The 57,671-nt window shown below is 60.7% G+C and carries 52 protein-coding genes and 1 pseudogene; 25 read left to right on the forward strand and 28 right to left on the reverse strand.

What is annotated here, in order from left to right; translation table 11 throughout:
- Positions 1–31 precede the first annotated feature (31 nt).
- A complete protein-coding gene (gene tsgA / locus SERRSCBI_RS21965) occupies positions 32–1,216 on the forward strand; it encodes an MFS transporter TsgA (RefSeq protein ID WP_025304528.1) in 1,185 nt (394 codons plus the stop codon).
- Between the two features lie 54 nt (positions 1,217–1,270).
- Here tsgA and SERRSCBI_RS21970 read toward each other — a convergent pair whose 3' ends face one another.
- Positions 1,271–2,551: a cytosine deaminase gene (locus SERRSCBI_RS21970; protein WP_169539927.1), complete on the reverse strand. Its 1,281-nt coding sequence runs from the start codon at positions 2,549–2,551 to the stop codon at positions 1,271–1,273.
- A gap of 290 nt (positions 2,552–2,841) precedes the next feature.
- On the opposite strand from SERRSCBI_RS21970, the gene nirB reads away from it, so the two are divergent.
- The 3 genes from nirB to cysG are packed head-to-tail and all read left to right on the forward strand — an operon-like array spanning position 2,842 to position 7,168.
- Positions 2,842–5,391, forward strand: a complete 2,550-nt coding sequence (nirB, locus tag SERRSCBI_RS21975; protein WP_042785495.1) for a nitrite reductase large subunit NirB — start codon at positions 2,842–2,844, stop codon at positions 5,389–5,391.
- Complete coding sequence (gene nirD / locus SERRSCBI_RS21980; RefSeq protein ID WP_033645269.1) at positions 5,388–5,714, forward strand: nitrite reductase small subunit NirD; 327 nt, start codon at positions 5,388–5,390, stop codon at positions 5,712–5,714. Before nirB ends, nirD begins: the two co-directional genes overlap by 4 nt.
- Positions 5,715–5,764: 50 nt before the next feature.
- A complete protein-coding gene (gene cysG, locus SERRSCBI_RS21985; protein ID WP_042785496.1) occupies positions 5,765–7,168 on the forward strand; it encodes a siroheme synthase CysG in 1,404 nt (467 codons plus the stop codon).
- 50 nt (positions 7,169–7,218) lie between these two features.
- Here the strand turns inward: cysG and trpS are convergent, their stop codons facing one another.
- From trpS to pilM, 12 genes are all read right to left on the reverse strand, one after another.
- Positions 7,219–8,226, reverse strand: coding sequence for a tryptophan--tRNA ligase (trpS, locus tag SERRSCBI_RS21990; RefSeq protein WP_004930324.1), 1,008 nt, complete (start codon positions 8,224–8,226; stop codon positions 7,219–7,221).
- A 2-nt stretch (positions 8,227–8,228) separates the two neighbouring features.
- A complete protein-coding gene (locus tag SERRSCBI_RS21995) occupies positions 8,229–8,927 on the reverse strand; it encodes a phosphoglycolate phosphatase (protein ID WP_033645272.1) in 699 nt (232 codons plus the stop codon).
- Positions 8,920–9,597, reverse strand: a complete 678-nt coding sequence (rpe, locus tag SERRSCBI_RS22000; RefSeq protein ID WP_019456160.1) for a ribulose-phosphate 3-epimerase — start codon at positions 9,595–9,597, stop codon at positions 8,920–8,922. Before rpe ends, SERRSCBI_RS21995 begins: the two co-directional genes overlap by 8 nt.
- Positions 9,598–9,648: 51 nt before the next feature.
- Positions 9,649–10,461, reverse strand: a complete 813-nt coding sequence (dam, locus tag SERRSCBI_RS22005) for an adenine-specific DNA-methyltransferase (RefSeq protein ID WP_033651736.1) — start codon at positions 10,459–10,461, stop codon at positions 9,649–9,651.
- Between the two features lie 84 nt (positions 10,462–10,545).
- Positions 10,546–11,559 (reverse strand): SPOR domain-containing protein, encoded by a 1,014-nt coding sequence (locus SERRSCBI_RS22010; protein WP_033645274.1) that lies wholly within the window; start codon positions 11,557–11,559, stop codon positions 10,546–10,548.
- A 156-nt stretch (positions 11,560–11,715) separates the two neighbouring features.
- Complete coding sequence (gene aroB, locus SERRSCBI_RS22015; RefSeq protein ID WP_033651737.1) at positions 11,716–12,816, reverse strand: 3-dehydroquinate synthase; 1,101 nt, start codon at positions 12,814–12,816, stop codon at positions 11,716–11,718.
- A 106-nt stretch (positions 12,817–12,922) separates the two neighbouring features.
- Positions 12,923–13,444, reverse strand: coding sequence for a shikimate kinase AroK (gene aroK / locus SERRSCBI_RS22020; protein WP_004391482.1), 522 nt, complete (start codon positions 13,442–13,444; stop codon positions 12,923–12,925).
- 349 nt (positions 13,445–13,793) lie between these two features.
- Positions 13,794–15,038 (reverse strand): DNA uptake porin HofQ, encoded by a 1,245-nt coding sequence (hofQ, locus tag SERRSCBI_RS22025; RefSeq protein ID WP_084587982.1) that lies wholly within the window; start codon positions 15,036–15,038, stop codon positions 13,794–13,796.
- Positions 15,035–15,394, reverse strand: coding sequence for a HofP DNA utilization family protein (locus tag SERRSCBI_RS22030; protein ID WP_033645276.1), 360 nt, complete (start codon positions 15,392–15,394; stop codon positions 15,035–15,037). The genes hofQ and SERRSCBI_RS22030 overlap by 4 nt, the downstream gene beginning before the upstream one ends.
- Positions 15,387–15,881: a hypothetical protein gene (locus tag SERRSCBI_RS22035; protein WP_042785497.1), complete on the reverse strand. Its 495-nt coding sequence runs from the start codon at positions 15,879–15,881 to the stop codon at positions 15,387–15,389. The genes SERRSCBI_RS22030 and SERRSCBI_RS22035 overlap by 8 nt, the downstream gene beginning before the upstream one ends.
- A complete protein-coding gene (locus SERRSCBI_RS22040; RefSeq protein ID WP_042785498.1) occupies positions 15,874–16,413 on the reverse strand; it encodes a PilN domain-containing protein in 540 nt (179 codons plus the stop codon). Before SERRSCBI_RS22040 ends, SERRSCBI_RS22035 begins: the two co-directional genes overlap by 8 nt.
- Positions 16,413–17,246: a type IV pilus biogenesis protein PilM gene (pilM, locus tag SERRSCBI_RS22045; protein ID WP_042785499.1), complete on the reverse strand. Its 834-nt coding sequence runs from the start codon at positions 17,244–17,246 to the stop codon at positions 16,413–16,415. The genes SERRSCBI_RS22040 and pilM overlap by 1 nt, the downstream gene beginning before the upstream one ends.
- 121 nt (positions 17,247–17,367) lie before the next feature.
- Here pilM and mrcA point away from each other — a divergent pair, with 121 nt between their 5' ends.
- Positions 17,368–19,926 (forward strand): peptidoglycan glycosyltransferase/peptidoglycan DD-transpeptidase MrcA, encoded by a 2,559-nt coding sequence (gene mrcA, locus SERRSCBI_RS22050; RefSeq protein WP_033645280.1) that lies wholly within the window; start codon positions 17,368–17,370, stop codon positions 19,924–19,926.
- Between the two features lie 51 nt (positions 19,927–19,977).
- Here mrcA and nudE read toward each other — a convergent pair whose 3' ends face one another.
- Entirely contained in the window at positions 19,978–20,529 is a 552-nt protein-coding gene (gene nudE, locus SERRSCBI_RS22055) for an ADP compounds hydrolase NudE (RefSeq protein ID WP_156965130.1), read from the reverse strand.
- Positions 20,530–20,978: 449 nt separating this feature from the next.
- Here nudE and SERRSCBI_RS22060 point away from each other — a divergent pair, with 449 nt between their 5' ends.
- The 7 genes from SERRSCBI_RS22060 (at position 20,979) to SERRSCBI_RS22090 (ending at position 27,881) form a co-directional block, all read left to right on the forward strand.
- Positions 20,979–23,114 (forward strand): intracellular growth attenuator family protein, encoded by a 2,136-nt coding sequence (locus SERRSCBI_RS22060; RefSeq protein ID WP_042785500.1) that lies wholly within the window; start codon positions 20,979–20,981, stop codon positions 23,112–23,114.
- Between the two features lie 98 nt (positions 23,115–23,212).
- Complete coding sequence (gene yrfG / locus SERRSCBI_RS22065) at positions 23,213–23,893, forward strand: GMP/IMP nucleotidase (RefSeq protein ID WP_025304546.1); 681 nt, start codon at positions 23,213–23,215, stop codon at positions 23,891–23,893.
- A complete protein-coding gene (gene hslR, locus SERRSCBI_RS22070; RefSeq protein WP_033645283.1) occupies positions 23,890–24,297 on the forward strand; it encodes a ribosome-associated heat shock protein Hsp15 in 408 nt (135 codons plus the stop codon). The genes yrfG and hslR overlap by 4 nt, the downstream gene beginning before the upstream one ends.
- A gap of 25 nt (positions 24,298–24,322) precedes the next feature.
- Complete coding sequence (gene hslO / locus SERRSCBI_RS22075) at positions 24,323–25,201, forward strand: Hsp33 family molecular chaperone HslO (RefSeq protein WP_033645284.1); 879 nt, start codon at positions 24,323–24,325, stop codon at positions 25,199–25,201.
- Positions 25,202–25,395: 194 nt separating this feature from the next.
- Entirely contained in the window at positions 25,396–27,015 is a 1,620-nt protein-coding gene (gene pckA / locus SERRSCBI_RS22080) for a phosphoenolpyruvate carboxykinase (ATP) (protein ID WP_042785501.1), read from the forward strand.
- A gap of 126 nt (positions 27,016–27,141) precedes the next feature.
- Positions 27,142–27,405: a plasmid stability protein gene (locus tag SERRSCBI_RS22085; protein ID WP_004930730.1), complete on the forward strand. Its 264-nt coding sequence runs from the start codon at positions 27,142–27,144 to the stop codon at positions 27,403–27,405.
- On the forward strand, positions 27,402–27,881 hold the full coding sequence (locus SERRSCBI_RS22090; protein WP_042785502.1) for a type II toxin-antitoxin system VapC family toxin: 480 nt from the start codon (positions 27,402–27,404) through the stop codon (positions 27,879–27,881). The genes SERRSCBI_RS22085 and SERRSCBI_RS22090 overlap by 4 nt, the downstream gene beginning before the upstream one ends.
- 32 nt (positions 27,882–27,913) lie before the next feature.
- Here SERRSCBI_RS22090 and envZ read toward each other — a convergent pair whose 3' ends face one another.
- From envZ to cbpA, 4 genes are all read right to left on the reverse strand, one after another.
- The gene (gene envZ, locus SERRSCBI_RS22095) at positions 27,914–29,284 is read right to left on the reverse strand and encodes a two-component system sensor histidine kinase EnvZ (protein WP_033645286.1); all 1,371 of its coding nucleotides are present in this window, start codon (positions 29,282–29,284) and stop codon (positions 27,914–27,916) included.
- Positions 29,281–30,000, reverse strand: a complete 720-nt coding sequence (ompR, locus tag SERRSCBI_RS22100) for a two-component system response regulator OmpR (protein ID WP_004709363.1) — start codon at positions 29,998–30,000, stop codon at positions 29,281–29,283. Before ompR ends, envZ begins: the two co-directional genes overlap by 4 nt.
- Positions 30,001–30,256: 256 nt before the next feature.
- Positions 30,257–30,514: a chaperone modulator CbpM gene (locus tag SERRSCBI_RS22105; protein ID WP_121601172.1), complete on the reverse strand. Its 258-nt coding sequence runs from the start codon at positions 30,512–30,514 to the stop codon at positions 30,257–30,259.
- A gap of 54 nt (positions 30,515–30,568) precedes the next feature.
- Positions 30,569–31,531 carry a curved DNA-binding protein gene (gene cbpA, locus SERRSCBI_RS22110; RefSeq protein WP_033645288.1) on the reverse strand — a complete coding sequence of 321 codons (963 nt, stop codon included), beginning with the start codon at positions 31,529–31,531 and terminating at the stop codon, positions 30,569–30,571.
- A 230-nt stretch (positions 31,532–31,761) separates the two neighbouring features.
- On the opposite strand from cbpA, the gene greB reads away from it, so the two are divergent.
- The 5 genes from greB (at position 31,762) to SERRSCBI_RS22135 (ending at position 38,179) form a co-directional block, all read left to right on the forward strand.
- Positions 31,762–32,235: a transcription elongation factor GreB gene (greB, locus tag SERRSCBI_RS22115; RefSeq protein ID WP_033645289.1), complete on the forward strand. Its 474-nt coding sequence runs from the start codon at positions 31,762–31,764 to the stop codon at positions 32,233–32,235.
- 157 nt (positions 32,236–32,392) lie between these two features.
- Positions 32,393–34,723 (forward strand): Tex family protein, encoded by a 2,331-nt coding sequence (locus tag SERRSCBI_RS22120; RefSeq protein ID WP_042785504.1) that lies wholly within the window; start codon positions 32,393–32,395, stop codon positions 34,721–34,723.
- A 604-nt stretch (positions 34,724–35,327) separates the two neighbouring features.
- A complete protein-coding gene (gene feoA / locus SERRSCBI_RS22125; RefSeq protein WP_042785505.1) occupies positions 35,328–35,552 on the forward strand; it encodes a ferrous iron transporter A in 225 nt (74 codons plus the stop codon).
- A gap of 72 nt (positions 35,553–35,624) precedes the next feature.
- Entirely contained in the window at positions 35,625–37,940 is a 2,316-nt protein-coding gene (gene feoB / locus SERRSCBI_RS22130; protein ID WP_042785506.1) for a Fe(2+) transporter permease subunit FeoB, read from the forward strand.
- The gene (locus tag SERRSCBI_RS22135) at positions 37,940–38,179 is read left to right on the forward strand and encodes a FeoC-like transcriptional regulator (protein ID WP_004930758.1); all 240 of its coding nucleotides are present in this window, start codon (positions 37,940–37,942) and stop codon (positions 38,177–38,179) included. The genes feoB and SERRSCBI_RS22135 overlap by 1 nt, the downstream gene beginning before the upstream one ends.
- A 43-nt stretch (positions 38,180–38,222) precedes the next feature.
- Here SERRSCBI_RS22135 and SERRSCBI_RS22140 read toward each other — a convergent pair whose 3' ends face one another.
- Together SERRSCBI_RS22140 and bioH are read right to left on the reverse strand one after the other, a co-directional pair.
- Positions 38,223–38,507, reverse strand: a complete 285-nt coding sequence (locus tag SERRSCBI_RS22140) for a YdgH/BhsA/McbA-like domain containing protein (protein WP_004930765.1) — start codon at positions 38,505–38,507, stop codon at positions 38,223–38,225.
- Between the two features lie 270 nt (positions 38,508–38,777).
- On the reverse strand, positions 38,778–39,548 hold the full coding sequence (gene bioH, locus SERRSCBI_RS22145) for a pimeloyl-ACP methyl ester esterase BioH (protein WP_042785508.1): 771 nt from the start codon (positions 39,546–39,548) through the stop codon (positions 38,778–38,780).
- A 40-nt stretch (positions 39,549–39,588) separates the two neighbouring features.
- Between bioH and gntX the strand changes: the two genes are divergently transcribed.
- Both gntX and nfuA read left to right on the forward strand, forming a co-directional pair.
- Positions 39,589–40,272 (forward strand): DNA utilization protein GntX, encoded by a 684-nt coding sequence (gene gntX / locus SERRSCBI_RS22150; RefSeq protein WP_042785509.1) that lies wholly within the window; start codon positions 39,589–39,591, stop codon positions 40,270–40,272.
- A gap of 58 nt (positions 40,273–40,330) precedes the next feature.
- On the forward strand, positions 40,331–40,906 hold the full coding sequence (gene nfuA, locus SERRSCBI_RS22155) for a Fe-S biogenesis protein NfuA (RefSeq protein ID WP_004930777.1): 576 nt from the start codon (positions 40,331–40,333) through the stop codon (positions 40,904–40,906).
- A gap of 69 nt (positions 40,907–40,975) precedes the next feature.
- On the opposite strand, the gene malQ is transcribed toward nfuA, so the two are convergent.
- Both malQ and malP read right to left on the reverse strand, forming a co-directional pair.
- Positions 40,976–43,069, reverse strand: coding sequence for a 4-alpha-glucanotransferase (malQ, locus tag SERRSCBI_RS22160; protein WP_042785511.1), 2,094 nt, complete (start codon positions 43,067–43,069; stop codon positions 40,976–40,978).
- Between the two features lie 9 nt (positions 43,070–43,078).
- The gene (malP, locus tag SERRSCBI_RS22165) at positions 43,079–45,484 is read right to left on the reverse strand and encodes a maltodextrin phosphorylase (protein ID WP_042785512.1); all 2,406 of its coding nucleotides are present in this window, start codon (positions 45,482–45,484) and stop codon (positions 43,079–43,081) included.
- Positions 45,485–45,944: 460 nt separating this feature from the next.
- Here malP and malT point away from each other — a divergent pair, with 460 nt between their 5' ends.
- Complete coding sequence (gene malT, locus SERRSCBI_RS22170) at positions 45,945–48,659, forward strand: HTH-type transcriptional regulator MalT (protein ID WP_033651750.1); 2,715 nt, start codon at positions 45,945–45,947, stop codon at positions 48,657–48,659.
- Between the two features lie 3 nt (positions 48,660–48,662).
- On the opposite strand, the gene SERRSCBI_RS22175 is transcribed toward malT, so the two are convergent.
- Genes SERRSCBI_RS22175 through ulaA form a run of 6 tightly spaced genes read right to left on the reverse strand, consistent with a single transcriptional unit; the run spans position 48,663 to position 53,088 of the window.
- Complete coding sequence (locus tag SERRSCBI_RS22175) at positions 48,663–49,349, reverse strand: L-ribulose-5-phosphate 4-epimerase (protein WP_042785809.1); 687 nt, start codon at positions 49,347–49,349, stop codon at positions 48,663–48,665.
- A gap of 4 nt (positions 49,350–49,353) precedes the next feature.
- On the reverse strand, positions 49,354–50,208 hold the full coding sequence (locus SERRSCBI_RS22180; protein ID WP_033645298.1) for an L-ribulose-5-phosphate 3-epimerase: 855 nt from the start codon (positions 50,206–50,208) through the stop codon (positions 49,354–49,356).
- A 9-nt stretch (positions 50,209–50,217) separates the two neighbouring features.
- Positions 50,218–50,874 (reverse strand): 3-keto-L-gulonate-6-phosphate decarboxylase UlaD, encoded by a 657-nt coding sequence (locus SERRSCBI_RS22185; RefSeq protein WP_033645299.1) that lies wholly within the window; start codon positions 50,872–50,874, stop codon positions 50,218–50,220.
- A 12-nt stretch (positions 50,875–50,886) separates the two neighbouring features.
- A complete protein-coding gene (gene ulaC / locus SERRSCBI_RS22190; RefSeq protein WP_033645300.1) occupies positions 50,887–51,357 on the reverse strand; it encodes a PTS ascorbate transporter subunit IIA in 471 nt (156 codons plus the stop codon).
- A 10-nt stretch (positions 51,358–51,367) separates the two neighbouring features.
- Entirely contained in the window at positions 51,368–51,676 is a 309-nt protein-coding gene (ulaB, locus tag SERRSCBI_RS22195) for a PTS ascorbate transporter subunit IIB (RefSeq protein WP_033645301.1), read from the reverse strand.
- 14 nt (positions 51,677–51,690) lie between these two features.
- The gene (gene ulaA, locus SERRSCBI_RS22200) at positions 51,691–53,088 is read right to left on the reverse strand and encodes a PTS ascorbate transporter subunit IIC (protein ID WP_033645302.1); all 1,398 of its coding nucleotides are present in this window, start codon (positions 53,086–53,088) and stop codon (positions 51,691–51,693) included.
- A 354-nt stretch (positions 53,089–53,442) separates the two neighbouring features.
- Here ulaA and ulaG point away from each other — a divergent pair.
- The 5 genes and pseudogenes from ulaG (at position 53,443) to SERRSCBI_RS22225 (ending at position 57,603) form a co-directional block, all read left to right on the forward strand.
- A pseudogene (gene ulaG, locus SERRSCBI_RS22205) lies at positions 53,443–54,508 on the forward strand (L-ascorbate 6-phosphate lactonase).
- 111 nt (positions 54,509–54,619) lie between these two features.
- Positions 54,620–55,375 carry an HTH-type transcriptional regulator UlaR gene (gene ulaR / locus SERRSCBI_RS22210; RefSeq protein ID WP_033651753.1) on the forward strand — a complete coding sequence of 252 codons (756 nt, stop codon included), beginning with the start codon at positions 54,620–54,622 and terminating at the stop codon, positions 55,373–55,375.
- 84 nt (positions 55,376–55,459) lie between these two features.
- Complete coding sequence (gene glpE / locus SERRSCBI_RS22215) at positions 55,460–55,786, forward strand: thiosulfate sulfurtransferase GlpE (RefSeq protein ID WP_033645305.1); 327 nt, start codon at positions 55,460–55,462, stop codon at positions 55,784–55,786.
- Between the two features lie 171 nt (positions 55,787–55,957).
- A complete protein-coding gene (gene glpG, locus SERRSCBI_RS22220; protein ID WP_033651754.1) occupies positions 55,958–56,794 on the forward strand; it encodes a rhomboid family intramembrane serine protease GlpG in 837 nt (278 codons plus the stop codon).
- A gap of 50 nt (positions 56,795–56,844) precedes the next feature.
- Entirely contained in the window at positions 56,845–57,603 is a 759-nt protein-coding gene (locus SERRSCBI_RS22225; protein ID WP_004930797.1) for a DeoR/GlpR family transcriptional regulator, read from the forward strand.
- The last annotated feature ends 68 nt before the right edge of the window (positions 57,604–57,671 follow it).

A 57,671-nucleotide genomic window follows, 5' to 3' on the forward strand; every position in this document is an offset into this window, starting at 1 on the left:
AACCTCTAACAGACATATTCAGGCCTATATAATGAATGACAGTAACCGCATACGGCTTACCTGGATCAGCTTCTTTTCGTACGCGCTGACCGGTGCTTTAGTGATCGTCACAGGGATGGTGATGGGAAACATTGCAGAGTACTTTAATCTGCCGGTTTCCAGCATGAGTAACACCTTTACTTTCCTCAACGCCGGCATTTTGATTTCGATCTTCCTCAATGCCTGGCTGATGGAAATCATCCCGCTGAAGCGTCAGCTGATCTTCGGCTTTGTCCTGATGGTGCTGGCGGTGGCAGGGCTGATGCTCGGCAAGAGCCTGACCATGTTCTCGCTGTGCATGTTTATCCTTGGCGTGGTTAGCGGCATCACCATGTCGATCGGCACCTTCCTGATCACCCACATGTATGCCGGCCGCCAGCGCGGTTCACGCCTGTTGTTCACCGATTCCTTCTTCAGCATGGCCGGGATGATTTTCCCAATCGTCGCCGCCATGCTGCTGGCTCGCCATATCGGCTGGTACTGGGTTTATGCCTGCATCGGCCTGCTGTACGTGGGGATCTTCGTGCTGACCCTGTGCTCCGACTTCCCGGTGCTGGGTAAGAAAGGCGCCGACGCCGGTCAACCGGTCGAGAAAGAAAAATGGGGCATCGGCGTGCTGTTCCTGTCGATCGCCGCGCTGTGCTACATCCTTGGCCAGCTGGGCTTCATTCAGTGGGTGCCTGAGTACGCCACCAAGTCGTTCAACATGGACATCGGCCAGGCCGGTAAGCTGGTGAGCGACTTCTGGACCTCATACATGGTCGGCATGTGGGTGTTCAGCTTCATCCTGCGCTTCTTCGATCTGCAGCGCATCGTTACCGTGCTGGCCGCGCTGGCCACCGGCGCGATGTACCTGTTCGTCAGCACCGACAATCCGGAGCACCTGGGCTACTACATCATGGCCCTGGGCTTCGTTTCCAGCGCCATCTACACCACGCTGATCACCCTCGGCTCGCTGCAGACCAAGGTCTCCTCGCCGAAGCTGGTCAACTTTATCCTGACCTGCGGCACCATCGGCACCATGCTGACCTTCGTGGTCACCGGCCCGATCGTGGCGAAAGGCGGGGCGCACGCGGCGCTGACCACCGCCAACGGCCTGTACCTGGCGGTGTTCGTGATGTGTCTGCTGCTGGGCTTCGTGACCAAGCACCGCAGCCACGGTCACGTAACGCACTGATTTCTTCGCATCAAATACATCAAGGGCGCCCGCAAGGCGCCCTTTTTTTGCGCCTTAGCGCCGAAAATCCACCGTCTCATCCTGCTGCAGATGCAGCGTGGTTTCCGCCGGCCGCGTTTCGGCGATCACCGCGCCCTGGCGAATCGAATAACGCACCGGCGTCTGGCGGCGCACCGCGTCGAAACCGCTTTCCGCCGGCAGGATCACCAGGTTGGCGCTGTTGCCGGCCGCCAGGCCGTAGTCGCTCAGGTTAAGCGTGCGCGCGCTGTGGCTGGTGATCAGCTTCAGCCCGTCGTCGATTTGACCATAGCCCATCAGCTGGCACACGTGCAACCCCATATGCAGCACCTGCAGCATGTTGGCGGTGCCGAGCGGATACCAGGGATCGAACACATCGTCGTGGCCGAAGCAGACGTTGATCTCCGCTTCCAGCATCTCCTTCACCCGCGTCACGCCGCGCCGTTTTGGGTAGCTGTCGAAACGCCCCTGCAGGTGAATGTTCACCAGCGGGTTGGCGACGAAGTTGATGCCGGACATTTTCAGCAGGCGGAACAGCCGCGAGGCGTAAGCGCCGTTGTAAGAGTGCATCGCCGTGGTGTGGCTGGCGGTGACTTTCTCCCCCATCTCCAGCTTCAGCGCCAGCGCCGCCACGGTCTCGACGAAACGCGATTGCTCATCGTCAATTTCATCGCAGTGCACGTCCACCAGCCGATCGTATTTTTGCGCCAGCGCGAATGCCTTATGCAGCGACTCCACGCCGTACTCGCGGGTGAACTCGAAATGCGGAATGGCGCCCACCACGTCGGCTCCCAGCCGCAGCGCTTCTTCCAGCAATGCTTCGCCGTTGGGATAGGAAAGGATCCCCTCCTGCGGGAAGGCGACGATCTGCAGCGTTACCCAGGGCGCCACCTCCTGCTTAACTTCCAGCATGGCGCGCAGCGCGGTCAGCGTGGGATCGGAAACGTCGACGTGGGTGCGCACATACTGCACGCCGTTGGCGATCTGCCACTTGAGCGTTTGCCAGGCGCGTTGCTTGACGTCTTCATGGGTCAACAAGGCTTTGCGTTCTGCCCAGCGCTCAATCCCCTCAAACAGCGTGCCGGACTGGTTCCAGGCCGGCTGGCCGGCGGTTTGCGTGGTATCCAGATGAATATGGGGTTCGACGAATGCCGGCAGCGCCAGCCCGCCCTGCGCATCCAGCACGTCGCTGCGCCACTCCTGCCCTTCCGGCTGCGGCACCAGATGCGCAATGCGCCCCTGTTCTATCGCCAGTTGCCACAATCCTTCATGCCCGCTTAAACGCAGGTTGTCGATAAACTTCAATGGACGTTTCACCACCCTTCACCTCTGCCGTTGCGCTGGTTTTCTTCATCATACTGGCAGCGGATCGCGCTGACAAAGTCGCCGTTGCATGCCGGCCTGCGCGTCTACTCCCAGCGGGGTAGTTGGTGCGCGACCTGACTCGCTTCAGCTAAAGGTGAATAAAATCCGCAACTTATCAAAAAACGTTGAAAATCATTCATATACCACGTTGTGGGTATATAAAGGCGCGATTGATTTGCATCAATAAATTGCCCCTCGGGAGGGATAAGGTAAGCCTAGGAAACCCGAATTTTGAGGCAATAATGAGCAGAGTCAAACTTGCCGTGATCGGCAATGGCATGGTCGGCCACCGGTTCATCGAAGATCTGTTGGATAAAGCAGACAAAGACCTATTCGACATCACCGTGTTTTGCGAAGAGCCGCGCATCGCTTACGATCGCGTGCATCTCTCTTCCTATTTCTCGCACCATACCGCCGAAGAGCTGTCGCTGGTGCGCGAAGGCTTTTACGAAAAGCACGGCGTGAAGGTGCTGATCGGCGAACGCGCCATCACCATCAATCGCGACGAGAAAGTCATCCACTCCAATACCGGACGCACCGTCTATTACGACAAGCTGATCATGGCCACCGGCTCCTATCCGTGGATCCCGCCGATTAAAGGCTCGGATAGCCAGGACTGCTTCGTTTACCGCACCATCGAAGACCTGAACGCCATTGAAGCCTGCGCGCGCCGCAGCAAACGCGGCGCGGTGGTCGGCGGCGGGCTGTTGGGGCTGGAAGCCGCCGGCGCGCTGAAAAGCCTGGGGGTGGAAACGCACGTGATCGAGTTCGCTCCGGTGCTGATGGCCGAACAGCTCGACCCGATGGGCGGTGACCAGCTGCGCCGCAAGATCGAGCGCATGGGCGTCAAGGTACACACTGGGAAAAACACCCAGGAGATCGTCAACGGCGGCGGCACGGCGCGCAAAACCCTGCATTTCGCCGACGGCAGCCTGCTGGAAGTGGATTTCATCGTTTTCTCCACCGGCATCCGCGCCCAGGACAAGCTGGCGCGTCAATGCGGACTGGAGATCGGCCGCCGCGGCGGCATCGCCATCAACGACTGCTGCCAGACATCGGATCCGGACGTGTACGCCATCGGTGAGTGCGCCGCCTGGCGCGATCGCACCTTCGGCCTGGTGGCGCCGGGTTACAAAATGGCGCAGGTGGCCGCCGATCACCTGCTGGGCCGCGAAAACGGCTTCCAGGGTGCCGATATGAGCGCCAAACTGAAACTGCTGGGCGTAGACGTCGGCGGCATCGGCGATGCCCACGGCCGTACCGAGGGCGCCCGCAGCTACGTTTATCTGGATGAGAGCAAAGAGGTCTACAAACGCATCGTGGTCAGCGCCGACAACAAAACCCTGCTCGGCGCAGTGTTGGTCGGCGATACCAGCGATTACGGCAACCTGCTGCAGCTGGCGCTGAACGGCATCGCGCTGCCGGAAAACCCGGACGGCCTGATCCTGCCGGCCCATGCGGGCAGCAAGCCGGCCATCGGCGTGGATTCGCTGCCGGAAAGCGCGCAGATTTGCTCCTGCTTCGACGTCAGCAAAGGCGACATCATCCGGGCAGTCAACCAAGGCTGTCACACCGTGGCGGCGCTGAAAGCCGAAACCAAGGCCGGCACTGGCTGCGGCGGCTGCATCCCGCTGCTCACCCAGGTGTTGAACGCCGAGCTGAGCAAGCAAGGCATCGAGGTCAACCACCACCTGTGCGAACACTTCGCCTATTCACGCCAGGAGCTGTTCCACCTGATCCGCGTCGAAGGCATCAAGTCGTTCGAGGCGTTATTGGCCAAATACGGCAAAGGCTACGGCTGCGAAGTCTGCAAACCGACCGTCGGCTCGCTGCTGGCCTCGTGCTGGAACGAATACATCCTCAAACCGCAGCACACGCCGTTGCAGGATACCAACGACAACTTCCTCGGCAATATCCAGAAAGACGGCACTTACTCGGTGATACCGCGCTCCGCCGGCGGCGAAATCACTCCGGACGGCCTGCTGGCCATCGGACAGATCGCCAAAGAGTACAACCTTTACACCAAAATGACCGGCTCGCAGCGCATCGGCATGTTCGGCGCGCAGAAAGACGACCTGCCGGCCATCTGGCGCAAGCTGCTCGCCGCCGGCTTTGAAACCGGGCACGCATACGCCAAGGCGCTGCGCATGGCGAAAACCTGCGTCGGCAGCACCTGGTGCCGCTATGGCGTCGGCGACAGCGTCGGTTTCGGCGTCACGCTGGAACATCGCTACAAAGGCATCCGCACCCCGCACAAAATGAAATTCGGCGTCTCGGGCTGTACCCGGGAATGCGCCGAAGCGCAGGGCAAGGACGTCGGCATCATCGCCACCGAAAACGGCTGGAACCTGTATGTTTGCGGCAACGGCGGCATGAAACCGCGCCACGCCGACCTGCTGGCCGCCGATCTCGATAGCGAGACCCTGGTGCGCTACCTTGACCGTTTCATGATGTTCTATATCCGCACCGCCGATAAGCTGCAGCGCACCTCGGTATGGCTGGAGAGCCTGGAAGGCGGCATCGATTACCTGCGCAAGGTGATCGTTGACGACAAGCTCGGCATCAACGAGCAGCTGGAAGCGGATATCGCCCGCCTGCGCGAGGCGGTGATCTGCGAGTGGAAAGAAACCGTCGAGCGCCCGGAAACACAGCTGCGCTTCGCCCACTTCATCAACAGCCCGCTGCGCGATCCGAACGTGCAGGTGGTGGCCGAACGTGACCAACACCGCCCGGCGCGCCCTGACGAGCGCATTGCCGTCACCCTGATCGACACCGAGGAGAGCCAAGCATGAGCCAGTGGATTACCGTTTGCCCCATCGCCGACATCCTGCCCGGCACCGGCGTGTGCGCCCTGATCGGCGATCGGCAGGTGGCGGTGTTCCGCCCCTATGCCGACGAACAGGTGTTCGCCATCAGCAATATCGACCCGTTCGCCCAGGCCAGCGTGCTGTCGCGCGGGCTGATCGCCGAGCATCAGGGGGAGTTGTGGGTCGCCAGCCCGCTGAAGAAACAGCGTTTCCGCCTGTACGATGGCCACTGCCTGGAAGATGACAGCCGCTCCGTCGCCAGCTTCACCAGCCGGGTGGTCGACGGCATCGTGCAAGTCGCGGCATAACCTTTCGGGGGCGCATCCCGCCCCCACGCCGATAACCCCGAGGAATGCCGATGGACTACCTGCCGATTTTCTGCCAACTGCAACACAAAGCCTGCCTGCTGGTCGGCGGCGGCGAAATCGCCGAACGCAAGGCGCGCCTGCTGCTGGACGCCGGCGCGGCGCTGACCGTCAACGCCCTGGCCTTCAGCCCGCAGTTCCACCAGTGGGCGGTAGAAGGCCTGTTGACGCTGGCCGAGGGCGAATTCAGCCCGGCCCTGCTGACGGAAAAATGGTTGGTGATAGCCGCCACTGACCGGCTGGAGGTCAACGCGCGGGTGTACCAGTGCGCCAACCAGCAGCGGGTGTTCTGCAACGTGGTCGATGACCCAAAACGCGCCAGCTTTATCATGCCGTCGATCATCGATCGTTCGCCGATCGTGGTGGCGGTGTCCTCCGGCGGCAAAGCGCCGGTGTTGGCGCGGTTGCTGCGCGAGAAGCTGGAAGCGCTGCTGCCGCAACACCTCGGCAAGCTGGCGCAGCTCGGCGGATCGCTGCGTCAACGGGTGAAACAGCGCTTCAGCAGCCTCGGCGCGCGCCGCCGCTTCTGGGAGCGGCTGTTCGCTCACGATCGGCTGGCGCAATCGCTGGCCAATGACGACGCGGCTCTGGCCGAACGCCAGCTCGAACAGCTGTTCAGCGAACGGCCTGAGGATCGCGGTGAAGTGGTGCTGGTGGGCGCCGGGCCGGGCGATGCCGGCCTGCTGACGCTGAAAGGGCTGCAACAGATCCAGCAGGCCGACGTGGTGGTTTACGACCGGCTGGTCTCCGAAGCGATCATGACGCTGGTGCGTCGCGACGCCGAGCGCATCTTCGTTGGCAAACGCGCCGGCCATCACTGCGTGCCGCAGGAGCAGATCAACCACATCCTGCTGCTGCAAGCGCGGCAAGGCAAACGCGTGGTGCGCCTGAAGGGCGGCGATCCCTTTATCTTCGGCCGCGGCGGCGAAGAGCTGGAAACGCTGGCGGACGCCAACGTGCCGTTCTCGGTGGTGCCGGGCATCACCGCCGCCTCCGGCTGTTCCGCCTACAGCGGCATCCCGCTCACCCACCGCGACCACGCGCAGAGCGTGCGTCTGGTGACCGGCCACGCCAAGGCCGACGGTGGATTGGACTGGGCGACGCTGGCCGCCGGGCAACAGACGCTGGTGTTCTATATGGGGCTATCGCAGGCGGCGGAGATCCAGCGCCGGCTGATCGCGAACGGACTGCCGGCCATCACACCGGTGGCGCTGGTGGAAAACGGCACGTCCTGTCGCCAGCGGGTGATCGAAGGCGAGCTTGGCCAACTGGGCGCCTTGTCCCTGCAGGCCGCCAGCCCCAGCCTGATCATCGTCGGCAGCGTGGTCAGCCTGCGCAGCAAGCTTAATTGGTTCGCCAGCGAGGCCCCGCCCGCCGGCCTGGCGCAAATGGCGTGATACCGACGTAAAAAAGCGGCCCAAGGCCGCTTTTTTTATTTGCGCCGGCGTTACGCCTGCGGCGGTACGAAACCGACGGCCTGATAAACCTTCGCCAGGGTTTCCTGCGCGCGTGCGCGAGCCTTGGCGGCGCCGTCGCGCATCACCTGCTGCAGGTAGGCTTCGTCGTTGCGGAAGCGGTGGTAACGCTCCTGCAGCTCAGCCAGCATGCCGGAGACGGCTTCCGCCACCGCGCCTTTCAGGTGGCCGTACATTTGGCCTTCGAACTCGGCTTCCAGCTGCGCGATGCTCTTGCCGGTGACGCCGGCGAGGATGTCCAACAGGTTGGAGACGCCCGCCTTGTTGACCACGTCGTAACGCACGACAGGCGGCTCTTCCGAGTCGGTCATTGCGCGTTTGATCTTTTTGGTCACCGCTTTCGGATCTTCCAGCAGGCCGATCACGTTGTTGCGGTTATCGTCCGACTTGGACATCTTCTTGGTCGGTTCCTGCAGCGACATCACGCGTGCGCCGGATTTAGGAATAAACGGCTCCGGCACTTTGAACACGTCGCCGTACAGCGCGTTGAAACGCTGGCCCACGTCGCGGCTCAGTTCCAGGTGTTGTTTCTGGTCTTCGCCCACCGGCACCTGATTGGTTTGATACAGCAGGATGTCCGCCGCCATCAGCACCGGATAGCTGAACAGCCCGGCGTTGATGTTCTCCGCGTAGCGTGCGGATTTGTCTTTGAACTGCGTCATGCGGCTCAGTTCGCCGAAATAGGTGTAGCAGTTCAGCACCCAGCTCAGCTGCGTGTGCTCAGGCACGTGCGACTGCACGAAGATGGTGCTTTTTTCCGGATCGATACCGCAGGCCAGATACAGCGCCAGCGTATCCAGCGTGGCTTTGCGCAGCTTTTCGGCGTCTTGGCGCACGGTGATGGCATGCAGATCGACGATGCAGTAGATGCAGTCGTAGTCGTCCTGCATCTGCACCCACTGACGCAGCGCACCCATGTAGTTGCCGATGGTCAGTTCGCCGGACGGCTGCGCGCCGCTAAATACGATGGGCTTACTCATGTTTAAATTTCCTGATTCTCTAAAGATGACAGCCCAAGAGCGGGCAACAAATCGGCGAAGCGCTCCAACACCCGATCGGGGTGGCTCAGGGCGATCGATTCGCCGTAGTTATAACCGTAGGTAAAACCGACGCTCGGGCAACCGGCGCCCTGGGCGGCTTGAATATCGTTGCGCGAATCGCCGACGAACAGCAGTTCATGCGCTCGCAACCCAAGCTTGCCGAGCACCAGATACAACGGCGCCGGGTGAGGTTTCTTTTCCGTCACGTCGTCGCCGCCAATCACCAGCGAAAAATACTCGCCAATGCCCAGCGATGCCAGCAGCGGCGCCACGAACGGCGTCGGCTTATTGGTCACCAATGCCATCGGGTAACCGTGCGCGGCCAGGCGGGCCAGCGTCTCTTGCACCTGCGGGAACAGGCGGCTGCCGCTGTCGACGGTCTGCGCGTAGAAATGATCGAAGCGCTCACGCAGCCGGCTGCACTGCTCCGGCGTGTCTTCCGCTTCCGCCCAGCGCAGCGCGCGCTGCACCAGCACGTCGGCGCCGTTGCCGATCCAGGTGCCAACTCGCTCTTCACCCGCTTGCGGCAGCCCCCTCTCTTCCAGCGCCATATCGATGGCGGCCGCGAGGCCCGGCGCGCTATCGACCAGCGTACCGTCAAGATCGAAGGCCAGTGCGCGGATCGCGCCGAAATCAGCCATGGGAAACCTTCGCCAGCTCGCTGCGCATTTCGTCGATCACCTTGCGGTAGTCCGGCTGGCCAAAGATGGCGGAACCGGCGACAAACATATCGGCGCCCGCGGCGGCGATTTCGGCGATGTTGTCCACCTTCACCCCGCCGTCGACTTCGAGACGGATATCGCGGCCGCTGTCGTCGATCAACTTGCGCACCTGGCGCAGCTTGTCGAGCGTGCCGTGGATGAACGACTGGCCGCCGAAGCCCGGGTTGACCGACATCAGCAGGATCACGTCGATTTTATCCATCACGTAATCAAGATAGCTCAGCGGGGTCGCCGGGTTGAACACCAGGCCGGCCTTACAGCCGTGCTCTTTGATCAGCTGAATGGTGCGATCGACATGTTCGGAGGCTTCAGGGTGGAAAGAGATATAAGACGCGCCGGCCTTGGCGAAGTCAGGCACGATGCGATCCACCGGCTTGACCATCAGATGTACGTCAATCGGCGCGGTAATGCCGTAGTTGCGCAGCGCTTCGCACACCATCGGACCGATGGTCAGATTGGGCACGTAGTGGTTGTCCATGACGTCGAAGTGCACCACGTCGCCGCCTGCGGCCAGCACGTTAGCGGTATCTTCACCTAACCGGGCAAAATCTGCCGACAGAATGGACGGGGCAATCAAAAACTTTTTCATCCGCTTCTCCAAACGTAGGGTCGAGTTGTTATGCGCCGGGGTGCCCCCGGCTTAGCGATACAGCGCCAAAAGCTCGTTCACTTTGCTGCGGCCGAGAATATTGCGGCTGATCGTGCGGCGCGCTTTCACCACATACAGCGCAGCATGCTGGTACCAGTCGCGCGTCAGCTCGGTATCGTGATTGGAAATCAATACCGGCACCCGGCTCTCTACCGAGAGCTGATGCGCCAGATGCGCCAGGCTCTGCTGATCGGCGATGCTGAAGCTGTTGGTGTGGTAAGCGGTGAAATTCGCCGTCGCCGACAGCGGCGCATAAGGCGGATCGCAATACACCACGGCGCCGGCTGCGGCCTTCGCCATGGTATCGCGGTAATGCTCGCAGACAAAAGTGGCATTGCGCGATTTTTCAGCAAACCAGTAGAGCTCTTCTTCCGGGAAGTACGGTTTCTTGTACCGGCCAAACGGCACATTGAACTCGCCGCGCAGGTTATAGCGGCACAGGCCGTTATAGCAGTGACGGTTCAGGTACAGGAACAGCAGCGCCCGGCGGTAAGGCTCGGTGCTAGTATTGAACTCTTCTCGCAGCAGGTAAAACTGATCCGAGTTATTGAATTCATCGGCGAAAAGCGTGCGGGCATCGCGCACGAAGTCATCCGTGCGCAGCTTAACGATGTTATACAGGTTGATAAGATCGCTATTGATGTCGGCGAGAATGTAGGCGTCGTAATCCGTATTCAGAAAGACGGATCCCGCACCCACGAAGGGCTCGATTAAGCAGTCTCCCGCCGGCAGATGGCGACGAATCTCATCTACCAGCGGGTATTTTCCACCAGCCCATTTTAAAAAAGCGCGGTTTTTCTTCATGCCGTCAATTAGCTACTTATACAATTCAGAGCGGCGGATTGTACTCTGTTTCAGACAGCACATCAGCGCACAAATTTAAATGATTTATTTTTTAAGATCTTGCTGCACTTGGTGTACAGGTCGAACCCATGGTTTTTTCGCCTGCACATCGGCCGGCAACGAAGCAATGGCGCGCTTCGCTTCAGCAGAAGACGCATAGTTGCCGCTCACCAGCACATACCACGGCTTGCCGTCACGCTTGGTGGCGTACACCAGGTAATTCTGCAGCTTCTGCTGTTTGGCGTAGGCGTTCAGCGTATCGGAACGCGAAGCGCTGCTCAGTTGCAAGGTATAGTGGCTGCCCGGCGCAGACTGCACAGAACTGCCGCTGCTGGCGACCGCTCCCGCTTTCGCGGTGGAAGACGGCTTGGCCGGCGGCGTATACACCGTAGTCGGTGATTTATGCTGCGTTGCGGTCGGTTTGGCGGCGGCGGTTTTCGCCGGCGTTTTATGCTGTTGCGGGGCAGTGCCCTGCACAGGACGCGTCGCTTCGCGCGCTGCGGCGCCGCTCATCACCGTCGCCGGTGCGGTCGGCAACGTCGACGCTGCGCCGGTCATGCCCTGCGTAGCGGCGTCAACCTGCCCCTGCTGCTGCGACAGCGCATCCGCCATGTTGCCCGGCAAATCGACGCGCTGCTGCGCACCGCCTTGCTGAGGCTGCGTTTGCGCTTCGGTCGGCGTGCCGGAGATCGGCGGAACGCTGACGTTCTGCGGTTGCTGCGGCTGAGTCGCGCTCACGCCGTTATTATCGTGGGTATCGGTCGTGCCGCCCGGCACGCCGTTATTGGCGGTGGTCAGCGACGAAGAACCGGACAGATTGATATCGCGGGCCGCGCCGTTTTGCGCGCCGCTCTCCTGAGCCGCTTCATGTTTGGTCGGCGCCTTCAGGGCTGAACCGATGCCGATAATCAGCAGCAGCAGCACCAAAATGCCGATGCCAATCATCAAATGCTGGCGCGAAACGGCGAAGCGCGGCGCGGCGGCCGGCTTGCGCGAACGCGTAGGACGACGATCGCTGCTATCAGGTCTGAGATCGTCTTCCGGTTTAAACTCGTCCATCTGAAACCCTCCAACTAGAGGCAAAAGCCCACCACCGTAGACCTACCGTGGCACGGGCGGATTAACCCGATGATGGCAAAGCGACACCCGTCGTGCTCTGCTCACTGTATTAATATAGATGCTAATGGCGGCTAAGCCACTGTTACTTAGTCCGATTTAATTACGCTTCCGCTCAGGCAAGCAGGCGGCGATCGACGCCAGCACCAGCTCATGCCCTACGCCGCCGCGCACTTCCGCCGCACCGATCGCGGTCGGCAACACCAGACGCAGTTCCCCCGCCAGCACTTTCTTGTCGCGCAACATGTGCGGCAAGTAGGATTCCGGCGTCATTTCCTGCGGCCCGCAGACCGGCAAGCCGGCGCGCAGCAGCAGCGCTTTGATGCGCTCGATGTCTTCAACGGAGAACTGGCCGAGACGGTGCGCGGTTTCCGCCGCCATCACCATGCCCGCAGCCACCGCCTCACCGTGCAGCCACACGCCGTAGCCCATCTCAGCTTCGATAGCATGGCCGTAAGTATGGCCCAGATTCAGCAGGGCGCGCAGACCGCTTTCACGTTCGTCTGCGGCCACCACCTCGGCCTTCAGCTCGCAGCAGCGGCGAATACAGTAGGCCAACGCCTGCATATCCAACGCCATCAGCGCATCGATGTTATTTTCCAGCCAGACGAAAAACTCGCGATCGAGAATGATCCCGTATTTGATGACTTCGGCCAGGCCGGAAGAGAGTTCACGCGTCGGCAGCGTTTTCAGGCAATCCAGATCAACCACCACCGAAGCGGGTTGATAGAAAGCGCCGATCATGTTTTTGCCGAGCGGGTGGTTGACGGCGGTCTTGCCGCCCACGGAGGAGTCCACCTGCGACAGCAGCGTGGTGGGAACCTGAATGAAGCGCACGCCGCGTTGGTAGCACGCGGCGGCGAAGCCGGTCAGATCGCCGACAACGCCGCCACCGAGCGCGATCAGCGTGGTATCGCGCCCGTGCGGTTTTTCGAGCAGCGCCGAAAACACCTGCTCCAACACCGCCAGAGATTTGTACTGCTCACCATCGGGAAGAATCACCTGATCCACCACGACGCCGCTCTGCTCCAGCACCTGCCGGACACGCTCCAGATAGAGCGGCGCCAGGGTCTGGTTGGTGACCAACATCGCTTGTTCACCCGCCTTTAACGGCATAAAAGAAGCCGGATCGTCAAACAATCCGGCGGCGATGGTAATCGGGTAGCTGCGCTCCCCAAGCGTTACAGTAATTCTCTCCATGTCGCGCTTAGTTCTCTGTATGGTACGGCGGTGGTTGCTCCCCACAACGGCGGGGAACACAAATCAGTTTTCCGCATTAGCCGACGGCGAACGCGAAAATCGGCAATCAGTTGCTTTCCAGCATGTTGATGATCTGGTTGGCAACCACTTTAGCGCTCTGATCGTCGGTGCGAATGGTGACATCGGCAATCTCTTCATACAACGGATTGCGCTCTTTCGCCAAAGCTTCCAGCACTTCACGCGGCGGAGAATCAACCTGCAGCAGCGGGCGTTTTTTATCACGCTGGGTACGAGCCAACTGCTTTTCGATCGTGGTTTCGAGATAAACCACCACGCCGCGCGCGGACAGACGGTTGCGCGTTTCGCGCGACTTCACCGAACCGCCGCCGGTCGCCAACACAATCCCTTGTTTTTCCGTCAGTTCATTAATGACTTTTTCTTCACGATCGCGGAAACCTTCTTCCCCTTCCACGTCGAATACCCAGCCCACGTCAGCTCCGGTACGTCGCTCAATTTCTTGATCGGAGTCGAAGAACTCCATATTGAGTTGCTGAGCTAACTGACGGCCAATAGTGCTTTTGCCGGCACCCATAGGCCCAACCAGAAAGATATTGCGTTTCTCTGCCATGTTTTTCGGTATTACTAAGACAATTCGTTAATGTTAACCCGCCCCGCCAATCAAATCAGCGGCGGGACCTAAACTGAAACCTCATGAGCGATAGTGCGAGATCAGACGAAAAATTATCTCAACACTCTTGGTAGTTTGGCAACCGAATAAATCGCAATCCACGCCGCGGGAGGGAAACCATATGTTTTTAACGGCGTCTTGGCGCTAACAAAAAACCTCGGTGCTCAATTCGGTAACCCTTGTAAGCTAAATCGGCCGCAGCGTCAAACGCAGATCCCCCCAAGGGGATAAAAAAGTGTATCTGCTCATCAACTTTAGGCGATTTGCCGCCCGGCCGACAGGCCGCCGCTTATCCCTTAATCAGGGTTGGCGTAATAAAGATCACCAGCTCGCGTTTTTTCTGTTGTGCGCCGCTCTGCCGGAACAAGCCCCCCAGCAGCGGCGCATCCCCCAGTCCCGGCACCTTGTCCGCCGTCTTGCCGCGATGCCGTTGAAAAATGCCGCCGAGCACCAGGGTTTCGCCGTTTTTCACCGTGATCTGCGTCTTAATCTCCTGTTTATCGATGGTCAACGCCTCTCCGGCCCCTCGGCTGATGGCGCGCCCCGGCATATTTTGGCTGATCTGCAGCGTCAGCGTGATGCGCCCGTCCGGCAACACCTTCGGCGTCACCTCCATGCCCAGCACCGCCTCTTTAAACTCGATGGCGGTCGCACCGCTGGCGCCGCTGGACACTTCATAAGGGATCTCCGTCCCTTGCTTGATGCTGGCGGTTTGCAGATGCGCCGTCAGGAGACGCGGGCTGGCGATGATCTCCACCTGATTTTCCTGCTCCAGCGCCGTCAGCTCCAGGCTCAGCAAACGCCCGCTGATGCGCGCCAGATGGAAACCGGCGTTCACCGCGCTGCGCTCCAACGGCAGGTTAACGCCGATATTGCCCGGCCGCAGCGGCCGCGCCGGCCTGTCGTCGGGCGCCAATCCCCAACGCACGCCGAGCTCACGCAGGCTTTCGCTGTTGATGGTCACGATATGCGCCGCCAGTTGCACCTGTGCCAGCGGCGCATCCATTTCCGTTATCCGCTTTTTCAACTGCGCCACAATCGGCGCGGTGTCGCGCAGCAGCAGCGTATTGGTGCGTTTATCCGCCAACACGCTGCCACGCTCGCTCAGCAACGCGCCACGTTGGGCGTTGAGGCTTTCGGCAATTTCCGCCGCATCGCCGTTTTGCACGGTCATCGTCAGGCTGTGCAAGGGTTGCCGCTGCGCCAGCGCCTCTTGCAGCTGTCTTTTTTCCCGCGCATCCGGCTCCGGGGAGATCAGCATCACGTTACCCTCCCGCGTCATCGTCAGTTTGCCCATACGCAGGGTCAGCGCCAGCGCCTGGGGCCAGGGCACATCCTCCAACCGCAGCGTCAGGCTGCCGCTCACGCCCGGCGCGGCGATCAGGTTCATCTGCCGATAATCCGCCAAGGCCTGCAGGATGACCGTGACCGGCGCATCCTGAAACTCCAATGAGATTATCTGTTTATCCTGAGCCTGCGCAGCGCCGAGCGCCAAACACCCTAGCGCCAAGCCCAGTCCAGCGCGTCCTTTCATGATTTGTCATCCTTGTCGTCGATCATCAGCGATATGTCGTCGCGGCTCGTCGGGCACTCCGGTTCGGCCGTCAGCGCCTTCAACGTCAGGCTGCGCGCCTGCACCTGCGTCACCTGCCAGCGCTCGGCAAGCACCCGTTGTTGCGGCCGCAGGCGCAACCATTGCCCCGCCGGCGTCACCACCCAGCCATAGCGCTGCGTCGGTTGCCCGATGACGCCTTTCAGTCGCCAGCCCGCCGGGGATGTCTCTGTCTGGGCGCAAGCAGGCATCGGGGGCGGCGCAAACGGGTCGCGCGGTTCGGCGCATAAGGCCCACGGCCATAGCAGCCACCACCAACGGCCGGATCTTCTACTCATCGGCCAGCTCCTCGGCGGCATCCTGTAAAACCAACCGCGCCGTCATGCCCTGCGGCGGCGTCTCCACGCTCAATTGTTCGAGACGCAAATCGACGGGCAGCGCCTCCAGCAGCGCCAACAAACCGGGGTAGTCAATGCGCAAGCTCAGCGTTTGCCGCGGCGGTTTTTCCTGCCGCTGCCAGCGCAATAAGGCGCCCCCCGCACGTTGCAGCCCGTTCGTCAGATCGCCGGTGGCGGCCGGAGCGAGCGGCGTCGGCGGCATCAGGGCGACCGGCGCCTCGTCCAGTTGGCGCTGCGCCACGGCGATCTGTTGCAGCAGGCGCTGTTGCCGCTCTGTCGCACTTTCCCGCTGACGCCATTCGTCTTGCAGCATCCAGCCCCCACCCAACAACGCCAACGTGCCGATGCCCAGCCATTGCGCGGCCAGCAATCGCCGGCCCGACAGGCCCAGCAAGAAGCGCAGCCCAGATGGCAAACGGTTATCCATCACGCCCCCATTGCGCCACCAGATGAAAGGCGTACAGGCCGTCGTCGCGTTGCGCCACCTCCGCCAAACGCAGCCGCGGTAACGCGGGCATCCCCGCCAGCCGCCGTTCGAACTGCGAAATGGCGGCAGGAGAACGGCTCAATCCACGCAGCCGCAGGCCGTTCGCCGCATCGCTGTCCAACGCCGTGAGCCACAGCGGTGGGGGGAGGCAGGAGGAGAGTTGCTGCAGCAGTTGCAAATAACGCCGGTTATGTTGGGCATTGCGCGCCTGCCGTTCAGCGAGGGCGCTGTATCGCGCCCGTTGCGCCCGCTCTAGCTGCTGCTGACGAACGAGCAGCGTCACTGCCGCCAGCTCTTCTTCCAACAGCGCCAGCCGCTCCTGACGCTGCGCCTGTTGATGACGCAGTTGGCCGGCGACGAGGAACAGCGCCAGCAACAGCACCGTTATCTGCAACAGCAACACGCCCAGCCAGAAGCAGCCGCGCCGCCGATCGCGACGTTGCCGCCAGGGCAAAAAGTTGACCTGGTACATCAGCGGTCCTCCTCGCGCAGCGCCAGACCGCCGGCCAACGCGAACGCTGAGGGATGCACGGGCAACGGCGGACGCAGCTGCGTGAAGGCGCTGAGCGGCGACCAGGAAAGGCAGCCGACGGGCAAGGCTCCTGCCAGCACGCTGCCGGCATAGACCGGTCGATCATCGTCCGTCGGCGTCTGGGCTTGCAGCGCCCGCAGCGCCTGCGCGTCATCGTCGCCCGGCGTCAGCCCGAACGCGAACGCGCCGTCGGCCGGCGCCACCCACAGCCATTCTCGCTCGAGACGATGCATCAGCCCCGCGGTGTGCGGCACGCCCGCCGCCGTCGCCATCATCCGCAGCGCGCAAGGCGTAATATCGACCGCTTGCGGATGCAGGCCCGCCTGGCGCAGACAGTGCAGCCACTGCTGCAGCTCCTGCCGCCGCGCGGCGGTCAACAGCAGCGCCGCCCCCTCCGCCGGCGCGGCGCGATAGTCGAGCACCAGCGTCTGGCCGTCGAGTGGGAACTGCTTCACGCCGTGGCCAACGATATAGTCGCTGCGTTCCGGCTCGCGCAGACGCGCGTCCGGCTGCGCCATGCACTGTTGCAACACCCGCTGTGCCGGCAGGGCAATGCGTAAGGAAATATGTCGCGGCAGTTGGACGCGCCATTGCCGCAGCGCCCGGATCAGGGCTTCGGAAGGTGCCAGGCAGCCGTCGCGTAAAACCGCCTGCGGCAGCGTCTGTTGCCACCAGTGACGCAGTTGCCAGCCGTTGCGGCGGCGTTGGACCGCCAGCGCCCGCACGCAGTCGATTTGTATATCCAGCCCCACCTGCCATGCTTGAGGGAACATGTTTCACAAGCCTCCATAACATCCGATGATAAAAGAACATATCCATGTCGCAGGCTTGCCTTTATACTACCGCGCGGTTGTTTATAAACTGCCCAAATGACTTAGAAATGGGAAATCTCAGGTGAAGTTCGTAAAGTATTTACTAATCCTTGCAGTATGTTGCATCGTGCTGGGAGCAGCCTCGATTTTCGGCTTGTACAAATATGTCGAGCCGCAGCTGCCCGACGTCGCAACGCTGAAAGACGTGCGGCTGCAGATACCGATGCAGGTTTACAGCGCCGATGGCGAACTGATCGCCCAGTACGGCGAGAAGCGCCGCATTCCGCTGAAGTTGGATCAAATTCCGCCGGTGATGGTGCACGCATTTATCGCCACCGAAGACAGCCGCTTCTATGATCACCACGGTGTCGATCCGGTCGGCATCTTCCGCGCGGCCTCCATCGCGTTGGTCTCCGGCCACGCTTCCCAGGGGGCCAGCACCATTACCCAACAGCTGGCGCGTAACTTCTTCTTAAGCCCGGAACGCACCCTGATGCGTAAAATCAAGGAAGCCTTCCTGGCGGTACGCATCGAGCAGATGCTGACCAAAGATGAAATCCTTGAGCTGTATTTGAACAAGATCTACCTGGGTTATCGCGCTTACGGCGTGGGCGCCGCCGCGCAGGTCTATTTCGGCAAGGACGTCAGCCAGCTCACCCTGAGCGAGATGGCGACCATCGCCGGCCTGCCGAAAGCGCCGTCCACCTTCAACCCGCTCTATTCGCACGATCGCGCCGTTGCCCGTCGCAACGTAGTGCTGTCGCGCATGCTGGACGAACACTACATCACGCAGGCGCAGTACGATCAGGCGCGTTCTGAAGATCTGGTCGCCAACTACCATGCGCCGGAAATCAGCTTCTCCGCCCCGTATCTCTCCGAGATGGTGCGTCAGGAGATGATCAAGCGCTACGGTGAAAACGCCTATACCGACGGTTATAAGGTTTACACCACCGTGACCAAACGGCTGCAGCTGGCGGCGCAGGAATCGGTGCGCAATAACGTGTTGGCCTATGACATGCGCCACGGCTATCGCGGCCCGTCAAACGTGCTGTGGAAAGTCGGCGAAGCGGCCTGGGATCGCAAACAGATTGTCGACTCGCTGAAAAACCTGCCGAACTACGGCCCGCTGGCGCCGGCGGTCATCACCGCCGCCAACCCGCAGGAAGCGACGGCGATGCTGGCCGACGGCAGCAGCATTGCCCTGCCGATGGCCACCATGCGCTGGGCGCGGCCATACCGTTCAGACACTCAGCAAGGCCCAACGCCGAAACGCGTCACCGACGTGGTGCAGCCAGGCCAGCAGGTCTGGGTGCGTAAAGTGAACGAGGCCTGGTGGCTGTCGCAGGTGCCGGACGTCAACTCGGCGCTGGTTTCCATCAACCCGAACGACGGTGCGGTGAAAGCGCTGGTCGGCGGCTTCGATTTCAACCAGAGCAAGTTCAACCGCGTCACGCAGGCCCTGCGTCAGGTGGGCTCGAACATCAAACCGTTCCTGTATACCGCCGCGATGGATAAAGGCCTGACGCTGGCCACCATCCTGAACGACTTGCCGATCACCCGTTGGGATGCCGGCGCCGGCACCGACTGGCGGCCGAAGAACTCGCCGCCGACCTACGATGGCCCGATTCGTCTGCGTCAAGGGCTGGGGCAGTCGAAGAACGTGGTGATGGTGCGCGCGATGCGTGCGATGGGCGTCGACTACGCGGCGGAATATCTGCAGCGCTTCGGCTTCCCGGCACAGAACATCGTGCATACCGAATCGCTGGCGCTGGGCTCCGCTTCCTTCACCCCGATGCAGCTGGTGCGCGGTTACGCGGTGCTGGCGAACGGCGGTTACCTGGTCGATCCGTACTTCATCACCAAAATTGAAGACGACAACGGCAATACGGTGTTCGAAGCCAAACCTAAAGTGGTTTGCAGCAGCTGCAACCTGCCGGTGATCTACGGTGATACTCACCGTTCGGCCGTGCTGTCCGATGACAACATCGAAAACGTCGCCACCTCGCAGGAAGGCAGCAACAGCACGGTGCCGATGCCGCAGCTGGAGCAGGTAACCCCGGCTCAGGTGCAGCAGGACGGCGACCAACAGTATGCGCCGCACGTGATCAGCACGCCGCTGGCCTTCCTGATCCACGACGCGCTGAACAGCAACATCTTCGGTGAACCGGGTTGGATGGGCACCGCCTGGCGCGCCGGGCGCGATCTGAAACGTCATGATATCGGCGGTAAAACCGGTACCACCAACAGTTCCAAAGACGCCTGGTTCTCCGGCTATGGCCCGGATACCGTGACGTCGGTGTGGATCGGCTTCGACGATCACCGCCGCGATCTGGGCCGTTCGACGGTGTCCGGCGCCATCCCGGATCAGATTTCCGGCGGCGAAGGCGGTGCCAAGAGCGCCCAGCCGGCGTGGGACGACTTCATGAAGATCGCGCTGGAAGGCATTCCGGAGCAGAAAGTCACGCCGCCGCCGGGCATCATCAGCGTCACCATCGACAAGAGCAGCGGCAAGCTCTCTGGCGGTGGCGGCGGCAGCCGTTCCGAGTACTTTATCGAAGGAACGCAGCCGACGGACTACCCATCGCGCGATACCGGCACCACGCTGACCGATCCGGGCGGCGAAAGCCACGAGCTGTTCTGATCGAAAAGGGCCAGAGAAATCTGGCCCTTTTTTTATGCGGCGTGAAGCGTCTCAGCGCGAAGCGCGCAGAAACGCCTCGGAGAGGAACAGCGCGCTGACGTTGCGCGCCTCACGGAAATCCGGTTCCGCCAGCAGCGCCATCATGTTGGCGATCGGCCAGCGCACCTGCGGCAGGGGTTCCGGTTCGTCCCCCTCCAGGCTCTGCGGGTAGAGATCGTGTGCCAGCACGATATTCATTTTGCTGGAAAAGTAGGATGGCGCCATCGTCAGCTTGCTGAGGAAATCAAAGCGTCTGGCGCCGAATCCCACCTCTTCCATCAGCTCGCGGTTGGCCGCCTCCAGCACCCCCTCGCCGGGATCGATCAACCCTTTCGGGAAGCCGAGCTCATAGGATTCAGTGCCCACCGCATATTCGCGGATCAGCAGCAGGTCATCGCCAATCACCGGCACAATCATCACCGCTTCGCGATCCGAAGGCCGCATGCGCTCATACACCCGCCGCACACCGTTGCTGAATTCCAAATCGACCGACTCGACGTTGAACAAACGCGAACGCGCGACCGTTTCCACTTTCAGAATTTTAGGTTTTTTGCAGGTGTTTATCCATGATTGCCTCAAAGAGGTTGCCCAGGCGCGGACAGGGCAACCGAAAAAATGATTGGCGTAACGCACGGCTCGTTGGCGCTCAAACGCTGACCAAATTCGATCTTGATCACATTGTGCGTTAAGGGCAAGCTCGGCCGCAACGCGCATGAACAGTAATTTACTTTCTTTTAACAAGCGTCGCCAGCCGCGGGCGATTTTCTGCACTGATTCAGCAAACAGCGCGCATGAAAATAGGATAATGCCGATATCGACGGCAGGGGCCGGTTGCTAGTATCACGCAGGCAAGAATCAGTGATAAAATGACCTTGCTTCATGAAGGAATGAGATCCAAAGCGAAAATCTGTTTGTTCCCTCATTAGTTCTGGGTGCCTCCTGGCGGTTTACTCCGTATAATATTCAGCTTTTCATCAGGTTGGCGAAATTCACGGGTGTGAGATGGGGATTGCATGAGCACAATAGTGTTGATATTGGCCTTAGTGCTTGTCTGCCTGATTGCCGCCGGCCTGTACCTGTGGTTCAAGGCCCGCCACCCGACGGCGCTGGCGCGCACGCTGCCGTTTATCAAACCCGCCCACCGCAAGCTGACCGACGAAGAACGCGCGGCGGTCGAGTTCTACCTTAATCAACAAAACAAGCTGAGCAACAAACTGTTGCCCGGCGGCGGCGCTACGCTGCCCGCAGCCAAACTGGCGCTCACCCCGCAAAGCGATAACGTTTATCCCGTGACGCACGCCATCACCCGTTACGGGCTGGCCAGCGACGATCCCAATAAATGGCGCTATTACCTCGATGCCGAAGAGGTACATCTGCCGCCATTTTGGGAACCCTACATCACCGCCGACAACCATGTGGAAGTGATCCGAACCCAGACGCTGCCGCTGGTGATTTCGCTCAATGGGCACTCGCTGAAAGATCATATCCACGACCGGCCGCAGCCGCCGGTCGTGACCGCCGCGCCGACCAAAAACGCCTCCATCCGCAAGGAAGAGAGCGAGCATGTCGAGCTGGTGAACATTCGCAAGGAAACGCCGGAAGAGCATGCGCTGAACCGGCCGAACGGCATCCGTGAAGCCGTCATCATCTCCGCCGCGCTGCTGCTGCTGTTCTTCAGCCTGATCAGCCCGGTGCTGGTGATCCCCTGGATGATTTTCGTGGCGGTGCTGATGATCGCCTGGGGAGGGTGGAACCTGTTCCGCCGCCCGGCGTCGCGCGAGTTGAAAGAGATCCACTGCCTGCGCGGCACGCCAAAGCGCTGGGGCCTGTTCGGCGAATCCGGCCAAGGGCAGATCAGCAATATTTCGCTCGGCATTATCGATCTGATCTATCCGCCGCACTGGCAACCGTACCTGACGCAGGATCTGGGCAAAACCACCGATGTGGACGTCTATCTCAACCGTCAGGTGGTGCGGCAGGGGCGCTTCCTGTCGCTGCATGACGAAGTGAAGAATTTCCCGTTGCAGCAGTGGGGCCGCAATGCGGTGCTGGTCGCCAGCTCGGCGCTGGTTCTGCTGCTGCTGCTGATCTATATCCCGCTCAACCTGCCGTTGACCCTCAGCATGGCCTGGCTGCAAGGCGCGCAAAAAGTGGAAGTGACCAGCGTACAGGCGCTGGAGGCCACGCCGCTGCGCATCGGCGACACGCTGAAAGTGCGCGGCAGCGGCATGTGCTATGTCCCGCCGCCGGCCAACGGCGGCGGCGCCGTCAATTTTGCGCCGTTCGACTGCTCCGGCATCTATTGGAACACCGCCGCCCCGCTGCCGCAGCCGGAATCGGAAGTCATAGACAAAGCGACAGCCCTGCTGGCGACGGTCAGCGGTCAGCTGCATCCGAGCGGCGCCGATCAGAAGGTCAACCCGCAGCTGGCCAGCGCCATCGAGAAATCCGGCATGATCCTGCTGGACGATTTCTCCGATATCGTGCTGAAAACGCAGGATCTGTGCCAGACGGAAAACGACTGTGTACGGCTGAAAAACGCGCTGGTTAACTTGGGCAACGCGAAAAACTGGAGCAGCCTGGTGAAACGCGCCAAATCCGGCGCGCTGCAAGGCGTCAACGTCCTGCTTCGTCCGGTCAGCGCCGAATCGCTGGAAAGCCTGACCAAAGTGGCCACCTCGTCGTTCATCTTCAATGAGACGCGACTGGCCGCCGCTGCGCTCAACAGCCCGCCGCCAGGCGGTTTCCTGATCCGCAGCGACGAAGGCCGCCAGTGGGTCAGTCACCCCCAGCCGCAGACGCCGCAAAGCGAATACAACGCGCTCGACCAGTGGAATGAGCTGCAGCGCCAGTCCAACCTGCTGCTGCATACCCCATTCCAGGCGCAGGGCGTGATCACCAGCCTCAGCGTTGACGCCAACGGCACTCGCCACGTGGCGTTGCACAGCGAACCGGACATGATCACCCTGTGGCGCTATCTCGGCACCAGCCTGTTGTTGCTGGCCGTAGTGGTCAGCCTGGGTTATAACGCCTGGCGCCTGGTGCAGCGTCGGCGCATCAATCAGCACCGCGTCGCCGATATCCAGCGTTACTACGACAGCTGCTTCAACCCGCAGCTCAATCCGATGTCGATGCGGCCGATGGCCTGAACCTGACGCCGGGGCTTCGGCCCTGTCATCCGCTTATGCTACGCTAACGCTATTATTCTCATCTGCGGACTGCCCGTCGGTCCGCCCGTGGAGTTTTTATGGTTCCCGAGTTTGATTGGCCGCAGATCGATACCGTGCTGCTGGACATGGACGGCACATTGCTGGATCTGGAGTTCGACAGCCACTTTTGGCTCAGCCTGGTGCCGCAGGCGCTGAGCGAAAGGCGCGCCATTCCGTTCGACGAAGCCCGCCACATCATCGAGCGGGAATACCAGGCGGTGCAGCACACCATGAACTGGTATTGCTTCGATTACTGGAGCGAGCGGCTGGATCTGGACATTTACCGCATGACCAGCGAAGTGGGCAGCCGCGCCCGGCTGCGCGAAGACACCGAGCCTTTTTTACGGGCGCTGCGCGACGCCGGCCTGCAAACCATTTTGCTGACCAACGCCCATCCGCACAGCCTGGCGGTGAAAATCGAGCATACCGGCCTCGATCGGCACCTTGATTTATTGTTTTCCACCCACACATTTGGTTATCCGAAAGAAGATCAGCGTCTGTGGCAGGCAGTGCAACAGCACACCGGATTCAACCCGCAGCGCACGCTGTTTGTCGACGACGGCGAGCCGATCCTCGACGCGGCGCGCACTTTCGGCATTCGTTACTGCCTGGGCGTGCAAAACCCGGACTCCAGCACGGCGGAGAAAAGCTTCCAGCGCCATCCGTCGATGCGCGACTACCGCCTGCTGATACCGGCGCTGGCCAAGGGGGAAGCATGAAGGAAAAAGCGACGCGCGACGACGCGGTCCGACTGGATAAGTGGCTGTGGGCCGCACGCTTCTACAAGACCCGCGCGCTGGCGCGCGAAATGATCGACGGCGGCAAGGTGCATTACAACGGCCAGCGCGGCAAGCCGAGCAAGATTGTCGAGCTCAACGCCGAGCTCAAACTGCGGCAGGGCAACGAAGAACGTACGGTGATCGTGCTGGCGCTGACCAGCCAACGCCGCGGCGCCAACGAGGCGCAGCAAATGTATCAGGAAACCGAAGCCAGCATCGCCAACCGCGAAAAAATGGCGCTGGCGCGCAAGATGAACGCGTTGACCATGCCGCATCCGGACCGACGTCCGGACAAAAAGGAGCGGCGCGACCTGATGAAATTTAAATTTGGTGAGCAGGAATAACCCCTCACCGCAATGAGAGAAGATTATGTCCAACCATGACCAATTGCACCGTTACCTGTTTGAAAACTACGCGGTGCGCGGCGAGCTGGTTACCGTCAGCGAAACCTATCAGCAGATCCTGAACAACCACGACTACCCGGCGCCGGTGCAAAAACTGCTGGGCGAGCTGCTGGTCGCCACCAGTCTGCTGACCGCAACCCTGAAGTTCGACGGCGACATCACCGTTCAGCTGCAAGGCGACGGCCCGCTGAAGCTGGCGGTGATCAATGGCAACAACCGCCAGGAGATGCGCGGCGTTGCGCGCACCCAGGCGCCTATCGCCGACGACAGCACCCTGCATCAGATGATCGGCAACGGCGTCATGGTCATCACCATTTCCCCAACGGAAGGCGAACGCTATCAGGGCGTGGTCGGTCTGGAAGGGGAAACGCTGGCCGAATGCCTGGAAGCCTACTTCCGCCAGTCTGAACAGTTGCCGACCCGCCTGTTCATCCGCACCGGCGAAGCGGAAGGCAATGCCGCGGCGGCCGGCATGCTGCTGCAGGTGCTGCCGGCGCAAGACGGCAACCTCGATGATTTCGATCACCTGGTGCAACTGACCAACACGGTCAAAAGCGAAGAGCTGTTCGGCCTGCCGGCCAACGAGGTGCTGTACCGTCTGTATCATCAGGAAGAAGTCACCCTGTATGAACCGCAGGACGTGCAATTCCGTTGTACCTGTTCACGCCAGCGTTGCGCCGACGCGCTGCTGACGCTGCCGACCGACGAAGTGGCGGACATGCTGGAGCAGGACGGCAATATCGACATGCACTGCGACTACTGCGGCAGCCACTATGTCTTTGACCCGGTTGATGTTGCCGCGTTGTATGCGGGCAACGCCGGCGAAAGCGATCGGTTGCACTAAGTCACACCCTCTCGGCGGGCGCGCCCGGCGCCCGCCAAGCCCCGCCGTTTGCACGTTTGCTTTTTTCCGTGTGCTATCTCTCAGATCGTAACGAAATACCGCCTAAAACGTTAAATATTTGATACCCATCGCGGTTACGCACCGTTAGATCCCTACAATTGCCGCCAGAAATTCTGTGACCAAGGAGTAGTAACATGCGCGTTAAAGGTATAACCCCTCAGGATCTGGCCGCTTACGGCATTCACGACGTCAGCGAAATCGTTCACAACCCGAGCTATGAACTGCTGTTTAAGGAAGAAACAGACCCATCTCTGGAAGGTTTTGAGCGTGGGGTAGTCACCAAGCTGGGTGCCGTCTCCGTCGATACCGGCATCTTCACCGGCCGTTCGCCGAAAGACAAATACATCGTCCGTGACGACATCACCCGCGATACCGTGTGGTGGGCCGATCAGGGCAAAGGCAAAAACGACAACAAACCTCTCAGCCCGGAAGTCTGGGCCGATCTGAAACACCTGGTCACCGAGCAACTGTCCGGCAAGCGCCTGTTCGTGGTGGATACCTTCTGCGGCGCCAACGCCGACTCGCGCCTGAAAGTGCGTTTCATCACCGAGGTGGCCTGGCAGGCGCACTTCGTGAAAAACATGTTCATCCGCCCGAGCGACGAAGAGCTGGCAGACTTCGAGCCGGACTTCGTGGTGATGAACGGCGCCAAATGCACCAACCCGAACTGGCAGCAGCAAGGCCTGAACTCGGAGAACTTCGTCGCCTTCAACCTGACCGAGCGCATGCAGCTGATCGGCGGCACCTGGTATGGCGGCGAAATGAAGAAAGGCATGTTCTCGATGATGAACTACCTGCTGCCGCTGAAAGGCATCGCCTCGATGCACTGCTCGGCCAACGTGGGCGAGAAAGGCGACGTGGCGGTGTTCTTCGGCCTGTCCGGCACCGGCAAGACCACCCTCTCCACCGATCCTAAGCGTCAGCTGATCGGCGATGACGAGCACGGCTGGGACGACGACGGCGTGTTCAACTTCGAAGGCGGCTGCTACGCCAAAACCATCAAGCTGTCGCCGCAGGCGGAGCCGGAAATCTATCAGGCGATCCGCCGCGATGCGCTGCTGGAAAACGTCACCGTGTTGGCCGACGGCAGCATCGACTTCAACGACGGTTCGAAAACCGAGAATACCCGCGTTTCTTACCCGATCTACCATATCCAGAACATCGTCAAGCCGGTTTCCAAGGCGGGTCACGCCACCAAGGTGATCTTCCTGACCGCCGACGCCTTCGGCGTGCTGCCGCCGGTATCGCGCCTGACCGCCAATCAGACTCAGTACCACTTCCTGTCCGGCTTCACCGCCAAGCTGGCCGGCACCGAGCGCGGCGTGACCGAGCCGACGCCAACCTTCTCCGCCTGCTTCGGCGCCGCATTCCTGTCGCTGCACCCGACGCAGTACGCCGAAGTGCTGGTGAAACGCATGCAGGCCGCCGGCGCCCAGGCTTACCTGGTCAACACCGGCTGGAACGGCACCGGCAAACGCATCTCGATCAAAGATACGCGCGGCATCATCGACGCCATCCTGAGCGGTGAAATCGACAAGGCGGAAACCGTTACCCTGCCTATCTTCGATCTGGCGATGCCGACCGCGCTGCCTGGCGTGAACCCGGAGATCCTCGATCCACGCAACACCTACGCCAGCCTCGAGCAGTGGCAGGAAAAAGCGCAGGATCTGGCCGAGCGCTTCATCACCAACTTCGACAAATACACCGACACGCCTGCGGGCGCCGCGCTGGTCAGCGCCGGCCCGAAGCTGTAATTCGGTAGCGTTACCTCTTCAGCTAAGGCGCGGATCCCGCGCCTTTTTTTATTTCAATTGATTGCTTTTTAACCGGTGAGACGAGAGAATAAGTCAATGCAATCATTGATAGCAAAGGAGGTTTCAATGGCTACTATCACCGTCAGAAATCTGGACGACGAAATCAAAGAGCTGCTGCGTATCTCAGCGGCGAAAAACGGCCATTCCATGGAAGAGGAAGCGCGCATGATCCTGAAACAGGCGCTGGTGAAAAAGCCGCCGCGCTATGGATTGGGTACCTGGATGCATCAGCACTTCGCCGAATTCGGCGGCGTTGAGCTGGAGATCCCACCGCGTGACGCCGTGCCGCCACGCATCGTCACCTTTGATGATGAAGATGACAACGCATGATCATTATCGACACCAACGTCATTTCAGAAACGCTGCGTCCCAGCCCGTACTACAACGTCATTAACTGGTTAAATGAAAAGGACAATGACGAGCTCTATCTCAGCGCCATTGTCCTCGCCGAACTGTTCAGCGGCGTGGCCTGCATGCCTGACGACAAACGCCAGCGGGATCTCAAGCTGAAATTGGCGGACGCCATTGAATTGAAGTTCGAGGGGCAGATATTGCCGTTTGATGGGCTGTGCGCGATGCAATACGCGGAATTGACGGCAAGGAATCGGCTGTTGGGTAAAGCGATGAGCGTGCCCGATACCCAAATCGCCGCCACCTGCCTGCATTACGGCGCCGCCCTGGCCACCCGCAATACCAAAGACTTCCTCCACTGCGGCATCGAATTAATCGATCCGTGGCAGGCGCCGACCGGCCGCCGGTTGCATGAGGATGCGGCGGAATACTACGTGATGAGCAGAAAGTCCTGACGGGGCCGCAGCGGCGCGGCCCACATCAGAAGTCAGGCGGTTTCCCTGGCCGTTTGATGGCCGTTGGTCGACTCTTTTTTCTCCATCGGCAACGGAATATAAGCGCGGATCAATAGCCCGCCGCGCTCGCTGGTGCCGATATCCAGTTCGCCGTCATGCGCGTCGATAATACGCTGCACGATCGCCAGCCCCAGGCCGGTGCCGCTGGTGCTGCGCGCGCTGTCACCGCGTACGAACGGCTGCAGCAAGTGCTTCAACTCGTCCGGCTTGATGCCCGGGCCGTCATCTTCCACCTGGAACCAGCCGCGCTGCAGCTCACGGCCGCTGCTGACTTTGATCCAGCCGTTGCCGTAACGCGCCGCGTTCACCACCATATTCACCGCCGCCCGTTTAATCGACAGCGGATGCACGTTCATCATCAGCTCGCCCGGCGACAGCGCGGTTTCAATCACCCGCTCATAGCCGCTCTCGGCCGCGACCACTTCGCCTAAAATGGCGTTCAGATCGCTGCTTTCAGTCGGCATTTCCTGCCCGGTGCGCAGATAATCGATGAACTGCTCGATGATGGCGTTGCACTCTTCGATGTCTTTATTGATCGACTCGGCCAGATAGCCGTCTTCGGCGCTCATCATCTCCGTCGCCAGGCGGATGCGCGTCAACGGCGTGCGCAGGTCGTGACTGACTCCGGCCATCAGCAAAGTGCGGTCATCCGCCAGCTGTTTGACGCCCGACGCCATCTGATTGAATGCGCGAGTCACCGACCGCACTTCGGAAGCGCCATACTCGCGCAGCGGCGGCGGAATAATGCCCTTGCCCACCTGCAGAGCCGCATGTTCCAGCTCCACCAGCGGGCGGTTTTGAATACGAATAAACAGCCAGGCGCCGCCGATCGCGAGCAGCATAATCGCCAGCGTATAGCGGAACAGCGGCGAGAAATCGCCCTGGTGGATTTCCGTCAGCGGCACGCGCACCCAGATATCGGGCTGCAGCCAGGTTTTCAGCCACACCACCGGGGAGTTCTTGTTCACCTCCACCCGCACATCGGTCGGCCCGCCGAGCTGCTGCGCCATCTGCTGGCTGAGGAACTGGTAGTGCTGCGCCCAGCGCAGGCCGCTCTCCTCCGCCGCCGAGTTGGTGTAGAGAGAGATGCCCAGTTCGCGGTAGATCTCACGGCGGAACGCCGGCGGTACCTCCAGCAGCGTGCCGTCCTCCAGCTGCAGCCGATCGGTCATCAGCATACGCACTTCGTAGGCCAATACCTTGTTGAACTGCTGCAGGCTGGGCAGGATGGCGAAGTTCAGCACCACCAGATAGGTCGTCACCAGGCTGACGAACAGCAAGGTGACGATCAACAACAGGGTTCGGGCAAACGAGCTACGCGGTGAAAAGCGCAATCGCCTCATGCCTTACTGCCGTCCGGGACGAAGACGTAGCCGAGACCCCACACGGTCTGGATATAACGCGGATGCGCCGGATCTTCTTCAACCATACGGCGCAGACGAGAGATCTGCACGTCGATGGAGCGTTCCATGGCGCTGTATTCGCGGCCACGCGCCAGGTTCATCAGCTTATCGCGCGACAGCGGTTCACGCGGGTGGCTGACCAGCGCCTTCAGTACCGCGAACTCGCCGCTGGTCAACGGCATCGGCTCGTCTTCGCGGAACATCTCACGGGTGCCGAGGTTCAGTTTGAATTTGCCGAAAGCGATCACCGCTTCTTCCTGCGAAGGCGCGCCCGGCAGTTCGTTCGCCTGACGGCGCAGCACCGCGCGGATACGAGCCAACAGCTCACGCGGGTTGAACGGTTTAGGAATGTAGTCGTCGGCGCCGATTTCCAGGCCCACGATGCGATCGACCTCTTCGCCTTTCGCGGTGACCATAATGATCGGCATCGGGTTGCTCTGGCTGCGCAGGCGGCGGCAGATGGACAGGCCGTCTTCGCCCGGCAACATCAGATCGAGCACCATCAAATGGAAGGATTCACGAGTCAGCAAGCGATCCATTTGCTCAGCGTTGGCAACGCTGCGAACCTGGAAGCCCTGCTCGGTTAAATAACGTTCTAAAAGCGCGCGCAGGCGCATGTCATCATCGACAACCAGGATCTTATGATTCTCTTGCATGGTATTACTCCCAAAGGCTTTATTGCCTGACTCGAATATTGTTAGAAAACCTTGCCATTTGAGACAGCGTTTAATGGTATGTATTCTAGACGAAATTGTTACAAAGCTTATTCTTTTCCCCATTTATCAACAATTTTCAGTGAATGTCGACGGGGGTTCGTCAAAATTTCGCCCTTTATCGGCGCAATGTGGGGCGACGGCCCAATTTTGTGCAATTTCGCCACCGGGAGGCGCCCGGTGGCGTTCAGCTCTCGGGTCAGGAAGTTTGCAGGAAACGCGCCAGCTGCCTGCGCAGCTGCCGGTTCTCTTGCTGTAGCGCATCAACCCGGTCGAGCAGCGTCAGCGCCATGGCGATCCCCGGCCAGTCCAGATCCAGCTCCGCCCGCAGCCTGCGTGCGCGCTGCAGATGGCTCAGCGCCGGATAATCAAACTCCCAGCGCGGCTGCGCCGGCTCCAGAGGCACGATAACGCCCAGGCCGACGATCTCGACCAGCTCGTCCTCGGAAATCTCCACCCTCTGACACAATTCCACCACGGTGAAAGTGATCTTCTTTTTTCATCATCTGCTTTACTCCCATTCCGCGCGCGGGTTGAACGCCGCCTGTTCAGCCAGTTCCCGCCACAGGGCGCTGGCCTTCTCGTTCGGCTTCGGCGGCATCACCACCTTGAGAATAACGTACAGGTCACCGGGCTCTTTCTTGCCCGCCAGCCCTTTGCCTTTGACCCGCAGCCGTTTGCCGCTCTGGCTGCCGGCCGGCACGGTCAGCGCGATTTTGCCGGTCAGCGTCGGCACCTCAATGCTGGCGCCGAGCGCCGCTTCCCACGGAGCGAGCGGCGCCACGATGCTCAGGTTGTGGCCGTCTATCTCAAACAGCGGGTGCGGCGCGAGGCGGATAACCAGATACAGGTCGCCGTTCTGGCCGCCGCCCACGCCGGCAACGCCCTGCCCCTTGAGGCGAATGCGCTCGCCGTCGCCCACGCCGGCCGGAATTTTCACGTTCAGCGTCTTGCTGGCTTCGCTTACCTGCCGCCCCAGTTCGTCGTACACCGGCAGCTTGTAGGAAATCTCGCGGCTTTGACCATGCAGCGTTTCCTCAAGGAACAGCGGCACCTCCATCTCCAGATCCTGGCCGCGGAAGCCATGCCCGCCATGCGAGTGCGAAGCGGAACGGTGCCCGCCCGCCGCCCGCCCGCCGAACATGCTCTCGAAGAAGTCGGAGAAGTCTTGCGCGTCGGCGCCGCCGCCGTGCCATGAGGCGCTCTGCTGATAGCCGCCGTGATCGCCGCGCGCCTGGCGGCCAAAGTTCGGATCGTTGCGATGCAGCCGGATCTGATCGTACTCGGCGCGGCGCTCGTCGTCCTTCAGTACCTCATAGGCTTCGGCCAGTTCCTTGAACTTGCTCTCGGCGTCGTCTTCGGTGCTCACGTCAGGGTGATATTTACGCGCCAGCCGGCGGTAGGCCGTTTTGATGGTTTTCAGATCGGCGTTGGGCTCAACGCCCATCGTGGCGTAGTAATCTTTAAATTCCATGCGGTAATACCTTCAATGTGTTGGGTTGTGCGCCAAAATTCCTTGTCTCTCTCGCCAGATATCCTCCTTTCGTCACATTCTTTTTCCGCTATCGCTAAGCATACTCCCGATTGTTAAAAGCTGCGCAAACTGAATAAAAACCGTGCGACAAGGCGCAGGCCCGCGCGCCATTTTTAAAGCCCTCCGCATTCACGTACACTGTGGCGGTGGCCCCATAAAGATAAATCACGATGAGAACTCAACTGATAACCCGTGAAGGGTATGACAAGCTCAAACAAGAGCTGGATTACCTCTGGCGCGAAGAACGCCCCGAGGTGACCAAGAAAGTGACCTGGGCCGCCAGCCTGGGCGACAGAAGCGAAAACGCCGATTACCAATACAACAAGAAGCGGCTGCGCGAGATCGATCGCCGCGTCCGCTATCTGACCAAATGCCTGGAGCAGTTGAAGATCGTCGATTACTCCCCGCAGCAGGAAGGCAAAGTGTTCTTCGGGGCCTGGGTGGAGGTGGAGAATGACGACGGCGAGATCAAACGTTTTCGCATCGTCGGCTACGACGAGATTTTCGGCCGCAAGGATTACATCTCCATCGATGCGCCGATGGCGCGCGCCCTGCTGAAAAAAGAGGTCGGGGACGTCGCCACCGTCAATACCCCGCTGGGCGAGGCGCAGTGGTACGTTAACGAGATAAACTACCCGAAGTAAGCTTTCAGCTTTTTCCGAACCGCCGCCAACGCCGCCGCCCGAGCTGTTCTCCACGCCGCGGCCGCGCGGCGGCGGCCCGCTCCGCTGGCATTTTCCGCGATCAATCCGTATAACTGTCCCCTGTTTATTCACCGTTCTCAATACAGATACCAGACCTATGAATGACCCACTGAGCCGCATTATTGCAACAGAACTGCAGGCCCGGCCGGAGCAAGTCGACTCCGCCATCCGTCTGCTGGATGAAGGTAATACCGTGCCCTTTATTGCACGCTATCGTAAGGAAGTCACCGGGGGCCTGGACGACACCCAACTGCGCCAGCTGGAAACCCGCCTGGGTTATCTGCGTGAACTGGAAGATCGTCGTCAGACCATCCTGAAGTCGATCGATGAACAGGGCAAACTGACCGAACAACTGGCGGGGGCGATCAACGCCACGCTGAGCAAGACCGAACTCGAAGATCTCTACCTGCCGTACAAACCCAAGCGCCGCACCCGTGGCCAGATCGCCATCGAAGCCGGTCTGGAACCGCTGGCGGACACGCTGTGGCAGGATCCGCAACAGCAGCCGGAACAGCTGGCTGAACGCTACGTCGACGCCGAGAAGGGCGTGGCGGACGTGAAAGCCGCCCTCGACGGCGCGCGCTATATCCTGATGGAGCGCTTCGCCGAAGACGCCGCGCTGCTGGCCAAGGTGCGCGACTACCTGTGGAAAAACGCCCATCTGGTCTCCAAAGTGGTCGAGGGCAAGGAAGACGAAGGCGCCAAGTTCCGCGACTACTTCGATCACCACGAACCGATTTCCCAGGTGCCTTCGCACCGCGCGCTGGCGATGTTCCGCGGCCGCAACGAAGGCGTGCTGCAGCTGGCGCTGAACGCCGATCCGCAGTTTGAGGAAGCGCCGCGCGAAAGCCAGGCGGAGCTGATCATCATCAATCACCTCAATCTGCGCCTGAACAACGCTCCGGCCGACGCCTGGCGCAAGGCGGTGGTCAACTGGACCTGGCGCATCAAGGTGTTGCTGCACCTGGAAACCGAGCTGATGGGCACGGTGCGCGAACGCGCGGAGGATGAAGCGATCAACGTCTTCGCCCGCAACATGCATGATCTGTTGATGGCCGCGCCGGCCGGCATGCGCGCCACCATGGGCCTCGATCCGGGCCTGCGCACCGGGGTGAAAGTCGCCGTGGTCGACGCGACCGGCAAACTGGTGGCCACCGACACCGTCTATCCGCACACCGGGCAAGCGGCCAAAGCCGCCGCCATCGTCGCGGCGCTGTGCATCAAACACAACGTGGAGCTGGTGGCGATCGGCAACGGTACCGCTTCGCGTGAAACCGAGCGTTTCTATCTCGACCTGCAAAAGCAGTTCAGCGACGTCCGGGCGCAAAAAGTGATCGTCAGCGAAGCGGGCGCGTCGGTGTACTCCGCGTCCGAACTGGCGGCGCAGGAGTTCCCGGATCTCGACGTGTCGCTGCGCGGCGCGGTGTCCATCGCCCGTCGTCTGCAGGATCCGCTGGCGGAGCTGGTGAAGATCGACCCGAAATCCATCGGCGTCGGCCAGTATCAGCACGACGTCAGCCAGAGCCAGCTGGCGAAAAAGCTGGACTCGGTGGTGGAAGACTGCGTGAACGCCGTCGGCGTCGATCTGAACACCGCTTCGGTGCCGTTGCTGACCCGCGTGGCCGGCCTGACGCGCATGATGGCGCAGAATATCGTCAACTGGCGCGACGAGAACGGCCGCTTCAGCAACCGTGAACAGCTGCTGAAAGTCAGCCGTTTGGGGCCGAAAGCGTTCGAACAGTGCGCCGGCTTCCTGCGCATCAACCACGGCGACAACCCGCTGGATGCCTCTACCGTCCACCCGGAAGCCTACCCGGTGGTGCAGCGCATTCTGGCCGCCACCGAGCAGGCGCTGCAGGATCTGATGGGCAACGCCTCGGCGGTACGCAGCCTGAAAGCGGTCGATTTCACCGACGACAAGTTCGGCGTGCCGACGGTCACCGACATCCTGAAAGAGCTGGAGAAGCCGGGCCGCGACCCGCGTCCTGAGTTCAAAACCGCCACCTTTGCCGAAGGCGTAGAAACCCTCAACGATCTGCAGCCGGGCATGATCCTGGAAGGGTCGGTGACCAACGTCACCAATTTCGGCGCCTTCGTGGATATCGGCGTGCATCAGGATGGCCTGGTGCACATCTCCTCGCTGGCGGACAAGTTCGTCGAAGATCCGCACACCGTGGTGAAGGCCGGCGACATCGTCAAAGTGAAGGTGATGGAAGTCGATCTGCAACGCAAACGCATCGCGCTGAGCATGCGTCTGGATGAGCAACCGGGCGAAGGCTCGCCGCGCCGCGGCGGCAACGCGCCGGCACAGCGCGACAACGCCAACCGTTCGGCGCCCGCCAACAAGGCTAAACCGCGCAATGCGGCGCCGGCCGGCAACAGCGCCATGGGCGACGCGCTGGCGGCGGCTTTCGGCAAGAAACGCTAAGTCAGACCAACAGGGCGGAGCCTGCTCCGCCCTTTCCAATGAAGAAAACTTGCGGCATTTTTGACCCGCCTCAATAAACCATCATCTTTTTATTTCCCGTTCTTGTGTGACCGTCCTCCCATTATTCAGCCAGCAAAAATCCCTTCTGCAGCCGTTTATTAACAACTCCGTTAACACGTATTTTTCATTTTGCGAATTGTGAGCGAAACACAAATGGTTACCGCTCGCATTACGGCGGAATAATGTTATTGAATTGCCTTTCACCAGAAATAAAAAAGGAAAAAACGCCATCGCCATTTGCAAACGAGATAACCTGGCTACAAATACGTAACTGATTTAACTCGCCATTCTCATTTGTTCCCAAGTGCAAGCAGTGATAAAACATCGTTAATCAAGACAACGCCATTAAAAACTGCCGTCACCATAATAATTGGTTACAATACCCTTACTTTTTGTATTGAACGCGATAATGATAATTACTATTATTTTCGCTCACTTTATTGCATGACCTTATGGATGAATACCGCCGACGGCGTGGCATTTTCGCCGGCAACGTCCAATTATCATCAGCCCGATGCTCATCGGCACCCGGAAGGTTAATGACATGCAGCTTCAACCTAAACACACATATAAGATTGTCGGCTTTTCCAGCGAGATTGCGCCGGCCTACCGCCAAAAATTGTTATCGCTCGGCATGCTGCCCGGCTCTTCGTTCGACGTGGTGCGCGTCGCGCCGCTGGGCGATCCGATAGAAATTAAAACCCGCCGCGTCAGCCTGGTGCTGCGCAGGAAGGATTTGGCGCTGCTGCAGCTCGACGGCCAGCCCTGAGCCGGCGCGCCCTCCGTTTGCCGGTGCGCCTTTGCGCCGGCGCTGTTCTCCTTGAAGACGACACGCAGAACTATGAAAAAACTCACCATCGGCTTAATCGGCAACCCGAACTCCGGCAAAACCACGCTGTTCAACCAACTGACCGGCGCGCGCCAGCGGGTCGGCAACTGGGCGGGCGTGACGGTCGAACGCAAGGAAGGCCATTTCACCACCCCGCAGTCCGACGTGCGGCTGGTCGATTTGCCCGGCACCTACTCCCTGACCACCATTTCGGAGCAGACGTCGCTCGATGAGCAGATCGCCTGCCACTACATTTTGAGCGGCGACGCCGATCTGCTGATCAACGTGGTGGATGCCTCCAACCTGGAACGCAACCTCTACCTGACGCTGCAGCTGCTGGAGCTGGGCATTCCCTGCATCGTGGCGCTCAACATGCTCGACATCGCCAAAAGCCAGCATATCGATATCGACGTCGCCGCGCTGTCGGCGCGCCTCGGTTGCCCGGTAGTGCCGATGGTCTCCACCCGCGCCGACGGCATCGGCGTGCTGAAACAAATGATCGACAATCATCGCATCAACGAACAGCAGGCGCTGGTGAACTACCCGCCGCTGCTGCTGAAAGAGGTCGCCACGCTGAGCGACGCCATGCCGCAAACGCTGCCGGCGGCGCAGCGCCGCTGGCTGGCGCTGCAGATGCTGGAGGGCGACATCTACAGCCATCGCCTGGCCGGCCCCGCCGTGGCGCGGCTGCCAGCGGCCATTCAGGCGCTGCAACAGCAGCAGCAGGAGGACCCGGCGCTGGTGATCGCCGACGCGCGCTACCAGTCCATCGCCGCCCTGTGCGACGCGGTCAGCAACTCGCAGCAGGCGATGCCCAACCGCCTGACCGACATACTGGATAAAGTGATCCTCAACCGCTGGCTGGGCGTACCGATCTTCCTGCTGGTGATGTACCTGATGTTCCTGCTGGCGATCAATATCGGCGGCGCGCTGCAGCCGATCTTCGATATCGGCTCGGCGGCGATCTTCATTCAGGGCATTCAGTGGCTGGGTTACACCCTGCACTTCCCCGACTGGCTGACCGTCTTCCTGGCGCAGGGCGTCGGCGGCGGCATCAACACCGTGCTGCCGCTGGTGCCGCAGATCGGCATGATGTACCTGTTCCTGTCGTTCCTGGAAGACTCCGGCTACATGGCGCGCGCGGCGTTCGTGATGGACCGCCTGATGCAGGCGCTCGGGCTGCCGGGCAAATCCTTCGTGCCGCTGATCGTCGGCTTCGGCTGCAACGTGCCGTCCATCATGGGCGCCCGTACGCTGGACGCCCAACGCGAACGCCTGATCACCATCATGATGGCGCCGTTCATGTCCTGCGGCGCCCGTCTGGCAATCTTCGCGGTATTCGCCGCCGCGTTCTTCGGCCAGGACGGCGCCGGCGTGGTGTTCTCGCTGTATATGCTCGGCATCGCGGTGGCGATCCTAACCGGCCTGGTGCTGAAATACACCCTCATGCGCGGCGAAGCCTCGCCGTTCGTGATGGAGCTGCCGGTCTACCACGTGCCGCACCTGAAAAGCCTGCTGCTGCAAACCTGGCAGCGGCTGAAAGGCTTCGTGTTGCGCGCCGGCAAGGTGATCGTGGTCGCCAGCATGTTCATCGGCGGCCTGAACAGCTTCTCGTTCAGCGGCAAGACGGTCGACAACATCAACGACTCCGCGCTGGCTTCGGTCTCCAAGGTGCTGACGCCGCTGCTCCAGCCTATGGGCGTCCACAGCGATAACTGGCAGGCCACCGTCGGCCTGGTGACCGGCGCGATGGCGAAAGAAGTGGTGGTCGGCACGCTGAACACGCTGTACACCGCCGAGCACATCAATAAAGAGGCGTTCGACGCCGCCAACTTCAACCTGCTCGACGAGCTGGGCGGCGCGCTGCAGGAAACCTGGGACGGGCTGAAAAACACCTTCAGCCTGAGCGTGCTCTCCAACCCGATCGAAGCCAGCAAGGGCGACGGCGAGATGGGCGTCGGCTCGATGGGCGTGATGAGCAGCAAATTCGGCTCCGGCATCTCCGCCTACAGCTACCTGATCTTCGTGTTGCTGTACGTGCCTTGCGTCTCGGTGATGGGCGCCATCGCCCGTGAATCGAGCCGCGGCTGGATGACCTTCTCAATCCTGTGGGGGCTGAACGTCGCCTACTCGCTGGCGACGCTGTTCTATCAGGCGGCCACCTTCAACCAACATCCGCAGTACAGCCTGACGGCGATCCTGGCGGTGGTGCTGGTAAACCTGCTGGTGCTGTTCGGCCTGCGCCGGGCGCGCAGCCGCGTCACGGTTCGCCTGGGCAACGCCACGCCGGCGGCCTGCTGTCAGGGCGCCAAAGGGAGCTGCCACTGATGGCCGGGCTGCTGCAGGTGCGCGATGCGTTGGCGCTGCGCGGCAGCGCTCAGGCGCAGCAGCTCAGCCAATCGCTGGCGACGCCGCTGCCGCTGGTGCAGGCGATGCTGGACCGTTTGACGGCGATGGGGAAAGTGGAACGCATCGAACAGGATGACGGCGCCTGTCTGAGCGGCGGCTGCAAAAGCTGCCCGCAGGGCCAGGGGTGCAGCACGGTGTTCTACCGGCTGAAGGCCTGACGTTCAGGGGCGCCGCTGCGGGCGCCCCCTTGCCGTTCAAGGCTTATTGCTTGTCTTTGTAAACTTCGGCGATGGCGCTGAATTTACCGTGTTCGCGGCCCGCCAGGATCACGTAGTATTGACCGCCCTTTTCGTCCGCCAGTTTGGACAGCTCTTCCTTGGCATCCATCGGCGACGTGGTTTCCGCCGTGGTGGTCACGGTGCCGATCTTCTCGTATTTACCCGGATTCTTATCCAGATCTTCCTTGGTCAGCAGGGTTGCCGCCATGGAGCCGAAAGACACCGAACCCAGCACTGCCGCTGCAATAATCATCTTCAATGATTTCATGACACTAACCTCTCAATGGATAATTTATCTGTTATGAAAGCCGTCCAGGATCCATGCGTAGTACTGCAGGCTGCCGCGACATCCTCAGGCCTCGTTGCTTTCCCTGACGGGGCCTGTTTCCCAGAGACGAAACGCCAAAATGAAAATCGCCGCACGCGGTCTTTTCATTTTGCAGCCAACGCATTGACTCACTAAGTATTGAACAGCTTTGTCTTTTATCCACCCGGCAGCGTTTTTTTTCGCGCTCTATCGTGCGTTTTCACGCTGCATTCAATGTGCTGCAATAAACGCTTCGATCATCGTCACAAATTCATCGGGATGAGAGATAAACGGCGCATGGGCGGCTTTAGCCACGATCTGCGACGTGGAGTTCGGCCAGGCGGCGTCGAGCAGCTCGGCGACCTTGCGCGGCACCAGCCCGTCCAGATAGCCGTAGATCCGCAGCAGCGGCAGATTCAACTCCGCCAGCGGCGCGCGCAGATCGGCGGTGCGCAGGATCTCCAACCCGCCGTTCAGTACTTCGACGCTCGGCGTCGGTTGGTTGAGCACCACCGCTTTCAGCTGGCGCGCATCCTGACGCGCGCTCTCGGTGCCCAGCGTCTGCAGCGCCAGAAAACGCTCGACGGTGCGCTGGAAATCCAGGCTTAGCTGGTGCTGGAAACCGCTCAGCACGTCCGGACGGATCCCCGGCCACTCATCGCGGGCGGCAAAGCACGGCGAGGAGGCTACGGTGATAAGCCCGCTGACCCGCTGCGGCTGCATCAGCGCCGCCTGGCTGGCCACCAGCCCGCCGAGCGACCAGCCGAGCCACCAGGCCTGCGGCGGGGCGGCCGCCAGCACGATTTCCGTCATCTGCGCCAGCGACAGGGCGCCGAACCCCTGGCTACGGCCGTACCCCGGCAGATCGACCAGGTGCAGGCGAAAATGCGGCGTCAGCCGCGCCTGAATGCAACTCCACACTTCGGCGTTCAATCCCCAGCCGTGCAGCAGCACAAGATCGCGTTCACCTTCACCTATTGTTTGCCAGTACAGCGCTGTCATTGGTTATTGTCCTTTCATGCTTACCCGTCTCGGAGACACTATGCTATCAATCCGCAGCCGCTGTTGGCTATGCCGACAGCCATTGAGCCTGATGCGTCATGGCCTCTGCAGCTGCTGCCTGCGTCACCTGCCGGCCAGACCGCCGTGTTGCCCGCGCTGCGGGCTGCCCGCCGGGGAGACGCGCACGCCCTGCGGCCGCTGCCTGCAACGGCCACCGCCCTGGCAACGGCTGGTGTTCGTCGGCGACTACGTGACGCCGCTCAGCGGCTTGGTAAAAAGGTTCAAGTTCCACCGCGCGCCCGAGCTGGCGCCGGCGCTGGCGCGCCTGATGCTGTTGCGCTGGCAGCAGGCGCGCAGAGAGCAGTATCTGAACAGACCTGACCTGATTTTGGCGGTACCCTTGCATGCAACACGCTGCTGGCGCCGTGGCTATAACCAGAGCGATCTGCTGGCCCGGCCGCTGGCGCACTGGCTGGGCTGCGCCTACCGGCCCGCCGCCTTGCGCCGGGTGCGCAAAACCGCTCTGCAACAGCGGCTGAGCGCCTCTGCCCGCAGACGCAATCTGCAGCGCGCGTTCGCCTGTACCGTGCCGGTCGCCGGCCGGCATATCGCCCTGGTGGATGACGTGGTGACCACCGGCAGCACCGTCGCGGCGATCGCGGCGCTGCTGCGGCGGCAAGGCGCCGCCTCGGTGCAGATATGGTGCGTTTGCCGCACGTTGTAGTGCCACGGCAATGGGCGTATTATAACCGACTATAGAAGTCAACTATTGAGCTAATGCTATGATCCGTATAACAGATGCTGCACAGGAACACTTTGCCAAACTGCTGGCAAATCAAGAAGAAGGCACCCAAATCCGCGTATTCGTGATCAACCCGGGCACGCCGACGGCCGAATGCGGTGTCTCTTATTGCCCGCCGGACGCGGTAGAAGCGACGGATACCGAACTGAAGTTCGACAAACTGTCCGCCTATGTCGATGAACTGAGCGCGCCGTATCTGGAAGACGCCGAAATCGACTTCGTGACCGACCAGTTGGGTTCTCAGCTGACGCTGAAGGCGCCGAACGCCAAGATGCGCAAGGTCGATGACGACGCGCCGCTGATGGAACGCGTGGAATACGTGCTGCAGTCGCAGATCAACCCACAGCTGGCGGGCCACGGCGGACGCGTAACGCTGATGGAGATCACCGACGACAACATGGCTATTCTGCAGTTCGGCGGCGGTTGCAACGGCTGTTCGATGGTCGACGTCACGCTGAAAGAAGGCATCGAGAAAGAGCTGCTGCAGAAGTTCCCGGAGCTGAAGGGCGTGCGTGATTTGACCGAGCACCAGCGCGGCGAGCACTCCTACTATTGATACCCGGCGTTCGCGCCACGGTAGATAACACAATGCCGGAAGGGGGAACCCGTTCCGGCATTGTCGTTTTCAGCCCACCGACACCTTGCGTCGGCGCTTGTCCAAATCCTTCAGCAGCCGGTTTATCCGCGGGTCGGCGAACATCTCCTCCAACGTCCGGGTCAGCTTGCGCCGCCAGTTAGGGTACTGATCGCTGGTGCCGGGGATGTTGACCGGATCGGCCATGTCCAGCCAGTCTTCCGGCTGCAGGCCAAGCAAGGCGCTGGCGCTATCGGCGACATAACGCTGCAGGCCGCGGTTGAGCAGCGGGCTCATGCCGAGCAGCGCCGCCTTCTTGCCCACCTTCTGCGGCACGCAGCCATAACGATGCAATCCATCCAGCAGCCCCTGCTTGGCGCGTTCCCGATCGGCGAACAGCGCCCGCAGGATTTCCGCGTCCGGGTAGAGACCCAGCCGGTTGCCGAGCGTCAGATCGTCGCTTTGCCAGTAGCCGCGCAGCGTCGGCAGATCGTGGGTGGTGATGGTCGCCATCGCCTGCACCGGATAGGCCTGCGGCGCGCGGAAATGGTGTTCGCCGTCGCTTTCGAAATAGAGCACTTTGTAGGAATAGACGCCGCTGTCGCGCAGCTTGCCGACGATTTCCACCGGCACCGTACCGAGATCCTCGCCGATCACCATGCAGCGATGGCGCTGGCTTTCCAGCGCCAGCACCGCCAGCAGATCGTCCACCGGGTATTTGACGTAGGCGCCGCGATCGGCGGTTTCGCCATACGGGATCCACCACAGCCGCAGCAGCGCCATGACGTGATCGATACGCAGCGCGCCGCAGCTGGTCATGTTGGCGCGCAAAAGATCAATGAACGGCTGATACCCGCGCGCCGCCATCACGTGCGGATCCATCGGCGGCAGGCCCCAGTTTTGCCCCAGCGGGCCCAGAATATCCGGCGGCGCCCCGACCGACGCTTTCAGGCAGTACAGCTCGCGGTCACACCAGGTTTCCGCCCCGCCTTCCGCCACCCCGACCGCCAGATCGCGATACAGGCCGATCGGCATCTGCTGCTGCCTGCTCTGGTCAAAACACTGCGCGAATTGGGTGGCCGCCAGCCACTGCAGCCACAGGTAAAAACGAACCGTTTCCTGGTGTTCAGCGCAGAACTGCCGCACCGCTTCGCTATCCCCCTGCCGATAACGTTCGGGCCAGGCCGGCCAGCCCCACTGGCTGATGTCATCCGCCGCCAAATGGGCATGCAGCGCGTCGAAGGCCGCCTGCCGGTACAGGCTGTCGCCGCCGTCCGTCACGAATTGCTCGAACGCCTGACGCTGCGCGTCGTTTGGCTTGCGCGCCTGAAATACCGGAAACGCCAGCTTCAGCGCCGCCAGTTTCAGCTGCATCACGGTGGTGTAATCCACCCACTCCGCAGCGCGCGCTTTGGCGAGCTGTTTCTGCGTCGCCGGCTTCTGCCACCAGCGCTGCGCCGCGTCGCTGCGCTGGAAATCCTCCACCGCGTTGACGTCGATATACGCCAGGTTCAGCCAGCGGCGCGACGAGGGGCTGTATGGGCTGGCGCTCTCCGGGTTGGCGGGGTACAGCGCATGGATCGGGTTGAGGCCGACGAAAGCGCCGCCGCGTTCCCCCACCTCTTCCACCATCAGGCGCAGATCGCCGAAATCGCCGATGCCCCAGTTGCGATCGGAGCGCAGCGTGTACAGCTGAACGCAGGCGCCCCACAGCTTTTTGCCGGTCAACAAGGCGTCCGGCTCGAAGCAGCGCCTCGGCGCGACGATCACTCGGCATGACCACTGCCGTGCGCCCTGGCTCAACGTCAATTGGTGGTAACCCGCCGGCAGCTCGCCGGGCAGCGTCAGGGTCTTGCGCGCGCCGACGCGCCCCTGCAGGCATTCGCCGTCTTCACGCTGCAGCGCCCACAGGTATTCGCCTTCGCCCGTCGGCGTCAGCGCCAACGGCGCGCCCTGATAGAACACCTTGACCGCCGGTAACGGCGGCGGCGCGGTATCCTGCACCGCATCATCGGCCCACTTCATGGCCGCCAGCAGCTTGCGCTTGGTCTGCGGCTCAATCGCCTGCCGTTTGCCGTGAGCATTGATGAAATCGGCAGCGATCCCCGCCTGCGCTGCCGCCTGATCGATACGCTTGCGATCCATTCGCTCTCCTTAACGTTTGGCTTGCCAGATGCGCTGCTGGTAATCGCGGATCGAGCGATCCGAGCTGAACATGCCGACGCGCGCGGTGTTAAGGATAGTCCGCCGCGTCCACTCGTCCCGATCGCGATACAGCTCATCGACCCGGCGCTGCGCCTGGCAGTACGAGGCAAAGTCCGCCAGCACCAGATAGGGATCGCCGCCTTCCAGCAGGCTGTGCAGCATCATGTCGAACGCGTGCTTGTCACCGTGGCTGAACGCGCCGCTCGCCAGTTCATCCAAAATCGCCTTCAGGTGCTTGTCCTTCTTGCGGTAGCTGAGCGGATCGTAGCCCTTCGCCACTATCGCCTTCACCTGCTCCACGGTATTGCCGAAGATAAAGATGTTGTCTTCGCCCACCTGCTCGGCGATTTCGACGTTGGCGCCGTCCAGCGTGCCGACCGTCAGCGCGCCGTTCAGCGCCAGTTTCATGTTGCCGGTGCCGGAGGCCTCTTTACCGGCGGTGGAGATCTGCTCGGAGATATCCGCCGCCGGGATCATCAGTTCGGCCACCGAGACGCGGTAGTCCGGAATAAACGCCACTTTCAGGCGATCTTTCACCAGCGGATCGTGATTGATCTTCTCGGCCGCCTGATTGATGGCGTAGATGATGTTCTTCGCCAGGTAGTAGCCCGGCGCCGCCTTGGCGCCGAACAGGAACACGCGCGGCACGATGTCCAGATTCGGGTTGTCGCGCAGCTGGCGATACAGCGACAGGATGTGCAGCAGATTCAGGTGCTGGCGTTTATACTCGTGCAAGCGTTTGATCTGCACGTCGAAGATCGCGTCCGGATCGAGCGTCAGCCCCATCACGCCGTGCACGTAATGAGCCAGCGCCACCTTGTTGTCGCGTTTGATCTGCTGATAACGCTGGCGGAACGCCGCGTCGTCGGCGAATTTCTCCAGCCCGCGCAGCGCGTCGAGATCGCTCGCCCACTCCACCTTCAGCGTCTCGTCGATCAGGCCCGACAGCGCCGGATTGCACTGTTTCAGCCAGCGGCGCGGCGTGATGCCGTTGGTGACGTTATGGAATTTGTTCGGCCACAGCTGGTGATATTCCGGGAACAGATCCTTCACCACCAGATCCGAATGCAGCTGCGCCACGCCGTTAACCGCAAAGCCGCTGACCACGCACAGGTTGGCCATGCGCACCTGCTTGTCGTGGTGCACCGCCAGCTTGGCCCACACCGCCTCGTCGCCCGGCCAGTGCTTATCCACCAATTTTTTAAACCTGGCGTTGATCTGTTTGATGATGGAGAAATGGCGCGGCAGCAGGCTGCGCACCAATTTTTCATCCCAGCATTCCAGCGCTTCCGGCATCAGGGTGTGGTTGGTATAGGCGAAGGTGTTGCTGGTGATCGCCCAGGCCGCCTCCCACTCCAGCTGATGCTCGTCCAGCAGAATGCGCAGCATTTCCGGAATGGCGATGGTCGGGTGGGTGTCGTTCAGCTGGATCACTTCATACTTCGGCAGTTCTTCAATCTTGCGGCCGGCCTGATGGTGCTTGCGCAAAATGTCCGCCACCGAGCAGGCGCACTGGAAATACTGCTGCATCAGGCGCAGGCGTTTGCCGGCCTGATGGTTGTCGTTCGGGTAAAGCACCTTGGTCAGCTTGTCGGCTTCTACGCCCTGCTTCTCAGCCTGCAGGAATTTGCCGTCGTTGAAATCGCCCAGGTTGAACGGATGCTGATGGGTCGCCTGCCACAGACGCAGCGGCTGCGCCACGCCGTTGCGATACCCCAGCACCGGCAGATCCCAGGCTTCGCCGCGCAGGGTGAAGGCCGGGCGCCACAGTTCGCGGCCGTCGGCCTGCTTTTCCAGCTTGCCGCCGATGCCCACGTCCACCGCCAACGCGGCGTTGTGGCGAAACCACGGATAGCTCTCGCGTTGCCAGTTATCCGGCGCCTCTTGCTGTTGCCCACCCTGGAACGACTGGCGGAACAGCCCGTACTGGTAGTTCAGCCCATAGCCGGTGGCCGGTTGTTCCACCGTCGCCATCGAGTCGAGGAAACAGGCCGCCAAACGCCCCAGCCCGCCGTTGCCCAACGCCGGATCGGTTTCCTGCTCGAGCAGATCCGCCAGCTTGACGTTCTGCTCGGCCAGCGCCTGCTCGACGGTGTCGTACCAGCCCAGGTTGATCAGGTTGTTCGCCGTCAACCGGCCAATCAAAAACTCCATCGAGATGTAGTTCACGTGACGCAGCGGTTTGGCGCTTTTGCGCGGCGCCGGCTGTGCGGCCAGTTGCTCGGCCAGCGCCGCACTGACGGCTTCCCACCATTGATGTTGCGTCATTTGCTGCGCGGAACTGAGGCCGAACCGTTGCCACTGACGGGCGAGCGCCGCCAGAAAAGCATCCTTCTTGAGCGTAGGCTGTGACATAAGGAAAACTCTCTATCCAGTAAGTGGGTCAAATTGCCGCTATCGTGCCGGTGAGAAAGCCTGACGGCATCATCCCGCCTGGGGATTAGCTGGGGAGGAGGATTGGGGCGTAGCTGGAATTGTGATCTCAGGCACTTTTTGACTCCCTTGCAACGATGCAAAAAAGCCCGCCAACGCGTGCGGCGAGCACTGAGAACGTTAACCATGACGTTAGCACAAGTATTCGCGCTGCTGAAGTTTTGTCCATGGCCGGAAATGCGATCCGCAACCGCATCGCCGTACTCCGACACCAAACGTAAAAAAGTGTGATCGATAGCAACTTAACTCCAAGCCGATGCGGAAGCTTGTTGCAATACGTTTAGGGTTGGCAGAAGTTAGGGGGAGCTATTAATTACGAACCATAAAATAATTAGCGCCACTCCAATCCCGGCGGGAACCGCGATTTATATCCTGGAATACTATGCTGATCCCATCAAAACTGAGCCGCCCGGTACGGCTGCAAAATACCGTGATCCGCGATCGCCTGCTGGCCAAACTGGCCAGCGCGGGCAACTATCGTCTGACACTGGTCAATTGCCCGGCGGGATACGGGAAAACCACGCTGATCGCCCAATGGGCGGCCGGCAAGGCCGATCTGGGCTGGTATTCCCTGGATGAGAGCGACAACCAGCCGGAGCGTTTCGCCAGTTACCTGATCGCGGCGCTGCAGCAGGCCAGCGGCGGCCGCTGCGTCAAGAGCGAGGCGCTGAGCCAGAAGCACCAGTACGCCAGCCTGTCGGCGCTGTTCGCCCAGCTGTTTATCGAGCTGGCCGACTGGCATCAGCCACTGTACCTGGTGATCGACGACTATCACCTGATCACCAACGACGCCATTCACGAAGCCATGCGCTTTTTCCTGCGCCATCAGCCGGAAAACCTGACGCTGATCCTGCTCTCGCGCACCCTGCCGCCGCTCGGCATCGCCAACCTGCGGGTGCGCGATCAGCTGCTGGAAATGGGCACGCAGCAGCTGGCATTCACCCATCAGGAAGCCAAACAGTTCTTCGATTGCCGCCTGGCGGCACCGATGGAACAGCAGGACAGCAGCCGCCTGTGCGACGAAGTCGAAGGCTGGGCCACCGCGCTGCAGCTGATCGCGCTGTCGGCCCGCCAATCCGCCTCCTCGGCCCAACTGTCGGCCAAGCGGCTGGCGGGGCTGAACGCCAGCCATCTGTCCGACTATCTGGTGGACGAAGTGCTGGATCACGTCGATGCCGATGCGCGCGCCTTCCTGCTGCGCTGTTCGGTGCTGCGCTCAATGAACGATGCGCTGATCGTGCGGCTGACCGGCGAAGACAACGGCCAGCAGCGGCTGGAGGAGCTGGAGCGCCAGGGGCTGTTTATCCACCGCATGGACGACACCGGCGAATGGTTCAACTTCCACCCGCTGTTCGCCTCTTTCCTGCGCCAGCGTTGCCAGTGGGAACTGGCGCTGGAGCTGCCGGGGTTGCACCGCGCCGCCGCCGAAGGCTGGCTGGCGCTGGGGTATCCGGCGGAGGCCATTCACCACGCGCTGGCGGCCAGCGACGTCAGCATGCTGCGCGATATCCTGCTGCAACACGCCTGGTCGCTGTTCCACCACAGCGAACTGGCCTTGCTGGAGGAGTGCCTCAACGCGCTGCCGTATGAGCGCCTGATCCAAAACCCCAAGCTGGCGCTGCTGCAGGCCTGGCTGGCGCAGAGCCAGCACCGCTACAGCGAGGTCAACACCCTGCTGGAGCGCGCCGAGCGCACCATGCGCGAACAGAAAATCGAGATAGACCAAACGCTGCACGCCGAGTTCGACGCCTTGCGCGCCCAAGTGGCGATCAACGCCGGCAAACCGGAAGAAGCCGAGCGGCTGGCGACCGAAGCGTTGAAGTTCCTGCCGCTGTCCAGCTACTACAGCCGCATCGTCGCCACCTCGGTGACCGGCGAAGTGCACCACTGCAAGGGCGAACTGGCGCGCGCGCTGCCGATGATGCAGCAGACCGAGCAGATGGCGCGTCGTCATCAGGCCAACCATTACGCGCTCTGGGCGCTGCTGCAGCAGAGCGAAATCCTTATCGCCCAAGGCTTCCTGCAGGCCGCTTACGAAACCCAGGATAAGGCGTTCGAACTGATCCGCGAGCAGCACCTGGAACAGCTGCCGATGCACGAATTTCTGCTGCGCATCCGCGCCCAGATCCTGTGGTCATGGTCGCGCTTGGACGAAGCGGAAGACGCGGCGCGCGCCGGGCTGAAAATTCTGGCCAACTACCAACCGCAGCAGCAGCTGCAGTGCATCGCCATGTTGGCCAAATGCTCGCTGGCGCGCGGCGATCTGGACAACGCCAATACCCATCTGCAGCGCTGCGAAACCCTGCTGCACGGCGCCCACTATCATCGCGACTGGCTGACCAACACCGACAAGTCGCGGGTGATCCACTGGCAGATGACCGGCGATACCGCCGCCGCCGCCCAGTGGCTGCGCCACACCGAAAAGCCCGGCATGGCGGACAACCACTTCACGCAGGGCCAATGGCGCAACATCGCGCGAGTGCAGATCCTGCTCGGCCAGTATGAAGAGGCCGGCGTGGTGCTGGATGAACTGAACGAAAATGCCCGCCGCCTGCGGCTGGTGAGCGATCTCAACCGCAATCTGCTGCTCAGCAACCAGCTCTACTGGCTGCAAGAGCGCAAGGGCGAAGCGCAGCAGGCGCTGATCGAAGCGCTGTCGCTGGCCAACCGCACCGGCTTTATCAGCCACTTCGTCATCGAAGGCGAAGCGATGGCGCAGCAGCTGCGCCAGCTGATCCAGCTCAACACGCTGCCGGAGCTGGAACAGCATCGCGCCCAGCGCATCCTGCGCGACATCAACCAGCATCATCGGCACAAATTCGCGCATTTCGACGAGAACTTCGTCGATAAGCTGCTGACCCATCCGCAGGTGCCGGAACTGATCCGCACCAGTCCGTTGACCCAACGCGAATGGCAGGTGCTGGGGCTGATCTATTCCGGTTACAGCAACGACCAGATCGCCGGTGAGTTGGATGTAGCGGCCACCACCATCAAGACCCATATCCGCAATCTATACCAGAAGCTGGGCGTGGCCCATCGCCAGGAAGCGGTGCAGCAAGCGCAGCAGCTGCTGAAGATGATGGGGTACGGCGCCTGATAGTCAGCGCTGGCCGTAATAAGCGCCGACGCCATGTTTGCGGCTGAAATGTTTCGCCGACAGGTGTTCATCGATCCGGCGCAGGCCGGGGTTAATGCCCCGGCTGATCCACGCCATCTTAGCCACCTCCTCGAGCACCACCGCGTTATGCACCGCCTCATCCGGCGAGCAGCCCCAACTAAACGGGCCATGCTGATACGCCAGAATGCCGGGAATGTGCAACGGCTCGCGCCCGCACAGGGTTTCGATAATCACCTGCCCGGTGTTCAATTCATATTCCCCCGCCACCTCTTCCGCCGTCAGCGCGCGGGTGCAAGGAATGTCGCCGGAAAAATAGTCGGCATGGGTGGTGCCAAACGCCGGTATCGCCTCACCCGCCTGGGCCCAGGCGGTGGCGTGAGTGGAGTGCGTATGCACGACGCCGCCGAGTTGTGGGAATGCCCGGTACAGCGCCAGATGCGTCGGCGTATCGGATGAAGGCCGCAGTTGCCCCTCAACAACCTCCCCTCGCGCATTCACCACCACCATATCTTCCGCCCGCATCGTTTCATAAGGCACGCCGCTGGGTTTTATCACCATCAGATCGCTGGCCCGATCGATGCCGCTGACATTGCCCCAGGTATAGGTCACCAGCCCGTGCTCAGGCAGCGCCATATTGGCTTTGTAGACCTGCCATTTCAGTTGTTCCAGCATGTTAGCTCCCTATTTCCAACCCGGCCTCTGCCATGCGTTCAACCACCCAGGCACGCGCCTCCCGCACCGCCTGCAGCGGGTCGGGCGCCTTCTCGCTCCACATTTCGAGCAGATAGGGGCCGCGATAGCCGCTCGCAAGCAGCGTTTCGAAGCAGCGGGTGAAATCGACCACGCCCTCGCCGAACGGCACGTTCTTAAACTCTCCCGGCCGCGTATCCTTAACGTGCACCGCTACGATATGCCCGCGTCCGGCTACGAGCTCCATCTGCACATCGTTGTCCCAGGCAGACAAATTGCCGATGTCCGGGTACAGCTGAAACCATGGGTTATTCAGGTAGTGGACATAACCCAGCGCCTTGCTGATCGAATTCATCAGCGCATAATCCATGATTTCCATCGCCAGCATGACCTGCGCACGGCTGGCCATCTCCACCGCCTGCGCCAAGCCGGCGCGGAACCGGGCGCGGGTCTGCGCAGTAGCCTGTTGGTAATAAACGTCATATCCGGCCAGTTGGATCACCCGTATGCCGGTATCCTGCGCCAGCCGGATGGCCTTGCGCATGATCTCCAGCCCCCGCTCGCGCGTCCTGTCGTCTTCACTGCCCAACGGAAAACGCCGATGGGCGCTAAGGCACAAAGAAGGGACGCGCACACCGCTGGCCGCAACGGCGCCGATCAGCGCCAGTCGCTGCTCGCTGTTCCAATCCAACCGCGCCAGACGGCCGTCGCTTTCATCGATCGACATTTCAACGAAATCGAATCCCAACTCCCCCGCCAGTTGCAAGCGCGTCAGCCAGTCCTCGCCCGGCGGCAACGCCTTCTCGTAGATGCCCAACGGTACAGATTTTTGCAACATAACCGCTCCTCAGCCCCACAGTTGGGCGATGACGCGTTTAAATTCCCGCGCCGCCGCGACCGGATCGGCGGCATCGCGAATGCTGCGCCCGGCGATAAAAACATGGATGGGAATGCCCCGGAACAGAGGCAAATCCGCCAATGACAATCCGCCGGTAACCGTCACCTTGAAACCCATCTCGCTCAGGCGATGAACCGCGCGGATATCGTCATCGCTCCAGGCGACGCCCGCCGCCTGCGCGTCACGGCTGCGGTGATACACCACCTGACCAATACCCGCCTCACGCCACGCCTGCGCCTGTTCCCAGGTCCAAAATCCCGTCAGTTCGATCTGCACGTCGCCACCGAACTCATGCGCCACCTGCAGCGCGCCCTTGGCCGTATTGATGTCAGCGCAGCAGATCACCGTGATCCAGTCGGCGTGCGCCTCGAAGCACATCCGCGCCAAAATTTGCCCCGCATCGGCGATTTTCGCGTCCGCCAACACGATGCGATCCGGATACAGCGCTTTCAGATCGCGCACGGCCCGTACGCCTTCCGCCACGCACAAAATAGTGCCGACCTCAATGATGTCGACTTCGGCCGCGATCAGGCGCGTTGTATTGTAAGCCGCGGCCATGGACAGGTTATCCAGCGCCACTTGCAGCATCGGTAAATGCGTTTTCATTGCATGTCTCCTTCAATTCGCCGCCGCCGCGGACGTTTTGTCGATTAACGCCAGTACCTCGCTCGCCCGGCGACAGGCCCGCAAGCGATCGAAGTTCGCCTCATCTTCGAACAGGTTAACCACTTGCATGATGCCCACCTCCTGATGCGTTTTGGCGTCCACCGCCGCCATGGTGATCAAGATATCTATCGGATCGTTGTCCTCATCGCCGAAGCACACCGGCGTTTTCAAGGTGACCAAGGCGAAGCCGGTTTTCAGCACCCCTTCCTCCGGCCGACCATGCGGCATCGCCAGGCCGGGCGCCAACACGAAGTAAGGGCCGTGCCGTTCTACGCCGGCCAGAATGGCGTCGAAATAGCGAGGCTCCACCACGCCGGCGGCCACCAGCAGATCGACCCCCAGCCGCACCGCCTGACGCCAGTCGGCAGCCTCCGCCTGCAGGTGAATAGCGTTGTTCTGCGCCAACGAATCGCTCAGCTTCATGACTCGCTCCTCACTGCTTCAAATCTTGCGGAAAATGCGCGCCGATGACTTCCATCAGCTTCGGACCGAAGTCGGCCGCCGAGAGCATATTGCGCACCCCGACCACGTATTTGTTGCCGCTGACGACGATCTCATCCGCGACATGGGTGGAAGCGATGATGATGTCAGCCCCGCTCAACTCGGATTTGTATTCCCCCACCGCACAGCTGTTGACCGAATGATCCACGCCTTGCTGCGTTAAAAATTGGTCGACTTTCATTTTCATGATCATGGAACTGCCTTGTCCGCAACCGCACACCGCCAGGATTCGTACCGTCATAATCTGCACTCCTATTAACGTGACGCTGGTTCAACCGATTGTTTTTCAGCATCTTCCTCCGCGCGCAGGGTGCGCCCGGCGAAGAACATGTACAGCAGCGCGATGGCGATCACCACGCCCATAAACCACAGGCCGAAGCTCAGCCCTTGCATCAGCGGCGGCGCCAGAATCGACCAGTCCGCCATTCCCATCCAGGCGCTCAGCCCGGTCAGCTTGATGGCCCACACGCAGCCCAAGATCTCTATCATCCCCATCACCAGGCAGATCTTCATCGCCGCGCGCCAGCCGCCAAAGTGGTTAGCGAACACGCCGATGGTGGCGTTAGAGAAGAACATGGGAATGAAACCGGGGATGATCATGATGGAAGCGCCGCACGCCAGGAGGATGCCGACGGCGATCAATTGGCCGATGGTGCCCCACATAAAGCCCCACACCACGGCGTTGGGCGCGAAGCTATAGATGGCGGCGCAGTCGATGGCCAGTACCGCACCGGGGATCAGGCGTTGGGAAATCCCATTGAAGGCCTCGGTCAATTCGGCGACGAACATGCGCACGCCCTGCACGATGATGAAAATCGCCACCGCGAACATCAGCCCGGTTTGCAGGATATAGATGCTCCAGTGGGTTTTACCGGCCATCGCCTGCAGGGTATCCAAGCCGAACGAGCAAAGAATGATGCCGAAGAACAGCGTCATCACGATGGCGGTGGAAACGATGTTGTCATGGAAAATGTTCAGCCACCCGGGCAGCTTCAGATCTTCCACGCTGTCCTCTTTTTTACCGAGATACGGCGCTGCCTTATACGCCAGCCACGAAGCGAACTGCTGTTGGTGCCCAATGGAGAAACCGCTGTTTTCCGTCACCGCCTGCGTCGGTTTGAACATCATGTTGGACGTGATGCCCCAATACAGTGAAGCCAACAGCGCGCTGCACAATACCGTTGTCCACATGCCGTAGCCCAGAATGTAGAAAAATACCGCGATCAACCCCACCTGCTGAAACATGATATGGCCGGTAAGCATGATGGTACGGATGCCGGTAATGCGCCTCAACAACACGTAGAGTATGTTCAGCGCCAGCGCCAGCAAGACCGCGTAGCCGACCCAGCTATAGGCCTCCCCCATCCGATCGATGGTGGCCATCATCGAGGCATAGGTATCTGAAATCGCCCCGTTGATGCCGTACACCTCGGACAGCTTCGCCACCACCGGTTTGAACGTGCCGGTCAGGATGCCGGAACCGGCTTGCAGCAACATGAAACCGATAATGGTTTTGATCGTGCCTTTGATAATGACCGCCGCGCTTTTGCGCAGCAACGTGTAACCCAGCAGCGTAACCAGCCCCAACAGCAGCGGCGCATTGGTCATCACCTGGTTAAAAAAGACGGTGAAGATGGTGTAAAGAGTTTCCATACGGCTCTCCCGAAAAGGTTGGCATGCAGGTAACGCCTTCACCATACCAATCACAAGAAATCACAAAAAGATCATAAATGATTATTTGTGAACAACCTCGCAAGTTAAAAATCAATTCCACTAACATTCAATGAATTAGACGGCTTACATTTTATTACTCATTGAATTTAATAGCAGTTAATCAAACAAAAAGGAGATAAAAGGACGGCGCAGCACGTAAATCCGGCGGTGTTAACGTGTATTTCGATCGTTGTCAGTTGAAAAAAACGGTGCTAGATTCGATCAAAACAAATCACATAAAATCTTTAAATGATTATTTGTGATTGCATTATCACCGCCAACGAGGAACGACCCATGAGTAAAGTCAACGACATCACCCGCGAATCCTGGATATTGAACACCTTTCCCGAATGGGGCACCTGGCTGAACGAAGAGATAGAGCAGGAGAAAGTTGCGCCCGGCACCTTCGCCATGTGGTGGCTGGGCTGTACCGGTATCTGGCTCAAATCCGAAGAAAGCGCCAATCTGTGCGTCGACTTTTGGTGCGGTACCGGCAAGCAAAGCCACGGCAACCCACTGATGAAAACCGGCCACCAAATGCAGCGAATGGCGGGGGTGCGCAAGCTACAGCCTAACCTGCGCACGACCCCATTCGTACTGGATCCCTTCGCGATTACCCAGCTCGACGCCGTCTTGGCCACGCACGACCACAACGATCACATCGATGTGAACGTCGCCGCGGCGGTGTTGCAAAATTGCGCCGCCACCGTTCCGTTTATCGGGCCGCAAAGCTGCGTGGATATCTGGATTGGTTGGGGTGTGCCGCCTGAGCGCTGCATCACCGTCAAACCTGGCGACGTGATAAAAATCAAAGACATTGAAATTCATGCGCTGGACGCCTTCGATCGCACGGCGCTCATCACACTGCCGGTGGAACAAAAAAGCAGCGGGCGTTCTACCGGACGGCATGGACCTGCGGGCGGTCAACTACCTGTTCAAAACGCCGGGCGGCAACCTTTATCACAGCGGCGATTCCCACTACTCCAACTATTACGCCAAGCACGGCAACGATCATCAGATCGATGTCGCCCTCGGTTCCTACGGCGAGAACCCGCGCGGCATTACCGACAAGATGACCAGCGCCGACATCTTGCGCATGGCGGAATCGCTGAACGCCAAGGTCGTTATCCCCTTCCACCATGACATATGGTCGAATTTCCAGGCGGATCCGCAGGAAATTCGCGTGCTGTGGGAAATGAAGAAAGACCGGCTCAAATACGGTTTTAAACCGTTTATCTGGCAGGTTGGCGGCAAGTTCATCTGGCCGCAGGATAAAGACAATCTGGAGTACCACTACCCGCGCGGTTTCGATGATTGCTTCACCCTCGAACCCGATCTGCCCTTCAAGTCTTTCTTGTAATCAACCGGTGTTGCATACGGATGCGCGCTTTTGAACGGGAATGATTCAAATCGTCAAACGGCGCGCATATAATCATAGGCAACGACGTTTTCTCTCTCCGACGGAGCCCGCATGACAGAGTCCCAACGCCACAACGCCATTCTCGATCTCTTGCAGCGCAAGGGGCAAATCTCCGTGGCGGACGTCATCGCGGCGTTTGACATCTCTCCGGCCACCGCGCGCCGGGACATCAACAAACTGAATGAAATCGGCAAATTGCGCAAAGTGCGCAACGGCGCCGAAGCCACACAAACTCCGCGCCCGGCCTGGACGCCGCTCAATATCCACCAAACTCAGCACCTGGACGAAAAAATGCGTATTGCGGCGGCCGCGGCACAGCTCTGTCAGCCGGGTGAAAGCGTGGTGATCAATTGCGGCTCCACCGCATTTCTGTTGGGCCGTGAAATTTGCGGCAAGCCGGTTCAGGTGATCACCAATTATCTGCCGCTGGCCAATTACCTGATTGAGCAGGAACATGACAGCGTGGTGATCATGGGAGGCCAGTACAACAAAACCCAGTCGATTACTCTGGCGCCCCAGGACGGCGACGCCACCCTGTACGCCGGGCACTGGATGTTCACCAGCGGTATCGGCCTCACCGCTGACGGCCTGTATAAAACCGATATGCTGACCGCGATGGCGGAACAGAAGATGCTCAACTACGTCGGTAAACTGGTGGTGCTGGTTGACAGCAGCAAAGTCGGCCAACGCGCCGGCATGCTGTTCAGCCGTACCGAGCAAATCGCCATGGTGATCACCGGCCGCGCCGCCGATTCGGCGATCGTTGAGCAACTGCGTCAACAAGGGGTAGAAGTGCTGCTGGTGTGAGAAAACCACAAGCTTGCTCTGGTCTTAAACGCCGCAGAGTTGGTTACAATAGCGGCGTCCCCCAATAATGAGGCAGTCAGCAGTATGGAACAGTTCGAAGCGATCAACGTTGAACAGGCTTACAGCCTCTGGAAAGAGGGCAGCGCCGCCCTGGTCGACATCCGCGATCCGCAAAGTTTTGAAGCCGGGCATACGCCGGGCGCCTTTCACCTCACCAACGCCACCCTGTCGGCCTTTATGCAACAAAACGACTTCGAGCGGCCGGTGATGGTGATGTGCTACCACGGCAACAGCAGCCGCAGCGCGGCGCAATACCTGCTGCACCAGGGGTTCGACGCGGTCTACAGCATCGACGGCGGCTTCGAGGCCTGGGCCCGTCAGTATCCGCAAGACGTGGAAACCTCAGCCTGATCCCCGCTCCCCGCCGTGCGTCGGCGGGCTTCCCCTTCGTTTTTATGCGCGTTTTCGCGGGTTTTTCGCAGATCCGTTTGCCAGCGCTCAGGATTTCGACGTTATAATCGGCCGTCAGGGTCGCCGGCGCGCAAGCGGCGGCCAAAATCATTCACTTACGACGGAAGAGCAATGGTTAGAGTAATCGCCGTATCCAACCCGCGCCTGGCGCTGGCCTTTGTCGACTATATGGCGACCCAGGGCATCCGGCTTGAGCTGCGCAACAGCGGCGAGGCGGCGGAAATCTGGCTGGCCGACGAAGGTCATCTCGAGCAGGTGCAACACGAGCTGCAGCAGTTTCTGGTCGATCCGCTCAACCGCCGTTATCAGGCCGCCAGCTGGCAGACCGGCCATACCGACGCTGGCCTGCACTATCAGAGCGAGTCCTACCTGCACACCCTGCGCAGCAAAGCCGGGCCGCTGACGCTCGGCGTGATGGTGCTGTGCATCGCAGTCTATATTCTGATGCAGGCGCTCGGCGACGATACCGTGATGTACTGGCTCTCCTGGCCGCAGGACAGCAGCCAATACACCCAGCTATGGCGCTGGATCAGCCATGCGTTCCTGCATTTCTCCCTGCTGCATATCCTGTTTAACCTGATGTGGTGGTGGTATCTCGGCGGCCAGATGGAAAAACGCCTCGGCGCCGGCAAGCTGTTCGTGCTGGCGGTGGTGTCGGCGTTCTTCAGCGGCTGGGCGCAATCGCTGTTCAGCGGCGCGCTGTTCGGCGGGCTGTCGGGCGTGGTCTATGCGCTGATGGGCTATGTCTGGCTGTCGGGCGAACGGGCGCCGGAGCGCGGCCTGATGCTGCCGCGCGGCCTGATGGTGTTCTCGGTACTGTGGCTGGTGGCCGGATATTTCGATATTTTAGGAATGTCGATCGCCAACGCGGCACACGTAGCCGGTTTAGTGTTAGGGTTATTGATGGCATTTTGGGATACGCGTCATCGCGCACACAACGAACAATAACAGCCGGGAGCTATGCCCAGCGGGCATAGCGGGCGTTTTAGGGGATTATCGTGAAGCAAACACAGCGTCATGACGCAATTATCGAGCTGGTGCGCCTGCAGGGTTACGTCAGCACGGAAGAGCTGGTCGAGCATTTTGACGTCAGCCCGCAAACGATTCGCCGCGATTTGAATGACCTGGCCGACCAGAACAAGATCCAGCGTCACCACGGCGGCGCGGCGCTGCCTTCCAGCTCGGTCAACGCTGCCTATAACGATCGCAAGGTGATGTGGTCGGAAGAGAAAGCCCGCATCGCGCAGCGCGTCGCCAGCCAGATCCCGGACGGCGCCACGCTGTTCATCGATATCGGCACCACGCCGGAGGCGGTGGCCCATGCGCTGATGAACCACAAGAACCTGCGCGTGGTCACCAACAACCTTAACGTCGCCACCCTGCTGACCGCCAAAGAAGACTTCCGCCTGATCCTGGCCGGCGGCGAAGTGCGCACCCGCGACGGCGGCATCATGGGCGAAGCCACCCTGGACTTCATCTCCCAATTCCGTCTCGATTACGGCATTCTCGGCATCAGCGGCATCGATATGGACGGCTCGCTGCTCGAATTCGACTATCACGAAGTGCGCACCAAACGCGCGATTATCGAAAATTCCCGCTGCGTGATGCTGGTGACCGACCACTCCAAGTTCGGCCGCAACGCCATGGTCAACCTGGGCAACATGAACCTGATCGACTACCTGTTTACCGACCAGCTGCCGCCGCCGAGCGTGATGAAAATCATCGAACAGTACGACGTGCAGCTGGAGCTGTGCTGATTCGGCCTTAACCTTCGGGGCGCGCCGCCGCCCCGTTTCATCCCTTTAGCCCCCCTCACCGACTGCCG

The sequence above is a fragment of the Serratia sp. SCBI genome, from assembly GCF_000747565.1.
Taxonomy (GTDB): Bacteria; Pseudomonadota; Gammaproteobacteria; order Enterobacterales; family Enterobacteriaceae; genus Serratia; species Serratia ureilytica.

Bases quoted from the DNA above. Each gene is read 5' to 3' on its own strand.
- tsgA (WP_025304528.1), top strand. From the start codon at position 32: ATGAATGACAGTAACCGCATACGGCTTACCTGGATCAGCTTCTTTTCG.
- nirB (WP_042785495.1), top strand. From the start codon at position 2,842: ATGAGCAGAGTCAAACTTGCCGTGATCGGCAATGGCATGGTCGGCCAC.
- nirD (WP_033645269.1), top strand. From the start codon at position 5,388: ATGAGCCAGTGGATTACCGTTTGCCCCATCGCCGACATCCTGCCCGGC.
- cysG (WP_042785496.1), top strand. From the start codon at position 5,765: ATGGACTACCTGCCGATTTTCTGCCAACTGCAACACAAAGCCTGCCTG.
- trpS (WP_004930324.1), bottom strand. From the start codon at position 8,226: ATGAGTAAGCCCATCGTATTTAGCGGCGCGCAGCCGTCCGGCGAACTG.
- SERRSCBI_RS21995 (WP_033645272.1), bottom strand. From the start codon at position 8,927: ATGGCTGATTTCGGCGCGATCCGCGCACTGGCCTTCGATCTTGACGGT.
- rpe (WP_019456160.1), bottom strand. From the start codon at position 9,597: ATGAAAAAGTTTTTGATTGCCCCGTCCATTCTGTCGGCAGATTTTGCC.
- dam (WP_033651736.1), bottom strand. From the start codon at position 10,461: ATGAAGAAAAACCGCGCTTTTTTAAAATGGGCTGGTGGAAAATACCCG.
- SERRSCBI_RS22010 (WP_033645274.1), bottom strand. From the start codon at position 11,559: ATGGACGAGTTTAAACCGGAAGACGATCTCAGACCTGATAGCAGCGAT.
- aroB (WP_033651737.1), bottom strand. From the start codon at position 12,816: ATGGAGAGAATTACTGTAACGCTTGGGGAGCGCAGCTACCCGATTACC.
- aroK (WP_004391482.1), bottom strand. From the start codon at position 13,444: ATGGCAGAGAAACGCAATATCTTTCTGGTTGGGCCTATGGGTGCCGGC.
- hofQ (WP_084587982.1), bottom strand. From the start codon at position 15,038: ATGAAAGGACGCGCTGGACTGGGCTTGGCGCTAGGGTGTTTGGCGCTC.
- SERRSCBI_RS22030 (WP_033645276.1), bottom strand. From the start codon at position 15,394: ATGAGTAGAAGATCCGGCCGTTGGTGGTGGCTGCTATGGCCGTGGGCC.
- SERRSCBI_RS22035 (WP_042785497.1), bottom strand. From the start codon at position 15,881: ATGGATAACCGTTTGCCATCTGGGCTGCGCTTCTTGCTGGGCCTGTCG.
- SERRSCBI_RS22040 (WP_042785498.1), bottom strand. From the start codon at position 16,413: ATGTACCAGGTCAACTTTTTGCCCTGGCGGCAACGTCGCGATCGGCGG.
- pilM (WP_042785499.1), bottom strand. From the start codon at position 17,246: ATGTTCCCTCAAGCATGGCAGGTGGGGCTGGATATACAAATCGACTGC.
- SERRSCBI_RS22060 (WP_042785500.1), top strand. From the start codon at position 20,979: ATGAGCACAATAGTGTTGATATTGGCCTTAGTGCTTGTCTGCCTGATT.
- yrfG (WP_025304546.1), top strand. From the start codon at position 23,213: ATGGTTCCCGAGTTTGATTGGCCGCAGATCGATACCGTGCTGCTGGAC.
- hslR (WP_033645283.1), top strand. From the start codon at position 23,890: ATGAAGGAAAAAGCGACGCGCGACGACGCGGTCCGACTGGATAAGTGG.
- hslO (WP_033645284.1), top strand. From the start codon at position 24,323: ATGTCCAACCATGACCAATTGCACCGTTACCTGTTTGAAAACTACGCG.
- pckA (WP_042785501.1), top strand. From the start codon at position 25,396: ATGCGCGTTAAAGGTATAACCCCTCAGGATCTGGCCGCTTACGGCATT.
- SERRSCBI_RS22085 (WP_004930730.1), top strand. From the start codon at position 27,142: ATGGCTACTATCACCGTCAGAAATCTGGACGACGAAATCAAAGAGCTG.
- SERRSCBI_RS22090 (WP_042785502.1), top strand. From the start codon at position 27,402: ATGATCATTATCGACACCAACGTCATTTCAGAAACGCTGCGTCCCAGC.
- envZ (WP_033645286.1), bottom strand. From the start codon at position 29,284: ATGAGGCGATTGCGCTTTTCACCGCGTAGCTCGTTTGCCCGAACCCTG.
- ompR (WP_004709363.1), bottom strand. From the start codon at position 30,000: ATGCAAGAGAATCATAAGATCCTGGTTGTCGATGATGACATGCGCCTG.
- cbpA (WP_033645288.1), bottom strand. From the start codon at position 31,531: ATGGAATTTAAAGATTACTACGCCACGATGGGCGTTGAGCCCAACGCC.
- greB (WP_033645289.1), top strand. From the start codon at position 31,762: ATGAGAACTCAACTGATAACCCGTGAAGGGTATGACAAGCTCAAACAA.
- SERRSCBI_RS22120 (WP_042785504.1), top strand. From the start codon at position 32,393: ATGAATGACCCACTGAGCCGCATTATTGCAACAGAACTGCAGGCCCGG.
- feoA (WP_042785505.1), top strand. From the start codon at position 35,328: ATGCAGCTTCAACCTAAACACACATATAAGATTGTCGGCTTTTCCAGC.
- feoB (WP_042785506.1), top strand. From the start codon at position 35,625: ATGAAAAAACTCACCATCGGCTTAATCGGCAACCCGAACTCCGGCAAA.
- SERRSCBI_RS22135 (WP_004930758.1), top strand. From the start codon at position 37,940: ATGGCCGGGCTGCTGCAGGTGCGCGATGCGTTGGCGCTGCGCGGCAGC.
- SERRSCBI_RS22140 (WP_004930765.1), bottom strand. From the start codon at position 38,507: ATGAAATCATTGAAGATGATTATTGCAGCGGCAGTGCTGGGTTCGGTG.
- bioH (WP_042785508.1), bottom strand. From the start codon at position 39,548: ATGACAGCGCTGTACTGGCAAACAATAGGTGAAGGTGAACGCGATCTT.
- gntX (WP_042785509.1), top strand. From the start codon at position 39,589: ATGCTATCAATCCGCAGCCGCTGTTGGCTATGCCGACAGCCATTGAGC.
- nfuA (WP_004930777.1), top strand. From the start codon at position 40,331: ATGATCCGTATAACAGATGCTGCACAGGAACACTTTGCCAAACTGCTG.
- malQ (WP_042785511.1), bottom strand. From the start codon at position 43,069: ATGGATCGCAAGCGTATCGATCAGGCGGCAGCGCAGGCGGGGATCGCT.
- malP (WP_042785512.1), bottom strand. From the start codon at position 45,484: ATGTCACAGCCTACGCTCAAGAAGGATGCTTTTCTGGCGGCGCTCGCC.
- malT (WP_033651750.1), top strand. From the start codon at position 45,945: ATGCTGATCCCATCAAAACTGAGCCGCCCGGTACGGCTGCAAAATACC.
- SERRSCBI_RS22180 (WP_033645298.1), bottom strand. From the start codon at position 50,208: ATGTTGCAAAAATCTGTACCGTTGGGCATCTACGAGAAGGCGTTGCCG.
- SERRSCBI_RS22185 (WP_033645299.1), bottom strand. From the start codon at position 50,874: ATGAAAACGCATTTACCGATGCTGCAAGTGGCGCTGGATAACCTGTCC.
- ulaC (WP_033645300.1), bottom strand. From the start codon at position 51,357: ATGAAGCTGAGCGATTCGTTGGCGCAGAACAACGCTATTCACCTGCAG.
- ulaB (WP_033645301.1), bottom strand. From the start codon at position 51,676: ATGACGGTACGAATCCTGGCGGTGTGCGGTTGCGGACAAGGCAGTTCC.
- ulaA (WP_033645302.1), bottom strand. From the start codon at position 53,088: ATGGAAACTCTTTACACCATCTTCACCGTCTTTTTTAACCAGGTGATG.
- ulaR (WP_033651753.1), top strand. From the start codon at position 54,620: ATGACAGAGTCCCAACGCCACAACGCCATTCTCGATCTCTTGCAGCGC.
- glpE (WP_033645305.1), top strand. From the start codon at position 55,460: ATGGAACAGTTCGAAGCGATCAACGTTGAACAGGCTTACAGCCTCTGG.
- glpG (WP_033651754.1), top strand. From the start codon at position 55,958: ATGGTTAGAGTAATCGCCGTATCCAACCCGCGCCTGGCGCTGGCCTTT.